The 57,132-nt window shown below is 69.9% G+C and carries 51 protein-coding genes (1 of these 51 only partly in view); 14 read left to right on the top strand and 37 right to left on the bottom strand.

Annotated features, from left to right (window positions below; all coding sequences use genetic code 11):
- Nucleotides 1–506: the 3' portion of a hypothetical protein gene (locus AB0C62_RS31095; protein ID WP_362978806.1), read on the top strand. The gene continues 493 nt to the left of window position 1, outside the view; only the last 506 of its 999 coding nucleotides appear in the window; its start codon lies beyond the left edge, outside the window; the stop codon is at nt 504–506.
- A 36-nt stretch (nt 507–542) separates the two neighbouring features.
- Here the strand turns inward: AB0C62_RS31095 and AB0C62_RS31090 are convergent, their stop codons facing one another.
- The gene (locus AB0C62_RS31090; protein WP_362978804.1) at nt 543–1,763 is read right to left on the bottom strand and encodes an FAD-dependent oxidoreductase; all 1,221 of its coding nucleotides are present in this window, start codon (nt 1,761–1,763) and stop codon (nt 543–545) included.
- A gap of 27 nt (nt 1,764–1,790) precedes the next feature.
- On the bottom strand, nt 1,791–3,059 hold the full coding sequence (locus AB0C62_RS31085; protein WP_362978802.1) for an ATP-grasp domain-containing protein: 1,269 nt from the start codon (nt 3,057–3,059) through the stop codon (nt 1,791–1,793).
- 228 nt (nt 3,060–3,287) lie between these two features.
- On the opposite strand from AB0C62_RS31085, the gene fahA reads away from it, so the two are divergent.
- On the top strand, nt 3,288–4,514 hold the full coding sequence (fahA, locus tag AB0C62_RS31080; protein ID WP_362978800.1) for a fumarylacetoacetase: 1,227 nt from the start codon (nt 3,288–3,290) through the stop codon (nt 4,512–4,514).
- 201 nt (nt 4,515–4,715) lie between these two features.
- Here fahA and recQ read toward each other — a convergent pair whose 3' ends face one another.
- The 15 genes from recQ to AB0C62_RS31005 all read right to left on the bottom strand — a co-directional run bounded on the left by recQ (nt 4,716) and on the right by AB0C62_RS31005 (nt 23,053).
- Nucleotides 4,716–6,737: a DNA helicase RecQ gene (recQ, locus tag AB0C62_RS31075; protein WP_362978847.1), complete on the bottom strand. Its 2,022-nt coding sequence runs from the start codon at nt 6,735–6,737 to the stop codon at nt 4,716–4,718.
- A 310-nt stretch (nt 6,738–7,047) separates the two neighbouring features.
- Nucleotides 7,048–8,706: an NADH-quinone oxidoreductase subunit NuoN gene (gene nuoN / locus AB0C62_RS31070; protein ID WP_362978798.1), complete on the bottom strand. Its 1,659-nt coding sequence runs from the start codon at nt 8,704–8,706 to the stop codon at nt 7,048–7,050.
- Nucleotides 8,703–10,274, bottom strand: coding sequence for an NADH-quinone oxidoreductase subunit M (locus AB0C62_RS31065; RefSeq protein ID WP_362978796.1), 1,572 nt, complete (start codon nt 10,272–10,274; stop codon nt 8,703–8,705). The genes nuoN and AB0C62_RS31065 overlap by 4 nt, the downstream gene beginning before the upstream one ends.
- Nucleotides 10,275–10,279: 5 nt before the next feature.
- A complete protein-coding gene (gene nuoL, locus AB0C62_RS31060) occupies nt 10,280–12,193 on the bottom strand; it encodes an NADH-quinone oxidoreductase subunit L (protein WP_362978794.1) in 1,914 nt (637 codons plus the stop codon).
- A gap of 14 nt (nt 12,194–12,207) precedes the next feature.
- On the bottom strand, nt 12,208–12,507 hold the full coding sequence (nuoK, locus tag AB0C62_RS31055) for an NADH-quinone oxidoreductase subunit NuoK (protein ID WP_164369613.1): 300 nt from the start codon (nt 12,505–12,507) through the stop codon (nt 12,208–12,210).
- Nucleotides 12,504–13,319 carry an NADH-quinone oxidoreductase subunit J gene (locus AB0C62_RS31050; protein ID WP_362978792.1) on the bottom strand — a complete coding sequence of 272 codons (816 nt, stop codon included), beginning with the start codon at nt 13,317–13,319 and terminating at the stop codon, nt 12,504–12,506. Before AB0C62_RS31050 ends, nuoK begins: the two co-directional genes overlap by 4 nt.
- Nucleotides 13,316–13,969, bottom strand: a complete 654-nt coding sequence (nuoI, locus tag AB0C62_RS31045; RefSeq protein ID WP_362978790.1) for an NADH-quinone oxidoreductase subunit NuoI — start codon at nt 13,967–13,969, stop codon at nt 13,316–13,318. The genes AB0C62_RS31050 and nuoI overlap by 4 nt, the downstream gene beginning before the upstream one ends.
- A complete protein-coding gene (gene nuoH / locus AB0C62_RS31040) occupies nt 13,962–15,335 on the bottom strand; it encodes an NADH-quinone oxidoreductase subunit NuoH (RefSeq protein ID WP_362978788.1) in 1,374 nt (457 codons plus the stop codon). The genes nuoI and nuoH overlap by 8 nt, the downstream gene beginning before the upstream one ends.
- Complete coding sequence (locus tag AB0C62_RS31035) at nt 15,332–17,836, bottom strand: NADH-quinone oxidoreductase subunit G (RefSeq protein ID WP_362978786.1); 2,505 nt, start codon at nt 17,834–17,836, stop codon at nt 15,332–15,334. The genes nuoH and AB0C62_RS31035 overlap by 4 nt, the downstream gene beginning before the upstream one ends.
- Nucleotides 17,833–19,182: an NADH-quinone oxidoreductase subunit NuoF gene (nuoF, locus tag AB0C62_RS31030; RefSeq protein ID WP_164369610.1), complete on the bottom strand. Its 1,350-nt coding sequence runs from the start codon at nt 19,180–19,182 to the stop codon at nt 17,833–17,835. Before nuoF ends, AB0C62_RS31035 begins: the two co-directional genes overlap by 4 nt.
- Nucleotides 19,182–20,021, bottom strand: coding sequence for an NADH-quinone oxidoreductase subunit NuoE (nuoE, locus tag AB0C62_RS31025; protein WP_362978845.1), 840 nt, complete (start codon nt 20,019–20,021; stop codon nt 19,182–19,184). Before nuoE ends, nuoF begins: the two co-directional genes overlap by 1 nt.
- A gap of 29 nt (nt 20,022–20,050) precedes the next feature.
- A complete protein-coding gene (locus AB0C62_RS31020) occupies nt 20,051–21,391 on the bottom strand; it encodes an NADH-quinone oxidoreductase subunit D (RefSeq protein WP_362978784.1) in 1,341 nt (446 codons plus the stop codon).
- Complete coding sequence (locus tag AB0C62_RS31015) at nt 21,388–22,128, bottom strand: NADH-quinone oxidoreductase subunit C (RefSeq protein WP_362978782.1); 741 nt, start codon at nt 22,126–22,128, stop codon at nt 21,388–21,390. The genes AB0C62_RS31020 and AB0C62_RS31015 overlap by 4 nt, the downstream gene beginning before the upstream one ends.
- Complete coding sequence (locus tag AB0C62_RS31010; RefSeq protein ID WP_010041554.1) at nt 22,125–22,679, bottom strand: NADH-quinone oxidoreductase subunit B; 555 nt, start codon at nt 22,677–22,679, stop codon at nt 22,125–22,127. The genes AB0C62_RS31015 and AB0C62_RS31010 overlap by 4 nt, the downstream gene beginning before the upstream one ends.
- 14 nt (nt 22,680–22,693) lie before the next feature.
- Complete coding sequence (locus AB0C62_RS31005) at nt 22,694–23,053, bottom strand: NADH-quinone oxidoreductase subunit A (RefSeq protein WP_007383963.1); 360 nt, start codon at nt 23,051–23,053, stop codon at nt 22,694–22,696.
- A gap of 711 nt (nt 23,054–23,764) precedes the next feature.
- Between AB0C62_RS31005 and AB0C62_RS31000 the strand changes: the two genes are divergently transcribed.
- Complete coding sequence (locus AB0C62_RS31000; protein WP_362978780.1) at nt 23,765–24,604, top strand: C40 family peptidase; 840 nt, start codon at nt 23,765–23,767, stop codon at nt 24,602–24,604.
- Nucleotides 24,605–24,888: 284 nt separating this feature from the next.
- Nucleotides 24,889–25,524, top strand: a complete 636-nt coding sequence (def, locus tag AB0C62_RS30995) for a peptide deformylase (protein ID WP_362978778.1) — start codon at nt 24,889–24,891, stop codon at nt 25,522–25,524.
- 133 nt (nt 25,525–25,657) lie between these two features.
- Here the strand turns inward: def and AB0C62_RS30990 are convergent, their stop codons facing one another.
- On the bottom strand, nt 25,658–26,959 hold the full coding sequence (locus AB0C62_RS30990; protein ID WP_362978776.1) for a geranylgeranyl reductase family protein: 1,302 nt from the start codon (nt 26,957–26,959) through the stop codon (nt 25,658–25,660).
- Nucleotides 26,960–27,056: 97 nt separating this feature from the next.
- Here AB0C62_RS30990 and AB0C62_RS30985 point away from each other — a divergent pair, with 97 nt between their 5' ends.
- Together AB0C62_RS30985 and AB0C62_RS30980 are read left to right on the top strand one after the other, a co-directional pair.
- Complete coding sequence (locus tag AB0C62_RS30985) at nt 27,057–27,563, top strand: GNAT family N-acetyltransferase (RefSeq protein ID WP_362978774.1); 507 nt, start codon at nt 27,057–27,059, stop codon at nt 27,561–27,563.
- 106 nt (nt 27,564–27,669) lie between these two features.
- Nucleotides 27,670–28,002, top strand: a complete 333-nt coding sequence (locus AB0C62_RS30980; protein WP_362978772.1) for a PASTA domain-containing protein — start codon at nt 27,670–27,672, stop codon at nt 28,000–28,002.
- A 46-nt stretch (nt 28,003–28,048) separates the two neighbouring features.
- Here the strand turns inward: AB0C62_RS30980 and AB0C62_RS30975 are convergent, their stop codons facing one another.
- The 4 genes from AB0C62_RS30975 to AB0C62_RS30960 form a co-directional block, all read right to left on the bottom strand.
- Nucleotides 28,049–28,744 (bottom strand): demethylmenaquinone methyltransferase, encoded by a 696-nt coding sequence (locus AB0C62_RS30975; RefSeq protein ID WP_362978770.1) that lies wholly within the window; start codon nt 28,742–28,744, stop codon nt 28,049–28,051.
- Nucleotides 28,745–28,904: 160 nt separating this feature from the next.
- Complete coding sequence (locus tag AB0C62_RS30970) at nt 28,905–30,032, bottom strand: acyltransferase (protein WP_362978768.1); 1,128 nt, start codon at nt 30,030–30,032, stop codon at nt 28,905–28,907.
- Nucleotides 30,029–32,332, bottom strand: a complete 2,304-nt coding sequence (locus tag AB0C62_RS30965) for a glycosyltransferase (RefSeq protein ID WP_362978766.1) — start codon at nt 32,330–32,332, stop codon at nt 30,029–30,031. Before AB0C62_RS30965 ends, AB0C62_RS30970 begins: the two co-directional genes overlap by 4 nt.
- A 19-nt stretch (nt 32,333–32,351) precedes the next feature.
- Nucleotides 32,352–32,822 carry a hypothetical protein gene (locus AB0C62_RS30960; RefSeq protein WP_362978764.1) on the bottom strand — a complete coding sequence of 157 codons (471 nt, stop codon included), beginning with the start codon at nt 32,820–32,822 and terminating at the stop codon, nt 32,352–32,354.
- A gap of 351 nt (nt 32,823–33,173) precedes the next feature.
- Here AB0C62_RS30960 and AB0C62_RS30955 point away from each other — a divergent pair, with 351 nt between their 5' ends.
- Complete coding sequence (locus AB0C62_RS30955; protein ID WP_362978762.1) at nt 33,174–34,211, top strand: chitinase; 1,038 nt, start codon at nt 33,174–33,176, stop codon at nt 34,209–34,211.
- A 21-nt stretch (nt 34,212–34,232) separates the two neighbouring features.
- Here AB0C62_RS30955 and AB0C62_RS30950 read toward each other — a convergent pair whose 3' ends face one another.
- From AB0C62_RS30950 to AB0C62_RS30935, 4 genes are all read right to left on the bottom strand, one after another.
- On the bottom strand, nt 34,233–34,832 hold the full coding sequence (locus AB0C62_RS30950) for a hypothetical protein (RefSeq protein WP_362978760.1): 600 nt from the start codon (nt 34,830–34,832) through the stop codon (nt 34,233–34,235).
- A gap of 7 nt (nt 34,833–34,839) precedes the next feature.
- The gene (mqnC, locus tag AB0C62_RS30945; RefSeq protein WP_362978758.1) at nt 34,840–36,048 is read right to left on the bottom strand and encodes a cyclic dehypoxanthinyl futalosine synthase; all 1,209 of its coding nucleotides are present in this window, start codon (nt 36,046–36,048) and stop codon (nt 34,840–34,842) included.
- Between the two features lie 166 nt (nt 36,049–36,214).
- Nucleotides 36,215–36,949: an A24 family peptidase gene (locus AB0C62_RS30940; RefSeq protein ID WP_362978756.1), complete on the bottom strand. Its 735-nt coding sequence runs from the start codon at nt 36,947–36,949 to the stop codon at nt 36,215–36,217.
- A gap of 309 nt (nt 36,950–37,258) precedes the next feature.
- Nucleotides 37,259–40,255, bottom strand: a complete 2,997-nt coding sequence (locus AB0C62_RS30935; protein WP_362978754.1) for a BTAD domain-containing putative transcriptional regulator — start codon at nt 40,253–40,255, stop codon at nt 37,259–37,261.
- A gap of 377 nt (nt 40,256–40,632) precedes the next feature.
- Here AB0C62_RS30935 and AB0C62_RS30930 point away from each other — a divergent pair, with 377 nt between their 5' ends.
- The 7 genes from AB0C62_RS30930 to AB0C62_RS30900 all read left to right on the top strand — a co-directional run bounded on the left by AB0C62_RS30930 (nt 40,633) and on the right by AB0C62_RS30900 (nt 45,308).
- Nucleotides 40,633–41,484, top strand: a complete 852-nt coding sequence (locus AB0C62_RS30930) for a helix-turn-helix transcriptional regulator (protein WP_362978752.1) — start codon at nt 40,633–40,635, stop codon at nt 41,482–41,484.
- Nucleotides 41,485–41,491: 7 nt separating this feature from the next.
- Nucleotides 41,492–41,695, top strand: coding sequence for a DUF397 domain-containing protein (locus tag AB0C62_RS30925; protein ID WP_362978750.1), 204 nt, complete (start codon nt 41,492–41,494; stop codon nt 41,693–41,695).
- 105 nt (nt 41,696–41,800) lie between these two features.
- Nucleotides 41,801–43,390 (top strand): putative adhesin, encoded by a 1,590-nt coding sequence (locus tag AB0C62_RS30920; protein WP_362978748.1) that lies wholly within the window; start codon nt 41,801–41,803, stop codon nt 43,388–43,390.
- A gap of 14 nt (nt 43,391–43,404) precedes the next feature.
- Nucleotides 43,405–43,821: a DUF4279 domain-containing protein gene (locus AB0C62_RS30915; protein ID WP_362978746.1), complete on the top strand. Its 417-nt coding sequence runs from the start codon at nt 43,405–43,407 to the stop codon at nt 43,819–43,821.
- Nucleotides 43,822–43,829: 8 nt separating this feature from the next.
- Nucleotides 43,830–44,291 (top strand): DUF4279 domain-containing protein, encoded by a 462-nt coding sequence (locus AB0C62_RS30910; protein ID WP_362978744.1) that lies wholly within the window; start codon nt 43,830–43,832, stop codon nt 44,289–44,291.
- 13 nt (nt 44,292–44,304) lie between these two features.
- The gene (locus tag AB0C62_RS30905; RefSeq protein ID WP_362978742.1) at nt 44,305–44,934 is read left to right on the top strand and encodes a hypothetical protein; all 630 of its coding nucleotides are present in this window, start codon (nt 44,305–44,307) and stop codon (nt 44,932–44,934) included.
- A gap of 32 nt (nt 44,935–44,966) precedes the next feature.
- Nucleotides 44,967–45,308, top strand: a complete 342-nt coding sequence (locus AB0C62_RS30900) for a hypothetical protein (protein ID WP_081218768.1) — start codon at nt 44,967–44,969, stop codon at nt 45,306–45,308.
- Nucleotides 45,309–45,448: 140 nt separating this feature from the next.
- Here AB0C62_RS30900 and AB0C62_RS30895 read toward each other — a convergent pair whose 3' ends face one another.
- From AB0C62_RS30895 to AB0C62_RS30845, 11 genes are all read right to left on the bottom strand, one after another.
- A complete protein-coding gene (locus AB0C62_RS30895) occupies nt 45,449–45,970 on the bottom strand; it encodes a pilus assembly protein TadG-related protein (RefSeq protein WP_362978740.1) in 522 nt (173 codons plus the stop codon).
- Entirely contained in the window at nt 45,967–46,371 is a 405-nt protein-coding gene (locus tag AB0C62_RS30890; protein WP_362978843.1) for a TadE/TadG family type IV pilus assembly protein, read from the bottom strand. Before AB0C62_RS30890 ends, AB0C62_RS30895 begins: the two co-directional genes overlap by 4 nt.
- A 38-nt stretch (nt 46,372–46,409) precedes the next feature.
- Nucleotides 46,410–46,790, bottom strand: coding sequence for a TadE family protein (locus AB0C62_RS30885; protein WP_203658796.1), 381 nt, complete (start codon nt 46,788–46,790; stop codon nt 46,410–46,412).
- Between the two features lie 98 nt (nt 46,791–46,888).
- Nucleotides 46,889–47,140 carry a hypothetical protein gene (locus tag AB0C62_RS30880; protein WP_081218765.1) on the bottom strand — a complete coding sequence of 84 codons (252 nt, stop codon included), beginning with the start codon at nt 47,138–47,140 and terminating at the stop codon, nt 46,889–46,891.
- Nucleotides 47,141–47,230: 90 nt separating this feature from the next.
- Nucleotides 47,231–48,154 carry a type II secretion system F family protein gene (locus AB0C62_RS30875; RefSeq protein WP_362978738.1) on the bottom strand — a complete coding sequence of 308 codons (924 nt, stop codon included), beginning with the start codon at nt 48,152–48,154 and terminating at the stop codon, nt 47,231–47,233.
- A complete protein-coding gene (locus tag AB0C62_RS30870; RefSeq protein ID WP_362978841.1) occupies nt 48,151–49,080 on the bottom strand; it encodes a type II secretion system F family protein in 930 nt (309 codons plus the stop codon). The genes AB0C62_RS30875 and AB0C62_RS30870 overlap by 4 nt, the downstream gene beginning before the upstream one ends.
- A 119-nt stretch (nt 49,081–49,199) precedes the next feature.
- Nucleotides 49,200–50,510: an ATPase, T2SS/T4P/T4SS family gene (locus tag AB0C62_RS30865; protein ID WP_362978736.1), complete on the bottom strand. Its 1,311-nt coding sequence runs from the start codon at nt 50,508–50,510 to the stop codon at nt 49,200–49,202.
- On the bottom strand, nt 50,507–51,394 hold the full coding sequence (locus AB0C62_RS30860; RefSeq protein ID WP_362978734.1) for a hypothetical protein: 888 nt from the start codon (nt 51,392–51,394) through the stop codon (nt 50,507–50,509). The genes AB0C62_RS30865 and AB0C62_RS30860 overlap by 4 nt, the downstream gene beginning before the upstream one ends.
- 20 nt (nt 51,395–51,414) lie before the next feature.
- Complete coding sequence (locus AB0C62_RS30855; RefSeq protein ID WP_362978732.1) at nt 51,415–52,137, bottom strand: hypothetical protein; 723 nt, start codon at nt 52,135–52,137, stop codon at nt 51,415–51,417.
- A 492-nt stretch (nt 52,138–52,629) separates the two neighbouring features.
- A complete protein-coding gene (locus AB0C62_RS30850) occupies nt 52,630–53,241 on the bottom strand; it encodes a hypothetical protein (protein ID WP_362978730.1) in 612 nt (203 codons plus the stop codon).
- The coding region (locus tag AB0C62_RS30845; RefSeq protein ID WP_362978728.1) for a DUF6531 domain-containing protein at nt 53,242–57,132 on the bottom strand (3,891 nt) is incomplete at its 5' end.

The raw sequence follows: 57,132 nt of genomic DNA, 5'->3' as shown, positions 1-57,132 counted from the left end.
TCCACGCCGACGGAACCCTCACGGACGTCTTCGGCCGCGCCCTGCCGGTCGTCGTCTTCGACATGGACAGCCCGGGCTGGGAACTCAAGGCCACCCGAGCCGCCAACCCACCCGGCGTGATCGAGGACTTCATGGTCTGGCAGACGGCGGCGGCCTTCGAGAACGCCCCGAGGACCGAGGAGTTCCTGATCGACCTGGACGCGGAGTGGCTCGACTACTTCCGCGAGATGGCGGACGTGCTCGTGACCTGCTTCGGTGTCTCCCGCGCGGAGGCGGTCGCGCGCGTCAACGAACGGCACGTGGCGGAGGATCTCGCGCCCCTGGGCGAGGATCTCCTCGGTCATGAACTCCCCGAGTTCTGGGCTCACCACCTCTACTTCGAGCCCGACTCCCGGGGCATGCTGCCCTCGGGCGACCCGGGGGCGGACGGCGACCTCTCCCGGTGGACCGTCCGGCCCGCCCCACCGGACAACTCGGGCGCCTGGACCCTCAAGGAGGAGTCCTGACGGACGGGTTGCCCGGCGGGCGGGCGGTCCGGTGGCTCACCCGTGCGTGGCCGCCAGGTGCTTGGCGAGCCGCGGGGAGGCGAACTCCGTGCCGCACACGAAGCGCATCACCGGACCGTACGAGGACGCCGCCGGCAGGCCCGTGAAGTACAGCCCCGGCAGCGAGGAGCGGTATCCGGCGCCCAGCCTCGGCGTGCCGCGGCTCGCGGCCAGCCCTGCTCGGAGTTCATGCCCGAGGAAGTCCATCGCGGCGATGTCGACGCGATAGCCGGTCGCCGCCATGACGTGGTCGGCGGCGAGTTCTTCGACCCGGCCTCCGTGGGTCCGCACCGTGAGGACGGGCTTGCCGTCGGTGGCCGTCGCGCTGACGATCCGCTGCACCTCACGGACGGCGACCTTGCCCTCGAACCGGTCCCGGAGCCACCAGGCACCGAGGGGTCCGAGCACCCGGCGGACCAGGTAGTGCCGGGTCTCGGCGGGCAGATAGCGGTAGGGCTGCGGGTAGTAGCTCAGGGCCCACAGGGACCAGGCGCGCCCGAACGGCGACTCGGGACGCAGCTTCGGCTGGTCCCACGGAGGCGCCCCGAAGTCGACCGCCCCCTTGCCCCGGGACACGACACGGACCTGCGCGCCCGCCTCCGCCGCCAGCGCCGCCGTCTCCAGGGCGGACTGACCGGCGCCGACGACGATCAGCTCCTTGCCGGAGAACCGGCGCAGGTCGTGGTGTTGTGAGCTGTGCGAGACCGGGCCGGAGGGCGTGGGACCGTCCGCCGCCGCTCCGGCCAGCTCGGCGGGCAGGTGGGCCAGCCCGGACAGCCCCGTGGCGACGACGACCGCGCGCGCGGTGAACGACTCTCCCGAGTCCAGCTTGATGTCGAATCCACCGGACCCGGCCGCGTCCCGGCCGCTCCTGCGGTCGACCGAGACGACCCGCACCCGCTCCAGCTCGGGCACGAGCTTCTGCCGGAACCACTCCCCGTACGCGATGAACGTCTCGACCGGGATGATGTCCTCGTCCGTGACCAGGCGCGGTATCCCCGCCGCCGCGCAGTAGTCGCCGAGGGTGTGCCCCTGCTGGGGGGCGTCGATGTTCGAGGCGGCCGGAGTCGACTTGAGGAGCATCCCCTCGGGCATGTGGTCACGCCAGCTCACCATGGGTTCGCCGAAGACCCGCACCGGAATGCCCCGCGCCCGCAGATGGGCGGCGGTGGACAGTCCGAACGGCCCCGCGCCGATGACTGCTACCGGATGAATCACGAAGTCCCTCCCCAGGACGTACTACGCCTACTTCGCGGTGGAACTGCTGGTGCTGCCGCGGCGGTTGGTCCGCCACAGTTGGTACAGATGCCTCGCGCCCGGCCGCACGAAGCGCGCGAGCATCGTGAAGAACGGCCGCAGGTCGTCACCCGCGAGCCAGGCCAGCTCCGTACCGCTCGCGCGGGCCGGCGCGTGCGGTGTCGTGTAACCGCTGCGCCGGTAGGCGAGCAGAGCCGGCAGGTCGATGTTCTCCACGATGTACCGGTGGCCGGCGCGCTGTTCCCCCTCCGGAACACAGCGGCCGGTCAGATTCAGATGCAGGGCACGGACGACATCGATCCCGGACTCGCTCTCGAAGAGCCGGAACTGGGCACCCATGCGCGGGTTGAAGTCGAGCAGCTTGTACTGACCGTCGCGGCGGTCGAAACGCAGGTCGAGGTCGATGATTCCGGAGAAGCCGATCTGTTTGATGAAACGTGCGGCGATGTCCGCGAGTTCCGGATTGTCGACGACGTACGCGTTCGCCGTCATGCCCGCGTGCGGCGGCCAGGAGCGGACCTTGACGCCGGTGAACATCGCGAGCGGTGTCGAGTCCGCGTCGAAACAGGCGTGCACGATCCAGTCCTCGGCGTCCTCCCTCGGCAGGTACTCCTGGAGGATCACGCCGGGCTGCGGCCCCCAGTCCCGGGCGAGGGTCAGCAGGCCCTCGCGGGTCGCGATCCGGGTCGTCCCGTTCACCGCCGGCCGGCTGCGGCGCACGAAGGCCTCGCGGTTCTTGGCGACGAGCGGGAAGCGCGCCTTCTCGGCGAACGCCTCGATCTCCTCGTACGACTGCGGGAAGGCCGCGGCGGGGCTGGGGATGCCGTGTTCCACGCACAGTTCGTGCAGCCCCTGTTTGCTGGCGAGCCGACGCGGCAGTTTGGCGTCCACCCGCGGGAAGAGGAAGCGGCCGGCCAGTTCGTCCTGGTGCTCGGCGATCAGCACCGCGGCCTCCTCGTCGGTCGGGACGAGGACGGTGGGGCGGCCGATGCGCCGGCCGACGCGCAGCAGCCCCTCGACGAGCTGTTCGGGTTCCTCCGTCCCCGTCGTCGGCCACACGAACGCGCGCCGCAGATAACGCGAACTGGCGGCCGGCGTGTACCGGTCCTCGGTGATGGCGTACATGGGTATGCCGAGCCGGCCCAGGCTCCGGATGGCGCCCACACCGCCGTGGTGCAGCGGGTAGTCACCGAACTTGACTATGAGGCCCGGGACTTCACGGTCGGCGTCGACCGGCACGCTGGAACTCCTGGCCATGGGTCCCCCCACATGTCCCCCCTACGGACCGGACCCGCCCCGTCCGTGTCCCCCAAAGGACGCTAAGCCGGAATTGCCCCGTCCGACAAGGCCAATTCGGACATTGCAAACTCTTTAGACACTGCCGCTGCGGGCCCACTCCCCCGTAACGTGTGCCCCGACCACAGGAAACGCGTGGAACGCATGGACCACATGGCGCGTACGAATCCGAAAGCGAGGCACCTACCGATGCCCCCCTTCGATGTCCCCGAGGGCGATCCCTTCGGCCCGCACAACCTCCCGTACGGCGTGTTCTCCCCGACCGGCGCGGCGGCCGCCGAGCGCCGCGTGGGCGTACGCCTCGGCGACCATGTGCTGGACGCGGGTGCCGCCGCCCGTGCGCTCGGCTCCCCGTATGCCGGACTGCTCGCGCAGCCGACGCTCGACCCGCTGCTCGCCGCCGGCCGCACCGCCTGGTCCGACGTCCGGCGTGCGCTGACGGCCTGGGTGACGGTCCCGGCCCACCGGGACGCCCTCGCCCCGCATTTCCATCACCTCTCCGAGGTGACGCTCCATCTCCCCTTCACCGTCGCGGACTACGTCGACTTCTACGCCTCCGAGAACCACGCCCGGAACGTCGGCCAGATCTTCCGTCCCGACGCCGCCGACTCCCTCACGCCCAACTGGAAGCACCTGCCGATCGGCTACCACGGCCGCTCCGGCACGGTCGTGGTCTCCGGCACGGACGTCGTGCGCCCGTCGGGCCAGCGCAAGGCCCCCGCGGACGCCGCCCCCGTCTTCGGCCCGTCGATCCGCCTGGACATCGAGGCGGAGGTCGGCTTCGTCGTCGGCGCGCCCACCGAGATGGGCCGTCCGGTGGGACTCGGCGACTACCGCGACCACGTCTTCGGGCTCTGCCTTCTCAACGACTGGTCGGCCCGCGACCTCCAGGCCTGGGAGTACGTCCCCCTCGGTCCGTTCCTCGGCAAGTCCTTCGCCACGTCGGTGTCCGCCTGGATCACCCCGCTCGACGCCCTCGACGAGGCCCGTGTCGCGCCCCCGGCCCGCACACACCCCCTCCTGCCCTACCTCGACGACGCCTCCGAGGACCCGGGCGGCTACGACCTCCGGATCTCCGTGGCCGTCAACGGCCACGTCGTCTCCGAGCCGCCCTTCTCCACCATGTACTGGACGGCCGCCCAGCAACTGGCGCACATGACGGTCAACGGCGCCTCCCTGCGCACCGGCGACCTGTACGGCTCCGGAACCGTCAGCGGCCCCTCCGACGCGGAGCGCGGCTCCCTGCTCGAACTCACCTGGAACGGCCGCGACGCCCTCGAACTCCCCGACGGCAAGCGCACGTTCCTGGAGGACGGCGACGAGGTCACCCTGACGGCCTGGGCGCCGGGCCCGGGCGGCACCCGGGTCGGCCTGGGCGAGGTCCGGGGCCGCATCACCCCGGCCGTCACCTCGTAACGGGCCGCCCCTCGACGGGGAGTCCCGCCACCGGGGAGTCCGTGTCACGGTGGCCAGGGCCCTGGCCACCGTGGCCCCCTGTACGACCGGCCCGGGACCGAGCCGCCGATGCCTCGGCCGGTGAACCCGGCCGGTGCACTCACCGATGCCTCTGCCGCCATGCTCATCCGGCGCGGCCGCCCGGCGACCAGGCGTCGCGGGCTACATCCAGTCCTCGGGCTCGGGCTCCTGGTCGAGCCCGGGCCAGTCCGGGTCGGGTCCGTGGTCGGCCGCCGTGGCAGGGGCCGAGATCGTGGCGGCCGGTGCCGGTGCAGGTGCGTCCGCGGGTGCGCCGCCGCCCAGCGAGGCCAGCACCGCGATCACGCCCTCCCCGTACGTGGCGAGTTTCTTCTCGCCCACCCCGCTGATGGTGCCCAGGTCCTTCACCGAGGTGGGCCACACCGTGGCGATCTCCCGCAGCGTGGCGTCGTGGAAGATGACGTACGCCGGGACGCCCTGCTCGCGTGCCTGCTCACCGCGCCAGGCACGCAGCGCCTCGAAGGCGGGCACGAGTTCGGCCGGCAGCTCGGCCGCCGCGGCGGCGGCCTTGGCCTTCCGCTCGCCCTTGGAGCCGGACGACCGGGAGGCGACCGGCTTCGGCGGCTCCTTGCGCAGCGGCACGTCCCGCTCGCGCCGCAGCACGGTGCCGCTGGCGTCGGTCAGCACCAGCGTGCCGTACTCGCCCTCGACCGCGATCAGGCCCTGGGCCAGCAACTGTCTCGCGACACCCCGCCATTCGGCCTCGGCCAGCTCCTCGCCAATGCCGAAGACGGACAGCTGGTCGTGGTCGAACTGGATCACCTTGGCGGTCCGCCGGCCGAGCAGGATGTCGACGATCTGCCCCGCGCCGAACTTCTGTCCCCGCTCACGCTGCAGGCGCACCACGGTGGACAGCAGCTTCTGCGCGGCGACCGTGCCGTCCCAGGTCTCGGGGGGCGTCAGGCAGGTGTCGCAGTTCCCGCACGCCGGGGTGTTCGGGTCCTGGCCGAAGTAGGCGAGGAGCTGGGAACGCCGGCACTGCGCCGTCTCGCACAGGGCGAGCATCGCGTCCAGATGGGAGGCGGCCCGACGGCGGAACGCCTCGTCGCCCTCCGAACCCTGGATCATCTTGCGCTGCTGGACCACGTCCTGCAGGCCGTACGCCATCCACGCCGTGGACGGCAGTCCGTCCCGGCCGGCGCGGCCCGTCTCCTGGTAGTACCCCTCCACCGACTTCGGCAGGTCCAGGTGGGCGACGAACCGTACGTCCGGCTTGTCGATGCCCATGCCGAAGGCGATCGTGGCGACCACCACGAGTCCCTCCTCACGGAGGAAGCGCGACTGGTGCGCGGCGCGCGTCCCCGCGTCCAGGCCCGCGTGGTACGGCACCGCCTCGATGCCGTTGCGCGAGAGGAACTCCGCCGTCTTGTCCACGGAGTTGCGCGAGAGGCAGTAGACGATGCCCGCGTCGCCCGCGTGCTCCTCGCGCAGGAAGGACAGCAACTGCTTCTTGGGGTCGGCCTTGGGCACGATCCGGTACTGGATGTTGGGGCGGTCGAAGCTCGCCTCGAAGTGGCGGGCCGCGGGCATGCCCAGGCGCTGGGTGATCTCCTTGTGCGTCGCGCGGGTGGCCGTGGCCGTCAGCGCGAGCCGCGGGACGTCCGGCCAGCGCTCGCCGAGCAGGGACAGCGCCAGATAGTCGGGGCGGAAGTCGTGGCCCCACTGCGCGACACAGTGCGCCTCGTCGATCGCGAAGAGGGAGACCTTGCCTCGGGAGATCAGGTCCAGCGTGGACTCCAGGCGCAGCCGCTCCGGGGCGAGGTAGAGCAGGTCGAGCTCCCCGGCCAGGAACTCGGCCTCGACCACGCGCCGCTCGTCGAAGTCCTGTGTGGAGTTCATGAACCCGGCGCGCACGCCCAGCGCCCGCAGCGCGTCCACCTGGTCCTGCATGAGCGCGATGAGCGGCGAGACCACGATGCCCGTCCCTGGTCTGACCAGGGACGGGATCTGGTAGCAGAGGGACTTGCCGCCACCGGTCGGCATCAGGACGACGGCGTCACCGCCCGCCACCACGTGCTCGATGATCGCTTCCTGCTCGCCGCGGAAGGCGTCGTATCCGAAGACCCGGTGGAGGGTGGCCAGTGCCTCGCTCTCGCCCAGCGTCTCCGTCGCGTCCGCTCCGGTCATCACACCCGTCCCGCCCATCGTCCTGTCCCCCGTACGTCGCGCCTCGACCACTGCGTCCACGATAGGGGTCCGCGCCGACAGTCCGAGAGTTGTCCACAGGCTGCGACCGCCTGACTTCCCTACGCAGCGAAAGGCGTCGGAATGCTCCGGAAAACGCCAGAATACGTCAGAAGGTGTCGTAACTTGTTCGGCCCGCTACCGACGCCCGCCGTGGACTCGGCCCGCCTGCGCACACGGCCCGCGGGCTGCCGGCCTCACGGGACCCACGGGAACGGGCCGGGCCCCGCTCCCGGGAGGGGAGCGGGGCCCGGCCCGTGGGACGCGGTGTTCAGCGCACGAAGACCCCGGCCTGGCCGGCCAGGTCCAGGAAGTACTGCGGTGCCACACCCAGCACCAGCGTGACCACCACGCCCACCGCGATGGCGGTCATGGTCAGCGGCGACGGCACGGCGACCGTCGGCCCCTCGGGCTTCGGCTCGCTGAAGAACATCAGCACGATCACACGGATGTAGAAGAACGCGGCGATCGCCGACGAGATCACACCGACCACGACCAGCGCGCCCGCGCCGCCCTCCGCCGCCGCCTTGAACACGGCGAACTTTCCGGCGAACCCTGAGGTCAGCGGAATGCCCGCAAAAGCGAGCAGGAAGATCGCGAACACGGCGGCCACCAACGGTGACCTGCGTCCGAGCCCCGCCCACTTGGACAGGTGCGTGGCCTCGCCTCCCGCGTCCCGGACGAGCGTGACGACCGCGAAGGCGCCGATCGTGACGAACGAGTACGCGCCGAGGTAGAAGAGCACCGAGGAGACGCCGTCGGGCGACGTCGCGATGACACCCGCGAGGATGAATCCCGCGTGGGCGATCGACGAGTACGCCAGCAGCCGCTTGATGTCGGTCTGGGTGATCGCGACGATCGCGCCGCCCAGCATGGTGACGATCGCCACCGCCCACATGACCGGCCGCCAGTCCCAGCGCAGGCCCGGCAGGACGACGTACAGCAGACGCAGCAGCGCGCCGAACGCGGCCACCTTCGTCGCCGCCGCCATGAAGCCGGTGACCGGGGTCGGCGCTCCCTGGTAGACGTCCGGTGTCCACATGTGGAAGGGCACCGCGCCGACCTTGAAGAGCAGACCCATGACGATCAGGGCGGTGCCGATGAGCAGCAGGACGTCGTTGCCCATGGTGCCGGCGAGCGCCGGGTCGACGCTGGTGATCGTGCCGTCGACGACCTGAGAGATCGTCGCGTACGACACGGAGCCCGCGTAGCCGTACAGCAGGGCGATGCCGAAGAGGGTGAACGCGGAGGCGAAGGCGCCGAGCAGGAAGTACTTCACCGCGGCCTCCTGCGACATGAGCCGCTTGCGGCGGGCCAGGGCGCAGAGCAGGTACAGCGGGAGCGAGAAGACCTCCAGCGCGATGAACAGCGTCAGCAGGTCGTTGGCCGCCGGGAAGACCAGCATGCCGCTGATCGCGAAGAGCAGCAGCGGGAACACCTCGGTGGTGGTGAACCCGGCCTTCACGGCCGCCTTCTCGCTGTCGCTGCCGGGCACGGACGCGGCCTGCGCGGCGAAGGAGTCGACGCGGTTGCCGTGCGCCTCGGGGTCGAGGCGCCGCTCGGCGAAGGTGAACACGCCGAGCAGTCCGACCAGCAGGATCGTGCCCTGGAGGAACAGGGCCGGTCCGTCGACCGCGACGGCGCCCATCGCGGCGATGTGCGCCTTGGTGGTGCCGTATCCGCCGGCCGCGAGGGCGACCACCGCGGCGAACGCGGCGGCGAGCGCGACGACGGAGACGAACAGCTGTGCGTAGTAGCGGGACTTGCGCGGCACGAACGCCTCGACCAGGACCCCGATGATCGCGGCGCCGAGAATGATCAAGACGGGGGACAATTGCCCGTATTCGATCTTCGGCGCGTTGATCTTGGGGATCGGGTCGGCTGCGACTGCCGCCGTTGTCCACAGGCTGTGGACGGCTGATGCGCTCACTTGGCCGCCTCCACCTCGGGCTGGGGGTCCGTCTTGTGTACGTCTGACATGGTCTGCTTGACCGCCGGGTTGACGATGTCGGTGACCGGCTTCGGGTAGACGCCCAGGAAGATCAGCAGAGCGATCAGCGGGGCGACCACCAGGAGCTCGCGCACCCTGAGGTCCGGCATCTCGGCGACCTCGGCCTTGACCGGGCCCGTCATCGTCCGCTGGTACAGGACGAGGGTGTAGAGCGCGGCGAGGACGATGCCGAAGGTGGCGATGATGCCGACGGCCGGGTAGCGCGTGAACGTGCCCACCAGGACCAGGAATTCACTCACGAAGGGCGCGAGTCCGGGGAGCGAGAGGGTCGCGAGACCGCCGATCAGGAAGGTGCCCGCGAGCACCGGGGCGACCTTCTGCACCCCTCCGTAGTCGGCGATCAGGCGCGAGCCGCGCCGCGAGATCAGGAAGCCGGCCACCAGCATCAGGGCGGCCGTCGAGATCCCGTGGTTGACCATGTAGAGCGTCGCGCCCGACTGGCCCTGGGTGGTCATCGCGAAGATGCCCAGGATGATGAAGCCGAAGTGCGAGATCGACGCGTACGCGACCAGCCGCTTGATGTCCCGCTGTCCGACCGCGAGCAGCGCACCGTAGATGATGCTGATCAGCGCCAGGACGAGGATCACGGGCGTCGCCCACTTGCTCGCCTCCGGGAAGAGCTGGAGGCAGAAGCGGAGCATCGCGAACGTGCCGACCTTGTCGACGACCGCCGTGATCAGCACCGCGACCGGGGCGGTGGCCTCACCCATGGCGTTGGGCAGCCAGGTGTGCAGCGGCCACAGCGGCGCCTTCACCGCGAAGGCGAAGAAGAAGCCGAGGAACAGCCACCGCTCGGTGCTGGTCGCCATGTGCAGCGACCCGTCGGCCCGGGCCTGGACGATCTCCTGGAGCGAGAAGTTTCCCGCCACCACGTACAGCCCGATCACCGCGGCCAGCATGATCAGGCCGCCGACCAGGTTGTAGAGCAGGAACTTCACCGCGGCGTACGAACGTTGGGTCGCCGCGGCCTCGTCACCGTGCTCGTGGGCACGGTCCCCGAAGCCACCGATGAGGAAGTACATCGGGATCAGCATGGCTTCGAAGAAGATGTAGAAGAGGAAGACGTCGGTGGCCTCGAAGGAGATGATCACCATCGCCTCGACGGCCAGGATCAGGGCGAAGAAGCCCTGCGTCGGCCGCCAGCGCTTGTTGCCCGTCTCCTGCGGGTCGGCGTCGTGCCAGCCCGCCAGGATCACGAACGGCATCAGCAGCGCGGTGAGCGCGACGAGCGCCACCCCGATGCCGTCCACGCCCAGCTCGTACCGCACCCCGAAGTCCGCGATCCAGGCGTGCGATTCGGTGAGTTGGTAGCGGTCGCCGCCCGGGTCGAAGCGCACCAGGGTGATCACCGCGAGCACCAGGGTGCCCAGGGAGACCAGCAGCGCGAGCCACTTGGCGGCGACGCGCCGCGCGGCCGGCACGGCGGCCGTGGCGATCGCCCCGAGGGCCGGGAGCACCGCCGTCGCTGTCAGCAGAGGAAAGGACATCGGTATCAGACCGCCCTCATCAGCAGGGTCGCGGCGACGAGGATGGCCGCACCGCCGAACATCGAGACCGCGTAACTGCGCGCATAGCCGTTCTGCAGCTTGCGCAGCCGCCCGGAGAGACCGCCCACCGAGGCGGCCGTCCCGTTGACGACTCCGTCGACCAGCGTGTGGTCGACGTACACCAGGGAGCGGGTGAGGTGCTCACCTCCGCGCACCAGCACGACATGGTTGAAGTCGTCCTGGTACAGGTCGCGTCGGGCCGCCCGGGTGAGCAGGGAGCCGCGCGGGGCGACGACCGGGACGGAACTGCGGCCGTACTGGAGGTAGGCGATACCCGCGCCGACGACCAGCAGCACCATCGTGGCCACCGTGACCGTGAGGGCACTGACGGGCGAGTCTCCCTCGGAGTGCCCGGTGACCGGCTCCAGCCAGTGCAGGAAGCGGTCGCCGATGCTGAAGAAGCCTCCGGCGAACACCGACCCGAAGGCCAGCACGATCATGGGGATCGTCATGGAACGGGGCGACTCGTGCGGGTGCGGCTCGTGGCCGTCCGCGTCGGGCTGCCAGCGCTTCTCGCCGAAGAACGTCATGATCATCACGCGTGTCATGTAGTACGCGGTGATCGCGGCGCCCAGCAGGGTCACGCTGCCGAGGATCCAGCCCTCGGTGCCGCCCTTGGCGAAGGCCGCCTCGATGATCTTGTCCTTGGAGAAGAAGCCGGACAGGCCCGGGAAGCCGATGATCGCGAGGTAACCGAGGCCGAACGTCACGAAGGTGACCGGCATGTACTTCCGCAGACCGCCGAACTTCCGCATGTCCACCTCGTCGTTCATGCCGTGCATGACCGAACCGGCGCCGAGGAAGAGCCCGGCCTTGAAGAAGCCGTGCGTCACCAGGTGCATGATCGCGAAGACGTAGCCGATGGGGCCGAGGCCCGCGGCGAGCACCATGTAGCCGATCTGCGACATGGTCGAGCCGGCCAGCGCCTTCTTGATGTCGTCCTTCGCGCAACCGACGATCGCACCGAACAGGAGCGTGACGCCGCCCACCACGGTGACGACGAGCTGAGCGTCGGGCGCCGCGTTGAAGACGTTGGCCGAGCGCACGATCAGGTACACACCGGCGGTCACCATGGTCGCGGCGTGGATGAGGGCCGAGACCGGGGTCGGGCCCTCCATCGCGTCGCCGAGCCAGGACTGCAGCGGCACCTGGGCCGACTTGCCGCAGGCCGCGAGGAGCAGCATCAGGGCGACAGCGGTGAGCTTGCCCTCCGTGGCGTCCCCGACCAGGCCCGGGTGTTCCTCGGTGCCGAGCACCGGCCCGAAGGCGAAGGTCCCGAAGGTCGTGAACATCAGCATGATGGCGATGGACAGGCCCATGTCGCCGACGCGGTTGACCAGGAAGGCCTTCTTCGCGGCGGTGGCGGCGCTGGGCTTGTGCTGCCAGAAGCCGATCAGCAGGTACGAGGCGAGACCGACGCCCTCCCAGCCGACGTACAGCAACAGGTAGTTGTCGGCGAGGACGAGCAGCAGCATCGCCGCCAGGAACAGGTTCAGATAGCCGAAGAAACGGCGGCGGCGCTCGTCGTGCTCCATGTACCCGATCGAGTACAGGTGGATGAGCGAGCCGACGCCGGTGATCAGCAGCACGAACGTCATCGACAGCTGGTCGAGCTGGAAGCCGACGTCCGCGCGGAAGCCGCCGACGGGGATCCAGGTGAACAGGTGCTGGGTCAGCGACCGGTCCTCGGCGCCCTTCCCCAGCATGTCGGCGAAGAGCACGGCGCCGATCACGAAGGAGGCCGCCGCGAGCGCGGTGCCGATCCAGTGGCCGACGGCGTCCAGCCGCCGGCCGCCGCACAGCAGTACGGCCGCTCCGAGCAGAGGCGCCGCGACGAGCAGCGCAATCAGGTTCTCCACGATTCAGCGACCCCTTACAGCTTCATCAGGCTGGCGTCGTCGACCGAGGCCGAGTGGCGGGAACGGAACAGCGACACGATGATCGCGAGCCCGACCACGACCTCCGCGGCGGCGACGACCATCGTGAAGAAGGCGAAGATCTGGCCGTCGAGATTGCCGTGCAGGCGGGAAAAGGCGACGAACGCGAGGTTGCAGGCGTTGAGCATCAGCTCGATGCACATGAACACCACGATCGCGTTCCGCCTGATCAGCACACCGGTGGCGCCGATCGTGAACAACAGGGCGGCGAGATAGAGGTAGTTGACCGGATTCACTTGGACGCCTCCTCCGTCTTCGTGCGCTCCAGGCGCTCCTCGGCACGCTGCTCCAGCGCCTTCAGGTCGCTGAGCGCCTCGGTCGACACGTCACGGACCTGCCCGCGGTCGCGCAGCGTCTTCATGACGGTCAGCTCCGACGGCGTGCCGTCCGGGAGCAGGCCGGCGATGTCCACGGCGTTGTGCCGTGCGTAGACACCGGGGGCCGGCAGCGGCGGTACGTGCTTGCCCTCGCGGACACGCTGCTCGGACAGCTCGCGCTGCGTCTTGGGACGCTCGGTGCGCTCGCGGTGCGTCAGCACCATGGCGCCGACGGCGGCCGTGATGAGCAGGGCACCGGTGATCTCGAAGGCGAACACGTACTTCGTGAAGATGAGGGCGGCGAGGCCCTCCACGTTGCCGTTCGCGTTCGCCTTCGCGAGGCCGTCGAAGTCCTTGATGGACGCGTTGCCGATCCCGGCGAACAGCAGGACGCCGAAGCCGAGTCCGCAGACCAGGGCCAGCCAGCGCTGCCCCTTGATGGTCTCCTTCACGGAGTCCGCCGCGGTGACACCGACGAGCATGACGACGAAGAGGAACAACATCATGATCGCGCCGGTGTAGACGACGATCTGGACGATGCCCAGGAAGTACGCGCCGTTGGCGAGGTAGAACACCGCCAGGATGATCATGGTCCCGGCGAGGCACAGCGCACTGTGCACGGCCTTCCTCATGAAGACGGTGCACAGGGCGCCGATCACCGCGACCGTACCGAGGACCCAGAACTGGAAGGCCTCACCGGTGGAGGTCGAGTACGCGGCCAGCTGGCTCATGCCTCCGCCCCCTTGTCGGCCGCCGTGCCCGACGGGCTCCCCGAGGAGCTTCCCGAAGGACCGCCCGACGGGTGGAACTCGCCCTTGGAGACGGCCGTCTGACGCTCGGTGCCGGGCGCCGCCTCGGTCACCAGACCCCGGTAGTAGTCCTGCTCGTCCGTGCCCGGGAAGATCGAGTGCGGCGAGTCGACCATGCCCTCCTCCAGACCGGCGAGCAGCTGCTCCTTGGTGTAGATGAGGTTGGCCCGGCTGCTGTCCGCGAGCTCGAACTCGTTCGTCATCGTCAGCGCGCGCGTGGGGCACGCCTCGATGCACAGGCCGCACAGGATGCAGCGGGCGTAGTTGATCTGGTAGACGCGGCCGTACCGCTCGCCCGGGGAGTAGCGCTCCTCCTCGGTGTTGTCCGCGCCCTCCACATAGATGGCGTCCGCCGGACAGGCCCAGGCGCACAGCTCACAGCCGACGCACTTCTCCAGGCCGTCCGGATGGCGGTTGAGCTGGTGCCGGCCGTGGAACCGCGGCGCTGTGGTCTTCTGCTGCTCCGGGTACTGCTCGGTCAGCCGCTTCTTGAACATGGCCTTGAAGGTCACGCCGAAACCGGCGACGGGGTTCTGGAAACCCGGTTTGGTCTCCTTCGGCTCCTCAGCCATCGGACCCCTCCTTTCCGTCACGAGATCCGGCGATCGATCCGTCACTCGCAGTATCGGGTCCGCCACTGACAATCAACTCCCGCTCCCGGCGCGGGCTGCGTCGCGGTACCGGCGGCAGCTCCTGTCCGGGCAGTGGCGGCACGGGGAACCCGCCCGCCATCGGGTCGAAGGCGGCGGGCTCGGCGGGTACGTCCTCGGCCTTCTGCTTGTCGCGGAAGATGTCCGCCGCGAACGACAGCAACAGCAGGACGAGGACGCCTCCGCCCACGTACAGGGCGATGTCCGCGAAGTCGTAGTTCTCGTTGCGCAGCGTCCGGACGGTCGCGACGAGCATCAGCCAGACCACGGAGACCGGGATGAGGACCTTCCAGCCCAGCTTCATCAACTGGTCGTAGCGGACGCGCGGCAGCGTGCCGCGCAGCCAGATGAAGAAGAACAGCAGCAGCTGCACCTTCACCACGAACCAGAGCATCGGCCACCAGCCGTGGTTGGCGCCCTCCCAGAAGGTGCTGATCGGCCACGGGGCCCGCCAGCCGCCCAGGAAGAGCGTCGTCGACACGGCCGAGACCGTCACCATGTTCACGTACTCGGCGAGCATGAACAGCGCGAACTTGATCGACGAGTACTCGGTGTTGAAGCCGCCGACGAGGTCGCCCTCGGACTCCGGCATGTCGAACGGGGCCCGGTTGGTCTCCCCCACCATCGTGATGACGTAGATGATGAACGACACCGGCAGCAGCAGGATGTACCAGCGGTCGTGCTGCTGCTCGACGATCGTCGAGGTCGACATCGACCCGGAGTACAGGAACACCGAGGCGAACGCGGCGCCCATGGCGATCTCGTACGAGATCATCTGCGCGCACGACCGCAGGCCGCCCAGCAGCGGATAGGTCGATCCGGAGCTCCAGCCGGCGAGCACGATCCCGTAGATGCCCACCGAGGCCACCGCGAGGATGAAGAGCATCGCGATCGGCAGGTCAGTGAGCTGCATCGTGGTGCGCTGGCCGAAGATCGAGACCTCGTTGTTCGCGGGCCCGAAGGGGATCACCGCGATCGCCATGAACGCCGGGATGGCGGCGACGATCGGTGCGAGGACGTAGACCACCTTGTCCGCGCGCTTGACGATGAGGTCTTCCTTCAGCATCAGCTTGACGCCGTCGGCGAGCGACTGGAGCATCCCCCACGGACCGTGCCGGTTGGGGCCGATGCGCAGCTGCATCCAGGCGACGACCTTGCGCTCCCACACGATGGAGAACAGCACCGTCACCATCAGGAAGGCGAAGCAGAAGACCGCCTTGACGACGACCAGCCACCAGGGGTCGCGGCCGAACATCGAGAGGTCTTCAGCGGCGAGGTACGGCGTCATGCCTCCACCTCCTTGGGGGCCTCGGCGACGATGGTCGCCGGGCCGATGCGGACGAGTGCGCCGGGCAGCGCCCCGGTGTCGGAGGCGACGCCCCCGCCGGTCGAGTTCAGCGGGAGCCAGACCACCCGGTCGGGCATCTCGGTGACCTGGAGCGGGAGTTCGACGACTCCGGCGGGGCCCGTCACGGCGAGGAGATCGCCGTTCTTGACGCCGGCCTCGGCGGCCGTGGCGGCCGACACGCGCGCGTGGGCGGCGTGCCGGGTCCCGGCGAGCGCGTCGTCGCCCTGCTGCAGGAGCCCCTGGTCGAGGAGCAGCCGGTGCCCGGCCAGCACGGCCTCACCGGCGGCCGGACGCGGCAACTGCGCTCCGGTCTCCTGGGGTTCGGAGGCATGCGCCCCGTCCCAGGCGCCGAGCCGGTCCAGCTCGGCTCGCGCGGTCCGCAGGTCCGGCAGCCCCAGGTGGACGTCCATGGCGTCGGCGAGCATGTGCAGCACACGCGCGTCGGTGGGCGACAGATTGCGGGTCACCTGCTCGGGCTTGAGAGCCGCCCCGAAGGAACGAACCCGGCCCTCCCAGTTGAGGAAGCTGCCGGACTTCTCGGCGACCGCGGCGACCGGCAGGACGACGTCCGCTTGGTCGGTGACCTCGCTGGGCCGCAGTTCGAGCGACACCAGGAAGCCCACTTCGGACAGGGCCTCACGCGCGCGTGCCGGGTCGGGAAGGTCGGCGACCTCCACACCGGCGACCACCAGGGCGCGCAGTTCGCCTCCCGCGGCGGCCTCGACGATCTGGCCGGTGTCGCGGCCGTAGCGGTGCGGGAGTTCGGAGACGCCCCAGACGGAGGCGACCTCCTCCCGCGCACGCGGGTCGGTGGCCGGACGTCCGCCCGGCAGGAGCGACGGCAGTGCGCCCGCCTCGATCGCGCCTCGCTCGCCCGCCCGGCGCGGGATCCACACCAGTTGGGCGCCGACGGCGGAGGCGGCCCGTACGACAGCGGTGAGCCCGCCCGCCACGGCGGCCAGCCGCTCACCGATGGCGATCACCGCGCCCTCGGCGCGCAGCGCCTCGGCGGCCGTCGCGCCGTCTCCTTCGAGACCGACACCGCTCGCGAGCGCGTCCAGCCACTCGGTCTCGGTGCCGGGCGCGGCCGGCAGCAGGGTGCCGCCCGCCTTCGCCAGACCGGGGGTGGCGTGCGTGGCGAGCGCGTAGGTCTTCTGGCCGTGTCCCCGCCAGGCCTTGCGCAGCCGCAGGAAGACGCCGGGCGCCTCCTCCTCGGACTCGAAGCCCACCAGCAGAACGGCGGGCGCCTTCTCCAGCAGGGTGTAGGTGACGCCCGTACCGTCGAGATCCCGTCCGCGTCCGGCGACCCGGGCGGCCAGGAAGTCGGCCTCCTCGGAGCTGTGCACGCGCGCGCGGAAGTCGATGTCGTTCGTGTCGAGGGCCACGCGCGCGAACTTGCTGTACGCGTAGGCGTCCTCGACGGTGAGCCGGCCGCCGGCGAGGACACCGGTCCTGCCGCGGGCCGCCGTCAGTCCCCGCGCCGCCGCCTCCAGGGCCTCCGGCCAGGAAGCCGGCTCCAGGACACCCTCGGCGTTGCGCACCAGTGGGGTCTCGAGACGGTCGCGCTGCTGCGCGTACCGGAACCCGAACCGCCCCTTGTCGCAGATCCACTCCTCGTTGACCTCGGGGTCGGCGGCGGCGAGGCGCCGCATGACCTTGCCGCGCCGGTGGTCGGTGCGCGTCGCGCAGCCGCCGGAGCAGTGCTCGCACACCGACGGCGAGGAGATGAGGTCGAAGGGGCGCGAGCGGAAGCGGTAGGCCGCCGACGTCAGCGCGCCCACCGGGCAGATCTGGATCGTGTTCCCGGAGAAGTACGACTCGAAGGGGTCGCCGTCACCGGTGCCGACCTGCTGGAGCGCGCCCCGCTCGATCAGCTCGATCATCGGGTCGCCCGCGATCTGGTTGGAGAAGCGGGTGCAGCGCGCGCACAGTACGCACCGCTCACGGTCGAGCAGCACCTGGGTGGAGATCGGGACCGGCTTCTCGTAGGTCCGCTTGCGGCCCTCGAAGCGGGACTCGGCGTTGCCGTGCGACATCGCCTGGTTCTGCAGGGGGCACTCGCCGCCCTTGTCGCAGACCGGGCAGTCCAGCGGGTGGTTGATGAGCAGCAGCTCCATCACACCGCGCTGCGCCTTCTCGGCGACCGGCGAGCTGAGCTGCGTCTTGACGACCATCCCGTCCGTACAGGTGATCGTGCAGGACGCCATCGGCTTGCGCTGGCCCTCGACCTCGACGATGCACTGCCGGCAGGCGCCGGCCGGGTCGAGGAGCGGGTGGTCGCAGAACCGGGGGATCTCGATGCCGAGCTGTTCCGCGGCCCGGATGACCAGGGTGCCCTTGGGCACGCTGATCTCCACGCCGTCGATCGTCAGCGCGACGAGGTCCTCCGGGGGGACGGCCGCTTCCCCGCCTCCGGAGGGAGCGCTGGTGGTCACTGTCATGCGTTCACCTCCGTGTGCTTGTCGGCCCAGGCCGTCGACCTGGCCGGGTCGAAGGGGCAGCCGCGTCCCGTGATGTGCTGCTCGTACTCGTCGCGGAAGTACTTGAGCGAGGAGAAGATCGGCGAGGCGGCACCGTCGCCGAGGGCGCAGAAGGACTTGCCGTTGATGTTGTCGGCGATGTCGTTCAGTTTGTCGAGGTCGGACATGACGCCCTTGCCGGCCTCGATGTCGCGCAGCAACTGCACGAGCCAGTAGGTGCCTTCGCGGCAGGGCGTGCACTTGCCGCAGGACTCGTGCGCGTAGAACTCGGTCCAGCGGGTGACGGCTCGGACGACGCACGTCGTCTCGTCGAAGCACTGGAGTGCTTTCGTGCCGAGCATGGAACCCGCGGCGCCCACTCCTTCGTAGTCAAGAGGGACGTCGAGGTGCTCGTCGGTGAACATCGGGGTCGAGGAGCCGCCCGGCGTCCAGAACTTCAGACGGTGGCCGGCGCGCATCCCGCCGCTCATGTCGAGGAGTTGGCGCAGCGTGATGCCGAGCGGCGCCTCGTACTGGCCGGGGCTGGTGACATGGCCGCTGAGCGAGTAGAGCGTGAAGCCCGGAGACTTCTCGCTGCCCATCGACTTGAACCATTCCTTGCCCTTTTGGAGAATTGCGGGAACTGACGCGATGGACTCGACGTTATTTACAACAGTCGGGCACGCATAGAGTCCCGCGACAGCAGGGAAAGGGGGTCGGAGCCGCGGTTGTCCACGGCGGCCTTCGAGCGAGTCGAGCAGTGCGGTCTCTTCACCGCAGATGTACGCGCCCGCGCCCGCGTGCACGGTGAGCTGGAGGTCGAGTCCGCTGCCCAGGATGTTCTCGCCGAGGTAGCCCGCCTCGTACGCCTCGCGTACGGCTTCGTGCAACCGCCGCAGTACGGGGACCACTTCACCACGCAGATAGATGAACGCATGCGAAGACCTGATGGCATAACACGCGATCACAATGCCCTCGATGAGGCTGTGCGGGTTCGCGAAGAGGAGCGGGATGTCCTTGCAGGTTCCCGGCTCCGACTCGTCGGCGTTGACAACTAGATAGTGTGGTTTGCCGTCTCCCTGCGGAATGAACTGCCATTTCATTCCGGTGGGGAATCCTGCGCCGCCGCGGCCGCGCAGTCCGGAGTCCTTGACGTAGGCGATCAGGTCGTCCGGCGACATGGCGAGTGCCTTGCGCAGGCCCTCGTATCCCTCGTGCCTTTTGTAGACGTCCAGCGACCAGGACCTGTCCTCGTCCCAGAAGGCCGACAGCACGGGTGCGAGCAGCTTTTCGGGACTGGTTTCGTTGATCTCTGCTGCCAAGGTCATCACTCCCCCTCCTCTGCGACCGGACCCGCCGGATGGGACGGGTCGGAGGCCGACGTGTCCTGCGGCGCGTCGTGCGAGCTCTGGTGTCCGGCAGGCGGCTGCTCCGGCGGCGTCCGGTCCTCGGAGGTCCTCTCCCGTGGTGCCTCTCCGCCTCGCGGATGCACCACGCGCGCGGGGCCGCTCTCCCCCTTGGCCAGCCGCAGGCCGACCAGTGAGGCGTGGCCCGCGCTGCCGCCGGCCTCCACGGCGCCCTCGCGCTCGTCGGGGAAGCCGGCCAGGATCCGGGCGGTGTCCTTGAAGGTGCACAGCCGGGCGCCGCGGGTCGGTTCGACGTCCGTTCCCGTGCGCAGGTCGTCGACGAGGCGCTTGGCCGAGTCCACGGTCTGGTTGTCGAAGAACTCCCAGTTGACCATCACGACCGGAGCGAAGTCGCAGGCCGCGTTGCACTCGATGTGCTCCAGGGTGACCTTGCCGTCGCCGGTGGTCTCCCCGTTGCCCACTCCGAGGTGGTCCTGGAGGGCCTCGAAGATGGCGTCGCCGCCCATCACGGCGCACAGGGTGTTGGTGCAGACACCCACCTGGTAGTCGCCGCTCGGCTTGCGCCGGTACATCGAGTAGAAGGTCGCGACAGCGTTGACCTCGGCGGTCGTGAGGCCGAGGACCTCCGCGCAGAAGCGCTGTCCGGTGCGCGTGACGTGGCCCTCCTGCGACTGCACGAGATGCAGCAACGGAAGGAGGGCCGAGCGGGAGTCGGGGTAGCGGGCGATGATCTCGCGCGCGTCCGCCTCCAGTCGGGTTCGGACGTCGTCCGGGTAGTCGGGCGCGGGCAGTTGGGGCATGCCCAGGCTGACGCCCTCGGGGGTGGTGGTCACCGGTCGACGCCTCCCATCACGGGGTCGATGGACGCGACGGCGACGATGACGTCGGCGACCTGGCCGCCCTCGCACATCGCCGCCATGGCCTGCAGATTGGTGAAGGACGGGTCCCGGAAGTGGACCCGGTAGGGGCGGGTGCCTCCGTCGGACGCGACGTGCACCCCGAGCTCGCCCTTGGGCGACTCGACCGCCACGTACGTCTGTCCCGGCGGCACGCGGAAGCCCTCGGTCACCAGCTTGAAGTGGTGGATCAGGGCCTCCATGGAGGTGCCCATGATCTTCTTGATGTGGTCGAGCGAGTTGCCGAGACCGTCGGGGCCGAGCGCGAGCTGGGCGGGCCAGGCGACCTTCTTGTCGGCGACCATGACCGGGCCGGGCTGCAGCCGGTCCAGGCACTGCTCGACGATCAGCAGCGACTGGCGCATCTCCTCCAGGCGGATCAGGAAGCGCCCGTAGGAGTCGCAGGTGTCGGCGGTCGGGACCTCGAAGTCGTAGGTCTCGTAGCCGCAGTAGGGCTGGGACTTGCGAAGGTCGTGCGGCAGGCCCGCCGAGCGCAGGACCGGGCCGGTGGCACCGAGGGCCATGCAGCCGGCCAGGTCGAGGTAGCCGACATCCTGCATACGGGCCTTGAAGATGGGGTTCCCGGTGGCGAGCTTGTCGTACTCGGGAAGGTTCTTCTTCATCTTCTTCACGAACTCGCGGATCTGGTCCACCGCGCCCGGCGGCAGGTCCTGGGCGAGTCCGCCGGGGCGGATGTACGCGTGGTTCATCCGCAGGCCGGTGATCAGCTCGTAGATGTCGAGAATGAGTTCACGATCACGGAAGCCGTAGATCATGATCGTCGTGGCGCCCAGCTCCATGCCGCCGGTGGCGATGCACACCAGGTGGGAGGAGAGCCGGTTCAGCTCCATGAGGAGCACGCGGATGATCGAGGCGCGGTCGGGGATCTGGTCGGTGATCCCGAGGAGCTTCTCGACGCCGAGACAGTAGGCCGTCTCGTTGAAGAACGGCGTCAGGTAGTCCATGCGCGTCACGAACGTGGTGCCCTGGGTCCACGTGCGGAACTCGAGGTTCTTCTCGATGCCGGTGTGGAGGTAGCCGATGCCGCAGCGGGCCTCGGTGACCGTCTCGCCGTCGATCTCCAGGATGAGCCGGAGCACGCCGTGGGTGGACGGGTGCTGCGGGCCCATGTTGACGATGATGCGCTCGTCGTCCGACTTGGCCGCGGCCTGGGCGATCTCGTCCCAGTCGCCGCCGGTGACCGTATATACGGTGCCCTCGGTCGTCTCGCGGGCCGAAGCGGCTGATGCCCCTGAAGGGGTCTGCGTGCTCATGAGTACGACCTCCGCTGGTCCGGAGCCGGGATCTGGGCGCCCTTGTACTCGACGGGGATGCCGCCGAGGGGGTAGTCCTTGCGCTGCGGGAAGCCCTGCCAGTCGTCCGGCATCATGATCCGCGTCAGCGCAGGGTGGCCGTCGAAGATCAGCCCGAAGAAGTCGTACGTCTCGCGCTCGTGCCAGTCGTTCGTCGGGTAGACGGCGACGAGTGAGGGGACGTGCGGGTCCGCGTCGGGGGCGCTGACCTCCAGGCGGATCAGCCGGTTGTGGGTGATCGAGCGCAGGTGGTAGACGGCGTGCAGCTCGCGGCCCTTGTCGTGCGGGTAGTGGACCCCGGAGACGCCGGTGCACAGCTCGAAGCGGAGCGCCGGGTCGTCGCGCAGGGTCTGCGCGACGCGGACCAGGTGCTCGCGTTCGATGTGGAAGGTGATCTCGTCGCGATCGACGACGGTCTTGTCGATGACGTTCTCGGGGACGAGCCCCTGCTCCTCCAAGGCGCCCTCCAGCTCGTCGGCCACCTCGTCGAACCAGCCGCCGTAGGGGCGGTTGGCCGAGCCGGGGAGCCGGATCGAGCGGACCAGGCCGCCGTAACCGGAGGTGTCGCCGCCGTTGTTGGCGCCGAACATGCCGCGCTGGACGCGGATCTCCTCGCCCTGGTCGCCTCGCTGGCCGGGGAGGTTGGAGGCGCTGAGGTCCTTTTCGGGGTTGACCCCGTTGCCGTTCGCGTCGCTCACCGCAGCAGGCCCTTCATCTCGATGGTGGGGAGCGCCTTGAGCGCCGCTTCCTCCGCCTCGCGGGCCGCCTCCTCGGCGTTGACGCCGAGCTTGGAGGTCTGGATCTTCTGGTGGAGCTTGAGAATCGCGTCCATCAGCATCTCGGGCCGCGGCGGGCATCCGGGCAAATAGATGTCGACCGGGACGATGTGGTCGACGCCCTGCACAATGGCGTAGTTGTTGAACATTCCGCCTGATGAAGCACAAACCCCCATGGAAATAACCCACTTGGGGTTGGGCATCTGGTCATAGACCTGCCGCAGCACCGGCGCCATCTTCTGGCTGACCCGGCCGGCCACGATCATCAGGTCGGCCTGGCGGGGCGACCCGCGGAAGACCTCCATACCGAAGCGCGCCAGGTCGTATCGCCCGGCGCCGGTCGTCATCATCTCGATGGCACAGCAGGCGAGTCCGAATGTCGCGGGGAAAACGGACGACTTGCGCACCCAGCCCGCGGCCTGCTCGACCGTGGTCAGCAGGAATCCGCTCGGCAGCTTTTCTTCGAGTCCCATGTCTTAAAGGCCCCTCAGTCCCATTCCAGGCCGCCGCGCCGCCATACGTACGCGTACGCCACGAAGACGGTGAGCACGAAGAGCAGCATCTCCACGAGCCCGAAAACACCCAGGGCGTCGAAGGTGACGGCCCAGGGGTAGAGGAAGACGATCTCGATGTCGAAGACGATGAAGAGCATCGCCGTCAGGTAGTACTTGATGGGAAAGCGCCCGCCGCCGGCCGGCGTGGGGGTCGGCTCGATGCCGCACTCGTAGGCTTCGAGCTTCGCGCGGTTGTACCGCTTCGGACCGATCAGCGTGGCCATGACCACGGAGAAGATCGCAAAGCCTGCCCCGAGGGCTCCCAGTACGAGGATCGGCGCATACGCGTTCACGCTCCTCGCTCCTCTCAGTCGGCACTGACTGGTGGCGGTTCCAGGGCTTGAACCCCTGCCTCGTCAGCGCCGCGAACTCCACCCGTCCCGGCGAAGATCGCGGACATGTGAAGCAGGTCACAAGCCCAACTGCCTCGCATCTTATGCCCGGCGGTCTGTGATCTGCGACACGGGGTATTGCACAAGCTTTGTGATCTCCACCACCTGACGAACGATCATGAAGTCGGATGAGCGGTGATCTTCACACGCGAAGCGTCCGGTCGATCACCAGAGGTGACATTTCCGCTCGTCACCGCAGGTCCGGGGCGGCGTCTCCATATCAAGAGACTTCCTCTGCATGCAAATTGGTGCTGGACGGACGGCCTTGATAGAGGACGGCGTTCACACTTCAGGGGAGCGGAGGGGACGGGTGTGGACGCGTGCACGCATTCACGAGCGGAGGGAAGCCCGCCGCTCGCGCGGGACGCGACCGGCCCGGAGACCGTTCCGTGACCTGCGCCACATCTACCTGTGAGTCAGATAAACCGGGCTTGGCCATCGGCCTCAACCGGTGGTAGGTCGCGGGCAATTCGGACGTATTACTGAAAGGCCATGATCACGGGCTTGGTGGACGGTGTCCGCAATGCCCGTTACGGCGTCAATAAAGAGTGACGCGCGTTGAATTCGGCCGTCGATTGAACAACTGTGGCGCACCACACGTTTCTTGAAGGTATGGAGGAGCCCCTGGTACCGCTTGTACCCATGTCCCACACCGCTCACATACGAAGCCACCGGAAGCCCCGTCGCAACGCGTCGTCGCTCGCGATGCGCGCCGGAGTTGCCGGTGGCGTTCTCAGCACCCTGGCCGTCGCCGGGGCGGCTGGTTCGGCGAACGCTGCCGAGCCCGTCACGCAGACGCTCGAACTGCCGACCCTGACGGCCGACCTGGCCACGCAGGTCGCGCAGTCCGCGGACGCCACCCAGCAGACCGCGGCCAACTACGAGCTCCAGGCGGAGCGCGACGCGGCCGCCGCCAAGGCCGCCAAGCAGGCCAAGGCCGACCTGGCCGACGCCAAGAAGAAGGCGGAGGCCAAGAAGAAGGCCGAGGCCGCACGGAAGGCCGCGGCGGCCCAGGCGGTCTCGCGTTCCTCGGAGCGCACCGTTCTGTCCGCTTCCGCCGGTTCGTCCACCTCGACGAACGTCTCCGCCCCGGCCAGCGGCAGTGTCGCGACCGTCGTCGCCTTCCTGAAGGCTCAGGTCGGCGACGCGTACGTCATGGGCGGCACCGGACCCAACGCGTGGGACTGCTCGGGTCTGGTGCAGGCGGCGTTCAAGCAGGTCGGCGTCGACCTGCCGCGCGTCTCGGAATCCCAGTCGACGTCCGGTACGCCGGTTTCGCTGTCCGATGTCCAGGTCGGCGACATCCTGTACTGGGGTTCGGCCGGCTCGGCGTACCACGTCGGTGTGTACATCGGTGGCGGGCAGTACCTCGACGCGGCCAACCCCTCCAAGGGCGTCGTGATCCAGGACCTCTCGGGCTACCCGGCGACGGGCGCGGTGCGCGTGCTCTGACCCACGGGTGACCTTCGGCGGACCGCTTCCCTGACGGGAGGCGGTCCTTCGGGTTGTCCGGGCACCTCCGTCGCTTCGAACGCGTCGACCCTGTCGGATGTTCGGTCGCTTCGGTCGCTTCAGTCGCTTCAGTCGCTTCAGTACGTGGGGCACATCGGGCACTTCGGTCGCTTCACCCCGTTCGGGCGCGGTGCGTTCCGGGTCTGCGGGACAGTGGGCTCCGGCGCCGGGGAGTCGGCGGACCGCCGTCGGCCGCGGTGTCCGCGCACCCGAAGGAGACAGCGATGCCCCGTGTGTTCGTCCAGGGAAATCCCGTCGGCTCGTACCCCCCGCTCACGCCGGAGGCCCGCCGAGGCGCGGTCCGGCGCATCACCGAGGTCGGTGAGGAGGTCCTGCACCGGCCGTGCCGGGACGTGACCGAGTTCGGTCCCGATCTCGCCGCGCTCATCGACGACATGTTCCTGACCATGTACGTCGCCGACGGCGCCGGCCTGGCAGCGAACCAGGTCGGTGTCGACCTGCGCCTCTTCGTCTACGACTGCCCGGACGACGACGGGAACCGGCACGTCGGCCACATCGCCAACCCCGTCCTGGAACACCTCGCGCCGTCCGGCCGGCGGTTGCTGGACGAGGGTGAGGGGTGTCTGTCCGTGCCAGGGGCCGTCGTGGACGTGCCACGGCCCGACCGTGCCGTCGTACGAGGCGTCGACAAGGACGGGAACGCCCTCCTCATCGAGGGGACGGGGTACTTCGCGCGGTGCCTCGCGCATGAGAGCGACCATGTCGACGGCCGCGTCTATCTGGACCGCCTCGCCCGGCGCGAGCGGAAGGACGCTCTGCGACAGGTGGCCGAGCGACGCGACGAGGTCCTGGCCCGCCGCGCCGCCAAGGAGTCCGAGCTGACGAGCAGCCGGGGCTGACGGGCAGCCGGGCAGCCGGGCAGCCGGGCAGCCGGGGGTGACGACGGCGAGCGGCGGCCCGTTCGATCGGGCCGCCGCTCGCTGTGTCTGTCCGGTGTGGCAGGTGTGTCAGGTCTGTCGGGTCGGTCCCGGGTCAGGCCTTCGGGGCCACCTTCGAGAGGCCGTTGATGATGCGGTCAGCCGCGTCGCCGCCCGTGGGGTCGGTGAGGTTCGCGAGCATCTTCAGCGTGAACTTCATCAGCATCGGGTGGGTCAGACCGCGCTGGGCCGCGATCTTCATGACCTTCGGGTTGCCGATGAGCTTCACGAAGGCGCGGCCGAGCGTGTAATAGCCGCCGTAGGTGTCCTTGAGGACGCGCGGGTAGCGCTGGAGGGCGAGTTCACGCTGGCCCGGGGTGGCGCGCGCGTGGGCCTGCACGATCACGTCGGCGGCGATCTGGCCGGACTCCATGGCGTAGGCGATGCCCTCGCCGTTGAACGGGTTCACCAGGCCGCCGGCGTCGCCGACCAGCAACAGGCCCTTGGTGTAGTGCGGCTGGCGGTTGAAGGCCATCGGCAGGGCGGCGCCGCGGATCGGGCCGGTCATGTTCTCCGGGGTGTAGCCCCAGTCCTCCGGCATCGAGGCGCACCAGGCCTTGAGGACCTCGCGCCAGTCCAGCTCCTTGAAGGAGTCGGAGGTGTTGAGGACGCCGAGACCCACGTTCGACGTGCCGTCGCCCATACCGAAGATCCAGCCGTAGCCGGGCAGCAGCCGGTCCTCGGCACCCCGGCGGTCCCACAGCTCCAGCCAGGACTCCAGGTAGTCGTCCTCGTGACGCGGCGAGGTGAAGTACGTACGCACCGCGACGCCCATCGGGCGGTCCTCCCGGCGGTGCAGGCCCATCGCCAGGGAGAGGCGGGTGGAGTTGCCGTCGGCGGCGACCACCAGCGGGGCGTGGAAGGTCACCTCCCGCTTCTCCTTGGAGTCCGCGTCGCCGAGCTTCGCGTGCACGCCGGTGATACGGCCGGTGCGGTCGTCGACGATCGGGGCACCGACGTTGCAGCGCTCGTGCAGCCGCGCGCCCGCCTTCTGCGCCTGCCGCGCCAGCTGCTCGTCGAAGTCGTCCCGCTTGCGGACGAGTCCGTAGTCGGGGAAGGAGGCGAGATCCGGCCAGTCCAGCTGGAGCCGGACGCCGCCGCCGATGATGCGCAGCCCCTTGTTGCGGAGCCAGCCGGCCTCCTCGGAGATGTCGATGCCCATCGACACGAGCTGCTTGGTGGCGCGCGGGGTCAGTCCGTCGCCGCAGACCTTCTCGCGCGGGAAGGCGGTCTTCTCCAGGAGCAGGACGTCGAGGCCCGCCTTCGCCAGGTAGTAGGCGGTGGTGGAACCGGCTGGCCCGGCCCCGACGACGATGACGTCGGCGGTGTTTTCGGAGAGGGGTTGGGGCTCGGTCACGGCGGGGTCTCCCCAAGGCTCGAAATCAACGTGCCGACGGGCACTGGACATGGGCAGTCTATGCAGCGGTACCGATCACCGGCTGAAGGGCTGCCCCGTGAACCGAGCTCTCCCCGACGTACGACTGCGGGTCCCCACCGACGAGGACGCCCACGCGTGGCACCGGGTCTTCGCCGACCCGGACGTCATGGAGTTCCACGGAGGCCGCCCGGCCGAGCTGTCCGTGTACGAGGAACTCACGGCCCGGCAGCGGCGGCACGACGCTGAGCACGGGTTCTGTCTGTGGACGATGGTCGACGCGGAGGGCGAGGTGCTGGGCTTCACCGGCGCCCAGCCGTGGCCGTACGCGTGGGGGCCGGCCGGGCAGATCGAGATCGGCTGGCGGCTCGGGCGGGCGCACTGGGGCAAGGGGTACGTCACGGCGGCGGCGTTGACCACCCTGGAGCGGGTCCGCTCGGCGGGCGTCAAGGACGTGGTCGCGATGGTCAACGCGCGCAACGCCCGTTCCATCGCGGTGACGAGACGGCTCGGCATGGAGCTGGCGGAGCGGTTCACCGTCCCGGCCTCGAAGACGGAGGGCCACCGCTACCGGCTGGTGCTGTGACGACGGCCCTCCAGGGCGCCGCCGAGGGGCCTTCCCACGCTCTCCCGCTCCTTCCGGAAGCGCACGGGCGAGGCATACCCTGCCGGTACCGCTGGGGGTGACGTCTGTGCGTAGGACACCCGGAACACCCGAAGTGCGCGTGCCGCGGCTGGTGGGTCTGATGGCCGTGGACGCGCGGGAGACGGCCGAGGCGCGCGGTGTGCTGCTCGCCGCGCCCGACCGGCCCGACTTCCCTTCGACGGTCGTCGACTACGTCGTACGGCAGTTTCCGCAGCCCGGTGCGGAGGTTCCGCGCGGGGCGGTCGTCACCGTGTGGTTCGACCTCGGGGACGCGGAGGGCGGCGCGGGGGTGCGCGAGCCGAGGCCGCCGCGTCCGCCGTCGGGCGGGATGCGGCGCGAACTCGACCGCCCCGGGGACCCGTTCGAGGTCCTCAGCTAGCGGGAGTGCGGGCAGGACCGCCCTCGGGAAGGGCGGCCCCGGTCGCTCAGTCCTGCTTGAAGCCGCGGTGGAGCGCCACGATGCCGCCGGAGAGGTTGCGCCAGGCCGTCTTCGACCAGCCCGCCTTGCGCAGCCGCTCGGCCAGTTCCGGCTGGGTCGGCCAGGCGCGGATGGACTCGGCGAGATAGACGTACGCCTCGGGGTTCGAGGAGACCGCGCGGGCGACCGGGGGCAGCGCGCGCATCAGGTACTCGGTGTAGGCCGTGCGGAACGGCGCCCAGGTGGGGTGCGAGAACTCGCAGATCACGACGCGTCCGCCCGGCTTGGTCACGCGGTACAGCTCGCTGAGGGCGGTGTCGGTGTCCTGGACGTTGCGCAGTCCGAAGGAGATCGTGACGGCGTCGAAGGTGTCGTCCTTGAACGGCAGCTTCGTGGCGTCACCGGCGGTCAGCGGCAGCCAGGGGTGGTTGCGCTTGCCCACACGGAGCATGCCGAGCGAGAAGTCGCAGGGAACGACGTACGCGCCGCTGCGGGCGAAGGGGAGGGACGAGGTCGCCGTGCCCGCCGCCAGGTCCAGGATCTTCTGCGCGGGGCGCGCGTCGACCGCCTTGGCGACCTCCTTGCGCCACACCCGGTCCTGCCCGAGCGACAGCAGGTCGTTCGTCAGGTCGTACCGTTCCGCCACGTCGTCGAACATCGAGGCGACTTCGTGCGGCTGCTTGTCCAGGGATGCGCGGGTCACCGTCCCATTGTGGCAGTACGGGCCGGACGACTCGGCGGCGCCCGGCCGTACGTCCCTCACCCGCACCCCTTCGGGAACGGCGACCGCGACACCGGGCTCCGGGGCGCCCCGGTCCTGGCGCTCCCGCGGCCACCCCCGGGAACCCGGAGCCTGGCGCCCGTCACGGCAGCAGCCGCGGTCTCTTCCGCGCCGCCACGTCCTCGACCCAGCCGAACAGGAAGATCGCGATCCAGATCAGGACCCAGCCGACAGCGAACAGGAACCACTGGCTCTCCAGCGGCAGCCACGCCTCGAAGGCGGGGACCTTCCAGAACTGGTCGATCAGGGGGACGGCCAGGATCAGGGCGATCTCGTGCCAGAGGTAGATCGTCACCGCGCGCCCGTTGAAGATCGTCACCGCGCGGCCGAGCCGGCGGAACCGCGTCAGCCACCCGAAGTCGACGTCGAAGAAGGCCTTGGCGTACAGGAGCAGGGTCACGAAACCCGCCGACCAGAAGGCCTGGGCGAGGGGGATCTCGTCGAGGTCGTAGGTGCCGTACTCCGCCCGGTGCGCGAAGGCGAACCAGCCGCCGTACGCGAGGGCCGCCAGCGATGCCCCGAGCACCGCGGCCGGCCGCATCCGTTGGAGGACGCCGTCGCGATGCGCGAAGCCGAGCAGCCAGCAGAAGAGGTACGTCGCCAGGTCCCACAGGGCGCTGCCGAACCGGTTGTCCGGCGCGTCCCGGAGGAAGTTCAGGACCAGGATCGGGCCGAGGGACAGGACGAGCACGGGGACCGGGGCGAGCCGGAAGACGCGCAGCAGCAGCGGGGACAGCAGGACGAACCACAGGTACGTCCGCAGGTACCAGAGGATCTCCCAGGCCTGCTCGCCCCACGCGTTGCCCGGCGGATCACCGAGCGGCACGATCCAGTAGACGATCTCCCAGCCCGGCATCCAGCCGTGGACGAGCATCGCCAGGACCACGAAGGCGCCCCAGAACCAGAACGGGGGCAGCAGTCTGCGCAGCCGGCTCCTCACGACCTGGGGCGCGGGCCGCTCCAGCGACTTCGCCATGAGCGTGCCGGCCAGACCGAACATGACCCCCATGGAGGGGAAGACCAGGCCCGCCCAGGCCCAGCCGAACGTGTGGTAGGCGACGACGCGCACCAGGGCGACCGCGCGCAGGGAGTCGAAGTAGCGGTCCCGTGCGGCCGGGAGCGCCCGCCTTCGCCCGGCGCGATGACCGCCCCTCGGCCGGGTTCCTGGGTCGGGTTCCGCGGTCGTCACCGGCTGGTGTTCCCAGCTCATCGGCCCGCTCCCGCCGGGGTGCCGACCTCGCCCGTGCGCTTGAGCTTCTGCCAGCGCAGCCGTCCGCCGGTCAGAGCCGTGACGCAGGAGTGGATCAGGACCAGGTACATCATCTGGCGGTAGGCGAGCTGCTGGAGCGGGAGCATCGCGAGGTAGCGGTACTTCTCCCGGTCGAGACGGAACGCGTAGGCAGCGCAGACGAGTTGGACGGCGAGGACGGCCAGCCAGGCGAGGAGCGCGGCACGGAAGTCCACGAAGATCATCGAGTAGACGGTGAACACGTCGATGAGCGGCGCGAAGACCGGCGTGACGATCTGGAAGAGGACGACCAGAGGCATGCCCACGCGGCCGAAGCGCCCCGAAGGCCCCTTGTCGGTGAGGGACTTGCGGTGCTTCCACAGCGCCTGCATGGTGCCGTAGCTCCAGCGGTAGCGCTGCGACCACAGCTGCCTGAGCGAGCCGGGCGCCTCCGTCCAGGCCCTGGCGTGCTCCTGGTAGACGACCCGCCAGCCCGCGCGGTGCATGGCGATCGTGATGTCGGTGTCCTCGGCGAGGGTGTCCTCGCTCATCCCGCCGACGCCGAGGACCGCGTCGCGGCGGAACGCGCCGATCGCGCCCGGGATGGTGGGCATGCAGCGGAGCAGGTCGTACATCCTGCGGTCGAGGTTGAAGCCCATCACGTACTCGATGTGCTGCCACGCGCCGATCAGGGTGGTGCGGTTGCCGACCTTGGCGTTGCCCGCGACGGCCCCGATCTCCGGGTCGGCGAAGGGCTGCACGAGCTGGTGCACGGCGTCCGGTTCGAAGACGGTGTCCCCGTCCATCATCACGACGATGTCGTAACGGGCGTTGCGGACACCGTTGTTGAGCGCGGCCGGCTTGCCCGCGTTCTCCTGCCGGACGACCCGGACGTTGGGCATGCCGAGCGACTCGGCGATCTCGGACGTGTTGTCGTCGGAGCCGTCGTCGACCACGATGATCTCGATCGGATGGGTGCTCTTCGCCAGTGATCTCAGGGTGTTGGCGATGCACTCCTTCTCGTTGTACGCGGGCACGATCACGCTCACCGGCCGGGTGACCGTGGGCCCCCAGCTGAACCTGCCGCCGCCTCTGGCGCCCTTGCCGCGTCTGCGGTTGCGCTGCCGGTGGTGGCGGCGGGCGAGGACCAGCATCATCCCGAAGCGGCCCATGACGGCGACGCCGACGACGAGGAGGACCCAGGACAGCGCGGGCACCACCCACTCGGCGACCGCGACGGCGTAGACGAGCGCCCTGCCCTCGTAGAGGGTCGCGCCGACGGCCTGGTGCTGGGCGGCCTGCGCGGCGCCGTCGCCCCCGGCCCCCGCACCCGCACCCGCACCCGCACCCACACCCGCACCCACCGAGCCGGACTGTCGACCCACGGCGGTCTGGTTCCGGTCCAGCATGGCCTGGGCGCCGCTGACGGTGGTGAAGGTGTAGCCCTTCGCCTTCATCTTCTTGATGTACGTGCCGAGCGCGGTGATCGTCTGCGACCGGTCGCCGCCCGCGTCGTGCATCAGCACGATGGCGCCCTTGTTCTTCTTCGGTGTCGCCCACCGGACGATCTTCGAGACGCCCGGCTTCTTCCAGTCGTCGCTGTCGGTGTCGACGAAGACGCTGGTGTAGCCGAGGTTGCCGATCTCCTGGTAGACGGGCCAGCTGTAGTTGTCGACGGCGTCGATCTCCGAGGAGTACGGGGCGCGGAACAGCGTGGTGGTGACGCCGGCTGCGCCCGCGAGGGCCAACTGCGTCTGCTTCAGCTCCCGTTGCAGTCGGGTAGCGCTCTGATACGAGAGGTCGACGTGGGTGAAGGTGTGGATGCCGACCTCGTTGCCCTGCTGCACCAGCGACTTCACCACGCTCGGGTAGCGGGAGATCATCGAGCCGACCATGAAGAAGGTGGCGTCGACGTCGTTCTCCTCCAGGACCTTGAGGACCTGGGGCGTCCAGGTCGCGGTCGGTCCGTCGTCGAAGGTGAGCACGATCGTCCTGTCCGGCACGGAGCGGGTCTTCGCGGTGCCGTGGTCGAAGGTGAGGATGGGGCCGCCGTCGAGGATGTCGCCGGGGACCTTGTCGTAGGCGGCGCCGTCGCGGACCCGGGCGTCGTTGCCGATCTCGGAGCGCAGATAGCCGTCGAGCAGCATCACGCTGGTGAGTGCCAGCAGGAGCAGCAGGGCGAGGATGACTCGTGGTTTCTGGAACGCCGCGGCCCGTCCGGCGGCCCGCTCCATCCTGGAGGGGGCGCGCCGACGGCCGCGTGCGGGCGTCGTCGTGGTCATGAAGGTGGGTGCGTGCCCGTCAGTTGGCGCCGGTGGAGGCGGACACCCCGGCGGTCGAGGTGGGGACGGAGAGGGAGGCGCCGGAGGCGGAGGCGGTCGAGGGTGCGGCGTCGGTGACGGCACCGGTCGGGGACCCGCCGGGAAGGCCGCTCGGAGCGTCGCCGGGGTGTCCGGTCGGCGCGCCGGTGGGAACGGCGCCGCCCTGGCCCGCGCCGGGCCTCCCGCCGCCCGGAGCGGAGCCGGCCCGGTCGGCGTCGAAGGGGAGCAGGGAGGACGGGGTCAGCGAGGTGCCCCAGCCCATGAAGGCCATGCCGAGCACGGCGGCGTAGCCGAGACACCCGGCGCCGACGACGAGGCCGACTCTGCGCAGCAGGCGGGCGCGGCGCCCGGAGTTGTCAACGAACACGGGGCCGTCCACGGCCCCACTGCCGCGTTCGCGGCGGCGGCCGCGCCCCTGGGCACGGTTTTCGATGGCGGACTCGGATTGCATTTCCCCGACATTAGGACGGCTCCTTGTGGCGGAATCTCTGCTTTCCGTGTGAACGGCCCATGAGAGACGACTCAAGCTGTATTTTCTCTATGAGACCCGAGGCGATACGGCGGGAATCCACCGCCATCCGCGCAGCTCAGGCGTGCCCGATACAGGAGAAATGCACCATTCATACGCACCATATGACCCTCTATAACCGTCTCTCGATCACTCCCGCCCGCCCTCTTCCGCGGCAATACCGATGAATGCCCTTCATTCGGCATCACGGTCCGGGTGTGACACATTCCCTATCAGGAAACGACAGTTTCTTTCCGTCATGAGACAGACATCACGAGAGCGGGTGCGTGCGCAATGAGGAGTTTCCTGAAGCCGGCCGCGGGGCTCGCCTGCCTGGTCGCCCTGGTCTGCGCGGGGTGTTCCGCGGGCGACGCCGGCACCACGGACGCGGCACCGGCGCGGACTCCCGGGACCGGCTCGTCGGCCTCCGCGGCCTCATCGGGATCGGGCACGTCGTACGCGCCCTACGTGAGCGCCACGACGCCCGGCGCGACGGACGCGGCGGGCTCCCCGACGACGTACAACCTGGCCTTCGTGATCGCGGACGGCAGCACCTGCACGCCGAAGTGGAACGGGACGTACGCCATCGGTGACGCGGCCGTGAAGTCCCGGATCGCCGCGCTCAAGAAGTCCGGTGCCGGCGTGCGGGTCTCCTTCGGCGGCGCGTCCGGCAAGGAGCTGGCGTCGACGTGCGACAGCGCGAGCGAACTGGCGGACGCCTACGGCGAGGCACTCGACCAAGCCGGCTCCTCACAGGCCGACTTCGACGTGGAGGGCACCCAACTGACCGACTCCGCCTCGGTCGCCCTGCGCTCCGAGGCCATCGCGCTCCTCCAGAAGGAACGCGGCGACCTGGAGGTCTCGTTCACGCTGCCCGTGATGCCCTCCGGCCTCGACGAGGACGGCCTCGCGCTCCTGGAGTCCGCCAACGACCACGCCGTGAAGGTCTCCACCGTCAACATCATGACCATGAACTACGGGAGTTCGTACGCGGACGACATGGGCGACTACGCGATCACGTCGGCCGGGGCCGCGCACAAGCAGCTGGAGAAGGTCTTCGGGCTGTCGGCGGCGAGCGCCTGGCAGGGGCTCGCGCTCACGTCGATGATCGGCGTCAACGACGTGGACAACGAGACGTTCGGCCTCGACGACGCGGCGCAGGTACGGGAGTTCGCCGAGAAGAAGAAGATCGCCTGGGTGTCGATGTGGTCGACGTTCCGGGACCAGCAGTGCGGGGACGGCGACAACGCCGAGGACGCTGACGACGCGGCCACCGACTGCAGCGGCGTGAAGCAGGGTTCGGGGGCCTTCGCGAAGGCGTTTGCCGGCTGAGCCGGCGCCACACCGCCGTGATCAGCGGCTCCGGTACACCAGCCGCCCGCCGATCACGGTCGCCACGCAGGTGCCCGCACCTCGCCGGACCAGTTCGGCGCGGTCCGCGACGTCGAACACGGCGAATCGGGCGGGGCCGCCGGGTGTCGGCCCCGGCAGCAGGATCAGCGGGGTCGGGGACAGCGCCGCGGGGCCCGCGAGCCGGTCCGGGCGCCGCCCCACCGCGAGACCGGATCGGCGCACCGCGTCGACGACGGCTCGCGACGTGAGCTCCCCGGCCACCGCCACCGTGCCGTGCGCCAGCAACCGCTGGATCCCGCGCCGCGCGCTCGCACCGACGCGCGCGGGATCGGCGCGGAAGATCCGCTTGGCCCGCTCCCCGCCGATGGGCTCGGTGCCGAAGCCCTCGGCCTCGCGCGGGTCCGGGTGGTACATGGCTTCCAGGAGCTCCGGGCCGTACGGGTTGAGCAGTCCCGGCGTCAGGATGCCGGGCCAGCGCCGCACCTTCGCGAGCGGATGGGCGGCGGCCAGGTCCTCGTACGGGCCGACGGCGGCGACGACCGCCCCGTCGACCAGGACCGAGGTCCCGGCCGACTGCTCGGCTACGTGAAGTGTCAGCACGGCGCGGCTAGTTGGAGGCCAGCAGCTTCAGCTCGGGGTGCGCTGTGCCGCCCTCGATCGCTGTCGAGGAGATGTGGGACATCACGCGCTCGTCGACCGGGTCGTTCGCCGGGTCGTCGTGGACGACGATGTGCTCGTACGTCGTGGTCCGCTGCGCGGGGACGCGGCCCGCCTTGCGGATGAGGTCGATGATCTCCATGCGGTTGGAGCGGTGCTTCGCACCGGCGGAGGAGACGACGTTCTCCTCCAGCATGATCGAGCCCAGGTCGTCGGCGCCGTAGTGCAGGGAGAGCTGGCCGACCTCCTTGCCGGTGGTCAGCCAGGAGCCCTGGATGTGCGCCACGTTGTCGAGGAACAGGCGGGCGATCGCGATCATCCGCAGGTACTCGAAGAGCGTCGCCTGCGTGCGGCCCTTCAGGTGGTTGTTCTCGGGCTGGTAGGTGTACGGGATGAAGGCGCGGAAGCCGCCTGTCCGGTCCTGTACGTCACGGATCATCCGCAGGTGCTCGATGCGCTCGGCGTTGGTCTCGCCGGTGCCCATCAGCATGGTGGACGTCGACTCGACGCCCAGCCCGTGCGAGATCTCCATGATCTCCAGCCAGCGCTCGCCGGACTCCTTGAGCGGGGCGATCGCCTTGCGCGGACGGGCCGGGAGCAGCTCGGCACCGGCGCCCGCGAACGAGTCGAGGCCGGCCGCGTGGATCCGCTGGATGGCCTCCTCGACGCTCACCTTGGAGATGCGGGCCATGTGCTCGACCTCGGACGCGCCGAGGGAGTGGATGACCAGCTCGGGGTACGCGCCCTTGATCGCGGCGAAGTGCTTCTCGTAGTACTCGACGCCGTAGTCGGGGTGGTGTCCGCCCTGGAACATGATCTGCGTGCCGCCCAGCTCGACGGTCTCCGCGCAGCGGCGCAGGATGTCGTCGAGGTCGCGCGTCCAGCCCTTGGCGGTGTCCTTGGGGGCCGCGTAGAACGCGCAGAACTTGCATGCCGTGACGCACACGTTCGTGTAGTTGATGTTGCGCTCGATGATGTACGTCGCGATGTGCTCCGTACCCGCGTACCTGCGGCGGCGTACGGCGTCGGCGGCTGCGCCGAGCGCGTGCAGCGGGGCGTCGCGGTAGAGGACGAGCGCCTCTTCCGGAGTGATCCGTCCACCCGCGGCGGCACGGTCGAGGACGGCTGTGACAGACGTGAGGTCGGCCTTCTCGGTCACCGGGAGCGTCCCTTTCGTAAGGGTTGTGGACAGACCAAGCCAGCCTACGCCAGCACACCGGGCCGCCCGACGTCAGGCCGTGCGGGCCCCGAGCCGACCGGTCGCCGCTCAGCGGAGGTGCCTGGGCCGACGGCACCGGACCCGTCCGCGCTCCGGCCGACCGGCCTCAGGCCGCGTACGCCCCGATCAGGAGCCCCGCGTACGCGCCCGCGATCAGGAACGGGCCGAACGGGATCGACGTCTTGCGGCCCGCCCGCCGTGCGATGACCAGGCCCAGCCCGTACAGCCCGCCGAACAGGAACCCGGCGAAGGTCCCGAGGAACACCGTGCTCCACCCGTACCAGCCGAGGACGGCGCCGAGACCCAGGGCCAGCTTCACGTCGCCGAAGCCCATGCCGTTCGGGTTGACGAGGAAGAGGACGAAGTAGCCGCCGCCGAGCGCGAGCGCCCCGAACAGCGCCCTCGGCCACTCCCCCGTGTGCTCGGGCAGGACCGCGGCCACCCCGAGCAGGGCGAGCGCCGCCGCCGCGAACGGCAGGGTCAGCGGGTCGGGCAGCCGCTGCACCCGGAAGTCGACCACGGCGAGCAGCACACCGAGGGGCGCGAGCAGCAGCCAGACGGCCAGTTCGGGCCGGGTGCCGGTCGCGAGGGCGAGCCCGGCGCACAGGAGAGCGGTGGTGAGGGAGACGAGGAGGGTGCCTGGCCCGTAGGGGGCGCCCTGCGACCGCGCGAGCCCGAGCCAGCCGCGCGCCGGGCCGGTGATCGTCCGGCCGTCCGGGCAGCTGTCCCGCCACGGCTCGCCCGGGTCGACGGCGAGGCGGTACGCCGGCCGCGGCACGAGCAGGCCGGCCGCCGCACCCCACAGAGCGGCGGCGACGGCCGTCCAGAGATCGAGATCCACGCGTTCCCCCAGGAAGAGTCGGTACGGCGACGGCGGGCGTCCCCGTCGCTCCGGGCCCGGTGCCCGCCGTGCCCGTGCCGGGCGGCCTCGCGACCGGTGCCGGGCCCGTCCGCCCCCGCCCGGCGACCGTACGACGGGTGCCGGGCCGCCCGTACGACGGGCTCCCCCGTTCGTCGTCCGGAGACGGTACGTCGCTCGCCGGGCCCCGCGGTCTCCGGTGCGCCTCCTGCCCGGGGTCCGTGACGGACGCGGGCAGGAGGCACGGCCCGGGTGTCGACGGGGTGGGGGTGTCGCGGGCGGGGCGCCGGATCACCCCACGGCTGCCCCGTCCGTCCGCCACGCGGGGAGCAGTTCGTCGAGGAGCGCCTCGGTGCGGGGCGGCAGGCCCCGCGCGCCGCTGCGGGTGACCAGGTCGGCGGCGAGCCGCTTCAACCGGTCGGTGTCGCCCGTGGCGTGGGTCGCGCGCAGCAGCTCGTTCCACAGACGCTCGTCGCGCGGCGCCGAGTTCATCGAGGCGTTCAGCGCCTCGATCGCCTTCTCCGCACGGTCCTTCTCCAGGTGGAACGCGGACAGCGCGAGCCCGATGTCCGCGACGAGCAGCGGCAGTTGGGCGTCGATGATCTCGTGCGTGAGCCAGCCGTAGCGGCCCTGCGGGCGGTCGGCGAGCAGCGGACCGCGGACCAGGACCAGCGCGTCGGTGAGCAACCGGCCGCGCACGACGCGACTGTCGACCCCCTTGCCCTGGGTCGCCTCGTGGTAGAGGGAGCGCAGCACGTCGAGGTCGGAGACGACGGACTTGGCGAGCGTGAGCCGCCCGGCCTCGTCGGTGCCGAGGCGGGCCGTCCCGTCGGGGTCGGCGCCGAGCCAGCCGCGCAGCCGCTCGACGAGGGCGTCACGCACGTCCTCGGTGACACCGCGCGGCCACAGCGCGGCGGACAGCACACGCGGGTGAACCCCTTCACGGTGCAGCAGGAGCAGCGCGAGGGCCTCGTGCAGCAGGGGGCTGCGTTCGCCGTCGGGCGTCTCCAGGCCGATGATCTCGTACGAGCCGACGAGCCGCGCGTAGACGGCGGGCCGCCCCTGTTCGCTGATGTCGACGAGGAACGGCGGGGTGGTCGTCGGCCCGTCGGGGTCGCGCTCCGGGTCGGCCTCGACGAACAGTTCCACCACCGCTCGCTGCTGGGCCACCGGCAGGAGCTGCGCGTCGAGTTCGAGACCGAGCAGCGGCGCGAGCAGTTTGCCCTCGCCGGTGATCTCCATCTCCCAGGCGGCGCCCGGCAGATCACCGCTCTCGGTTCCGACCAGGTAGCCGATGCCCAACCGACCCGCGTCGGCCGCGAGTTCGGCGAGCGTGACGGCGTCCTCGGCGGAGGGCTCGGTCGCGAGGAGGACGAGGTGCGGGGCCCAACGGGTGTGCTGGGCGGGCCCGGTCCGGCCGGTGAGGACGGAGTCGTGGCCGGCCGCACCCAGCGCGCCACGGCGCTGCCGGGTCTCCGCCTCCATGGTCTCCACGAGCGCCTCGACGTCGTCGAGGTGGCGCAGCCGGTTGGGGGCGAGCGGGGTGAGGTCCTCGCCGAAGCCGACGAGGGTGATCGTCATGCGGTCGGACCAGCCGTTGGTGGCCAACTCGGCCGCGACGGAGGCGAACACGCCCGCGCGGTCGGCCGCGCTGCCGCTCAGGGAGACGATGCCGGGCACGGCCTCCAGGTTGAGGAGCAGCCGCGAGTCGTCCATGGTGCCGAGGCTGACGAGGCCCGGGTACGGAGCGGCCGTGTCGACCTCCTCGTACTGCTCGGCGTCCGCGCGGGCCAGCATCCAGAACGTCTGGTCCTGCCCGAGCTGCCACGGCGTGGGCGGCTTGCCGGCGGGCTGGGCGAGCTGGAGGTGCAGGTCGCCGTTGCCGCCGAGCCAGGCCGCGTAGACGGTGGGCAGCGGGCGGGATTCGGCGGCGAGAGCGGTCGCGAGTCCGCGCAGAGAGAGGTCGAGCAGGCGGACGCCCTCGGGGTCGGCGCCGACGAGCAGCGCGTCCTGGGCGTCCGCGGCGGACCCGGTGGGAACCGGCGGCTCCATGCCGCGCCGTCCGCCGACCGCGCCGAGCGCGGACTGCCACAGGGCCTGGCGGCGGCGCCGTCCGAGCGCGCCGAGGAGGCCGGCGGCAAGGAGGGGCGCGCCGACGAGTGCCTCCGGCAGCCCGAAGGTGAACCCGCTGCCCTCGGCCCCCTGCGAGGCCTGCGCGGCTTCGGCGGGGACGGGTTCGCGCCGCTCCGCGCCGCCGGCCGCGTCCTCGCCGGCGGGCCGCTGCCGGGGCACGTGGATGTGCGCGGTGTCGCGGTCGCCCTGGTCGTTCTGCCGGTTGGCGGCGCCGCCCCGCTGCTGGTCGCCGGTCTTGGCGTAGTCGTTGATCTGCTGCTGGACCTGCTGGGAGACCTCGGGCGCCGCGTCGGGCATCTCGACGAGTTCGCCGCCGTGGGCGTCGCCGGGCATCTCCAGGATCCAGCCGGGCCGGATGAGGCTGGCCTCGGACAGCTTCGAACCGTCGGGCTGCGTACGGTCCTTGTTGAGCTGGTAGATCTCCTTGTACCGGCGCCCGTCGCCGAGGTGCCGCTGCGCGACCTCCCAGAGGGAGTCGTGGTGCCGCCCCTCGGGGGGCTGGATCCGGTAGTACTTCGTGTCGCCGTGCTCGGCGGCGCCGGCGCCGTCCGCGTGGGCCGCCGCGTCGGCCGCGTCGGCGGCCTGCTCCGCGAGCGCGGCGGCGGCGCTGGAGGCGGCCTGCTCCTGCTGCCCGAACAGTCCGGGGGTCTGCTGCGCGGCGGCCACGGAGCCGTGCTGGTTACCCTCCAGGCTCTGGCCGAGCTGTGAGAGGCCCGGCGTGAAGCTGGCGGCGGCCGCCCCGACGAGGAGCAGGGCCGCGACGAGCTGGCGGGCCAGCAACTGGCTGGGGCCCGCGCCCGGGACGCGGTTGGGCATCCCGACGCCCGACAGCGCGGCCTTCACCTCGACGAGCACGCAGGCGGTGAACTGCGCCCACGCGAACCACACGATGACCGTGAGCGCGTTGATGAACGTGCTGACGGAGATCTCCCGCTGGAGCCAGTCCATTTGGGGCGCTCCGTGCGGCAGCGGCCACCCCACGCTGACGGCGAGTGCGCCGGGCACCCCGACGAGCAGCACCAGCAGGGCGACGAACGCCCCGAGCGCCTTCACGAAGTCCCCGAACGTCCTGCGACGCCGGGGCAGGGGCTGCGGCGTCCGATTCCTCGGACTCGGCGAGGTGCCCGTCGAGCTGGAAGTGGTGCGTCGCGCCATGGCGGGTGTCCCGGGGTCGTGTGAGGAGGGGGTGAGGTCGGGGGGTGAACCGAGCCTACTGAGATCTTAAGGAGGGTGTCGAAGGCCGCCCAGGGGGCAGCACGAAGGAACCGCCCGATACACCACCTCCCGCCCGGTAAGCCCGAGTTGCACCCCTCACCTGCCCCCGCCCCGCACGGGACCTTCACACGCTCCCCACCGCCACGAACGGCGACCCGAACCCGGTGATCGCTTCGGTGACCTGGTGGATCTGCTGGATGGGCACGGCGGGTGGCTCGAAAGCCCGGTCGGCCCGACTCCCCCAGTCAGCATCTGCCGATCACGTAATCTGAGCGCCCGACCGGGCCCGCCTGCGCGCGCGTTGAGAGAGGCATGCCATGGCACTGAGGCATGACGTGACCGCGCGGCAGACGCGTCTGGCGGTCGAGCTGCGGAGGTTGCGCGAGGCGGCGGGTCTCACCTCGCGGGAGGCGGCCATCCTGCTCGGGGCGAACCCCGCGCAGATCAGCCAGATCGAGGCGGGCCTCGCCGGGGTGAGCGAGAAGCGGCTCCGCCGGCTCACGGCCCAGTACGCCTGCACGGACGAGGCGTTCGCCGACGCCCTGGCCGCCATGGCGACGGAGCGGATCCGGGGCTGGTGGGAGGAGTACCGGGGGCTGCTGCCCACGCCGTTCCTCGACCTCGCCGAGCTGGAACACCACGCCACGTTCCTCCGCGAGGTGCAGTTCCTCTACGTCCCCGGACCGCTCCAGACGGAGGACTACGCCCGGGCCGTCTTCGCCTACCGGGTTCCCGAACTCTCGTACGAGGACGTCGAGTTGCGTGTACGACACCGTATGCACCGCCGGGTGATCCTCGAAGGGCCGGCCCCGACGCCCTACGACGGTGTGGTCCACGAGGCGGCACTGCGCATCATGGTCGGGGACCGCGCCACCTCCCGGGCCCAGCTGACGCACCTCCTCGAACTCTCCGAGGCGCACCACGTCACCCTGAGCGTGATCCCCTTCGACCTGGAGGGGTTCGCCGGCGCCACCAGCGCCATGACGTACGCCGGAGGTCGCGTACCGAAGCTGGACACCGTCGTACGCGACGCGCCTCAGGGCGCCGCCTTCATCGACTCGGAAGCCCAACTCGACGCCTATCGAACGCTCTTCCGTAAAGTGGAGGCTGTTTCGCTGGGCGCCAAGCGGTCCCGCGACTTCATCCACCGGTTGGCGAAGGAGCTGTGAGGCACCGATGAACACCCCCCGCAACTGGCGGAAGTCGTCCTTCTCCGGCCCGGGCGACGGCGACTCCTGCGTCGAACTCGCCTCCACACCCAGCACCCTCCACCTCCGCGAGTCCGACGACCCCACCACGGTCCTCACCACGACCCCGGCACCCATCGGCCACCTCCTGGAGGCGATACGCACCGGATCGGTCACGGCACCGGGCGCGTAACAACCCCTCTACGAAGCCGCCATCGACGTTCCGACGAAAACGATCAGCGCGATACGTTCCTGCGTACGTGCTGATGCGGAAGTCGCAGGTGCTACGGGGGAACACGTGACCAACAGGCCGGCGGACTGGCACATACTCGACCTGGACCGGGACCCGACACCGGGCGATCCGCAGCGGGTGCGCAAACTCGCCGGCTCCCTGCACGACTTCGCCGACGACGTGGCGCACATCCTCCGGGACATCAAAGGCCTGGCGAACGAGGACGCGGTCCTGAAGTGGGCCGGGAAGACGGCTGACTCTTTCGCGTCGGAGTTCGAGGACGTCCCCGGCAAGCTGAAGAAGCTCAAGAAGTCCTACACGCTCGCGGGCGACGCGCTGGCGTCGTACTGGCCCGACCTGGACGACGCCCAGGAGAAGGCGGACAAGGCGCTGCGCGACGGCCGCAAGGCGCGGGACGAACTCGCCACCGCGCAGAGCGCGCTGACCGGCGCCGACGACTGGGTACGGACGGCTACGGCCAAGGCCGACTCGTACGACCCGGGCAGGAACCAGGGCAAGGACGTTCCGCCACCGGACGAGGCCGACGTCCGACGGGCGACACGCAACGCCCAGCACGCCAAGGAGCAGCAGACCGCCGCCCGGAAGAACGTCGACGACGCCCAGGGCCTGCTGGACGCGGCGAAGAAGCTCGCCGCCCATGCCAGGGGACTGCGCGAGGACGCCGCCCGCCGCACGGTGAAGAAGCTCCACGACGCCTCGGACGCCGGTATCCACAACCGGCACTGGTGGGAGGAGCCCGTCGACTGGGTCTCCGACCACTGGGACGAGATCGTCACGGTGTGCAAGTGGGTCGTGACGATCGTCGGCATCATCGTGATGATCGTGGGCGGCCCGCTCGGCTGGCTCGTCTTCGCGGCGGCCCTCATCGTCCTGGCCGACACGGTGAGAAAGATGCTCAACGGCCAGGCCGGCTGGGGCGACCTCATCTTCGCGGTCCTCGACTGCATCCCGGCGACCAAGGGCTTCACCAGCCTCGCCAAGATGGGAAAGCTCTGGAAGGCGGGCGGGCTGCGCGCACTGGGTGGCGGCGCGTTGAAGGGAATCGGGGGTGGCCTGAAAGGCCTGGCGAACAGCGCCCGAAATCTCGGCGGCTCCGCGCGCAATGTGTTCCGTGGATTCGACGGGTCCTGGCTCGGCAGGGTATCGGCGCGTGGATCCGGAAACCCGCTGCCGTCACCCGCGGAAATAAAGGACGCGCTTCGCAACCTCAATCCCCAGCTCTCCAAGAAGAGCTACACCTCCGAACAGGGCCACTACTACGCGACGCGTGTATTCCAGGGCGGCAGGACCGATGAGACGGTTCTGGCGGGCCACGGATTCCTCGAGGACGGGGCCGGCAGCTTCACCGTCCCGGAAGGGAGCAGCCTCTCCTTCTACGTGGATCACGGCGAGCGATTGCCGGGCCTCGACGGCCTGGCCGTGGAAGCAGGCGTATATCCCGGCAGCGCCCTCCACACGGCACATCCGGGCGACGTCATACCCAACTACACTCTCGCGGCCCCGGCACCGTCGATGGCAGGCAACTTCAGCGTCTTCGAGAATTCCACAACTGTCGCGGAACGGACGCGAATTGCCGACCTGCTGCAACCCGGTATGGGGAATGTACACTGGGCGGCATGTCGTGAAATCCTCTGAGAGAGAGACGCTCGATGGAGTACACCCACAGCGAAGGCCCTTGGGTCGAGACCGCCGTGAAGCTGGTCATTCGCAAATCGGACTTGGATGCCGATCTCGTCTCCAGGTCGATCCCTTTGAATCCGACGACTGTCCAACTTCCGGGAATCGACCCCCTGAATCCGGGTTCGATTCGGGACGGCCTGTGGATCGTCCAGATTCACGGCAGAATGCCGGGCGGAGTCAGCGACCAGCTCGGCACCTTGTTGAGCAAGGTGGAACCCCACTCTCACGTACTCTCTCAACTGGCCTCTCAGGGGTACGGGATCCATATCGACATCTCTGGATTCGTCGGCCGTGGAGCCACCTTCACGTTGCCCGCCGATGTCGTCCGGAGATCCGCGGCTCTCGGCCTGCCCGTGACCATCTCGACCAGCGTCAGCGATCGGTGAGACCTCCCATGGAACTGTTCGCCACCTGGGGCGCACCCCAGGCCGCCCTGCTCATCACAGGTCGAGACCTGGTCCCCGGAGAGATCACGGAAGAACTGGGCCTCACACCGGCCTTCTCCCGAGAGGCGACGGCCGGTGCCTCGTTCCGGCCCGGAGAGAGCTGCTGGGCTGTCCTGATCACCGGTGAAGCCGATCAGGGCTTCGACACCCCCATCGAGAAACTCGTCGAGCTGATCTCACCTGCTCTCGAGGCGATTCGAGGAGTTCAGCTGCGCGGACACGACGTCCGGATCGACCTCAGCGGTCATGTGCAACGAGGGTCTCGGACCTACCTCTCTCCGCGTGCGTTGAGCAGTCTCGCCCAGCTCGAACTGCCGGTTTCCCTGACGACGGACGCCGATCCGCCCACACGTTCCGAGGACCTCCTGGATTGGCTGCCCGCCCCCGACGGCTCGCACCGAGCCACGTGAAAGGACTCATCGCATGACCGCCACAGCCGCCGCCCTGCCGGTCGGCGTCTCTCTGTCCGTTCCGGAGTCATGGTGGGAGTTCGACATCCGCCCCGAGGGCAGGGACGCCACCGTTCGGGCGCTCGTGGACGACCGGGTGCGTGAGCTCCCGGAGCTCGCTCCCTACCGGTCGGACCTGGCCACCATGCTCCGCAGGATGGCCAAGGACGCGCACGACTCCGGGGCCGTGTACATGGGCTGCATGGCCGAGAACTTCGACGGTGTCCCCCTCTCGGCGACGATCACCGTGTCCGTCGTGGGGGCCAAGGACAAGCAGGGTACGGCGCTGTCCACCGACCTCCGGGCCATCGCGGACAGCCTCCGCACCATCACGCCTCGACGCGAAGGCGACGTCTGGCGCACGGTGACGACGGTCGAGATCCCCGAACTCGGCCTCGCGGCACGGACGTTCGGCGTCGAGGACGTGCCCGTCGCGCAGGGCGACACCCGTACCCTTCGTATGGTGTTGACCCAGACCTACATCCCCGTCCCGGGAACCAACGACCAGGTCGTTCTCGTCTCCGGTGCGAGCCCCGTGCTGGACCTGGCCGAGGCGTTCCACGACATTTTCGACGCGGTGACCAGCACCTTCCGCTTCGTCTGACCGAGACCTCAGGACCCAGGAGGGGGACCGACATGGGTGGTGGCGGCAAGAGTGACCTCGCGCTCCCGTTGAGCGAGCTGGAGGACTACGGCGGGCGGCTGCGGGACATCAAGAAGCGGCTGAACCACACCAAGAAGCTCTTCGAGAGCTACAAGGACGACCTCGGTGACGACACCGTCTACGACGCCCTGGACGACTTCGAGTCGGGCTGGGAGGACGGCCGGGAGGACATCGGCCAGGCTCTCGACGCCCTCGCCGAGATGTCCGACGCCGTGGTCCGCGAGTTCCGCAAACTCGACGACAAGCTGGCCAAGGACGTGAAGGACGGGGTGAAGACGGAGGACGGCGGGCAGAAGGGCGGGGGCGGCAAGTAGCCGTGGCCGAGCACGGTTTGGTCCGAGCGACCGCGAACCGGCACGGCCACGCCGCCTAGGCCCGGATCGTTCCCCGGCGATCGGCCTCGACCGAGGCCCCCGTCCGCGTCGTTCCCGGGCAGTCGGCCTCGACGGCCGCCTCAGCCCACCTCGTTCTCCGCCACCGCGCGCCCGTGCACCGTCACGTCGCCGCCGTAGAACAGGCCCGTGAACACCGGTGAGTAGGTCAACTGGACCTCGACCTCGACCTGTTCGGCGTCCGCGGCCACGCAGTGGGTGGAGCCGATGTCCCGGCCGGACATGCCCATCTCGCGGGCGAACGCCTTCACGCGGGCGTCGCAGTTCTGGGAGTTGATCGGGGCGGGGCCGTTCTGGTTGTCGTAGAGGGACTCGAGGTCGATGTCCTGGGCGGCGTAGCGGGCGGCCTGCTCGGCGATGTCGGCGGCGCGTTCCCGCTTGGAGATGGACATGCCGCCGTCGATGACGAACGCGGACAGGGACAGGAAGAGCAGCGCGAAGATGATGACCGCGCCGGCTCCCGAACCCCGGTCGTCCAGGCGGGCCCGGCGTGCCGCGACCCAGGCGTGGGCCCGTGCGCCCGGGCGGGGGGCGCGTACCGCACGTGCGACGTGCACGGCGTGCACTGCGGAGTTCAGCCTCATGCCGTCCTCCGGAACGGGTCGAGGGGTGAGCTGAAGCTGGACTTCAGGGTGGTCGGGACGTCGAGGCCGATCATCGCGAGGCCCCGGACCTCGCAGCTCACCTCGACCGAGAACAGCGTGTCCGGCTCGAACCCCGCGCTGGTCTGCGTCACCGTGACCGGCCCCGAGCAGATGTCCCCGAGGTCCGCCTCGGCCGCCTTGCGCGCCTCGGCCATCGCCGTCCCGTGGTCCTTCTGGATCGAGCCGGCCCGCGCCGCGTCCCGGGCCGCTCCGTCCAACGCACCGCGTCCGTCGACCAGTTGCCCGAACGCCACCAGCACCAGGATGAACAGGATCATCACGGGAGCGAGGATCACCACCTCGATGGTGGACAGGCCCCGGTCGCCACGGCGGCCGGACATCCGGTCGCGGAGAGCGGTCGGCGAGGGCTTCGGTACCGTCACGGGCCCTCATCCTCCACGAACCGTTCCACCGGGCCCGACGACTGCGCGTGCACCGTGAGGTCCAGGCCGGGGAACACTGTGGGGATCTTCGCCGTGATCTCGACGCCCACGGTGTCCGGGTCGGGCTGCAGCAGCTTGACGTCCGGGGACAGCACCAACTGCGGCCCGAGCTGCTGGATATAGCTGTCCACGACGTCCCGCGCGTCACCGCGCCACGCCCCGGGCTGCGCGTCCGCCGTCGCTCGGGCCTTGCGGGCACCCGCCTGCGCCGCCGCCTGCGCCACATGATCCGCGAAGAAGTACAGCGCGAACTGCACCGTCGCGAAGATCATGAAGAAGAGCACCGGGGTGAGCAGCACGAACTCGATCGCGGTCATGCCGGAGTCGCCGCGGGCGGAGGCTGCCTCCACCCTGCGGCGCACCCAGCGACGTACCCCTTGACGTGCGCGCACCCGAATCCCCGTCTACGTCGCGTTCAGCAGGTCTTGCCCGCGTCGGCACCCTTGATGCAGTCGCCGACCTTGTTGGCGCCGTCGCTCAGCGCGGCGTTGATGATCGCGGCGACCACGCCGACGATGGCGACGACGACCGCGGAGATGATGACCCACTCGACCGCGGACGCACCCCGGTCGAGTTCGCCGGAGCGGGCACGCTGCACCCGGCCCTGGAGGAAGGTGATCAGGAAGTCCACCCCCGGGATCCCGGTGTTGAAGTTCCGTCCGTTCATGGTGAGTTGTCCTCTCGAAGTTGTATCGGTGGTCGGCTTGCGACGCGGTGGGACGCTTTTCGGTACCGCGGACGTTCGGACGCTCGACGTTCAGACCTGGAACACGCGCATCGCCGCCGGGAAGATCAGGAAGACCAGGAAGCCCGCACACAGCAGGAGTTGGGCCACGAGCATCGACTGGGACTTCTCGCCCGCGCTGCCCTCGATCTCGGAGAGTTCGCGGTGCCGCATCGTCTCGGCGCGCGAGGCGAGCGACTCGCGCACCTTGGCGCCGTCGTCCGCGACGAGTGCCAGCGAGGCCGACAGGTCCTTCAGCTCCTCGACGCCGAGTTCCTCACCGAGCGAACCGAGCGCCTGCCACTGGCTGATGCCGGTGATCCGGGCGTCGGCGAGCGCGTTGCGGATGCGCTGCGTGGCCCAGCCGTCGGAGATCTCGGCCGCGGCCATCAGCGCCTCGGGCAGACCCCGGCCGCCCGCCAGGCTCATCGACACGAGGTCCAGGTACGCGCCGATCACGCGCCGCAGGTCACGCCGCCTGTCCACCGCGTCCCGCCGCACCTCCAGGTCGGGCAGGAAGAAGAAGATGACCGCGAAGAGCAGCGCCAGCCAGACCGGGATGATCGGGCTCCTGCCGAAGCCGAGCGTCCACACGACCGCGAACAGCAGCGGCCCGAAGAACACGCCGGCCGCGGCCAGCAGCACCTTCGTCGCGAGGAACCTCTCCCAACTCCGGTCCAGGACAGCCAGGTCGGCACGCAGCGAACGCTGCTCCCAGCCCTGCTGAAGATAGAAGTCGGAGACTCGCGTGCCCACTTGGGCGCGTAGCCCGGCGAGCCGTCCGGTGTCCTGCCGCCCGTGGTGCGCGGACTCGTACGCCGCCCCGCGGGCCCGCATCGCGTCGATGCGGGCGACCTGGGCGACGGCGCTGCGCCGCGACGGCATGAGGGCGCGGACGAGGGCGTAGACGCCCAGTCCGAGCACGGCACCGATCACGATCGGCATGGTCAGGTTCATCGGCGTACCGCCTCATCCCCAGGAACCGGCGTACGGGGGCGTACGAACTGCACGGATGCTTCGTCGCGCACCAGGAACCGCTCGGGCGTCTCGATGGTGGACAGCTTGCGCAGCCACCAGAATCCGAGGGCGAACAGGCCGCAGACGCAGGCGAGCACGAGCTGGCCGACCGCGGTGCCGTACGGCTCGACGAAGTCACGGTTGAAGATCGACAGGCCGAGGACGAAGGCGATGGACACCGCGACGACGATCTGCACGGACCGCCGTGTCGAGGCGCGCTGGGCCATCACGCGCTGACGCATGTCGACCTCCTCGCGCGCGGACTTGGCGAGGGCGCCGAGCACCTGCCGGAGCCCCGGGCCGCGCAGCTTCGCGTTGAGGATGAGCGCGGCGACGATGATGTCCGCGGACGCGTCGTCGATCTCGTCGGCGAGCTGCTGGAGCGCCTCGGGCAGCGGGGTGCGCGAGCGCAGCCGGTCGACCAGGGCGTCGAGGTGCGGCCGCAGGACCGGGGCGGAGGCGCGTGCCGATGCGGGGATGGCCTGTTCCAGGCCGACGGCGCCCGCGATGGTGTCGCGCAGCGACTCGGTCCAGGAGGCGAGGGCCTCCACGCGGCGCATCGCGGACCGCTCCTCCGAGGCGCCGCCGAAGAGCTTGTCCCAGAAGAAGACGAGGATGCCGGCGGCGATTCCGGCGACGGCCCAGCGCGTGAGGAGGAGGACGACGAGCCCGGCGATCGCCGCGATCGAACCGCGCTGACCGACGAACCGGATCAGCTCGTTGGCCCGTTCGGTCGCCTTCTGCTTCTCGTGCTCCGGCTTGGCCGGAAGTCCGCGGACGGCGACGGCGAACAGCGCGAGGCCGCCGCCGACGGCCACTCCGCAGCCGAGCGCGTACAGCATGGTCGTGGAGAACAGACCGCCCATGGAACCGAGCGAGTCGAGCGCCGCGAGGGACGTCATGTCCTTGCTCCCGGTCGTCGTGACGGGCGTTGCGACGGACGTGGCGATGGTGGTCGTGAGGTCGGTCGTGAGGGTCATCGTCGTCACCAATTCCCGCTGCCGGGCAGCCGGTAGCCCTGCGCGATGAGCTCGTCGAGGCAGGCGATGGGCGCGTGCGGGACGATCCGGCCGTCGGGTGCCTCGGCGAACACCTCGCTGGACAGCACCCGTCCGTCGACGCCGTTGACCTCGCGCACGGAGGTCACCATGCGCTGGAGCCGGCCGCCGGACTCGTACTCGTTGCGGCGCTGGATGAAGACGACGAAGTTCACCGCGCCCGCGATGAGCATCTGGCTCGCCTCGATGGGCAGACGTTCGGTCGCCTGGAGCGCGTACGTGGAGATGCGGTTGAAGACCTCGCTGGAGCTGTTCGCGTGGATCGTGGAGAGCGAGCCGTCGTTGCCCTGCGACATCGCGTTCAGCATCGTCACGATCTCGTCGCCGAGGACCTCGCCGACGATGACGCGGGAGGGGTTCATACGGAGCGAGCGGCGCACCAACTCGGCCATGGTGATGGCGCCCTGGCCTTCCGAGTTGGGCAGCCGCTCTTCGAAGGCCACCACGTTCGGGTGCAGGTCGGCGAAGGTGTCGAGGCCGAGTTCCAGGGCGCGTTCGACGGTGATGAGGCGCTCGTGCGGCGGGATCTCGTTGGCGAGGGCGCGCAGCAGCGTCGTCTTGCCCGCGTTGGTCGCGCCCGCGATCATGATGTTCTTGCGGGCGCGGACGGCGCAGGCGAGGAAGTGCGCGACCTCGGGAGCCAGCGTGCCGTTGCCCACCAGGTCGGACATGAAGACCTTGCCCATCCGGGCGCGACGGATCGACAGGGCGGGCCTGCGGGTGACGTCCATGACGGCGGAGAGCCGGGAGCCGTCCGGGAGCCGCAGGTCGAGCTGGGGGTTGGCGGAGTCGAAGGGCCGGGACGACAGGCCCGAGTAGGCGCCGAGGATCTGGATCAGCTCGATCAGTTCCTCGTCGTTCTCCGCGACCGGGTCGCCCGTGGCCTCCCGGCCGTCGGCGTATCCGATGAAGACCTGGTCGTAGCCGTTGATGTCGATGTTCTCGACGTCCGTGTCGTCGAGCAGCGGCTGCAGACGGCCGACGCCGAACAGCGCGGCGTGCACGGCGGCCGCGTACTGCTCCTCGGTCTCGGCGTCGAGCGGGGTGCGGCCGAGGTTGATCTCGGTGCGGGCGTGGTCCTCGAGTATCTGGGCGATGACGGCGCGCGCGTAGTGCCGCTCGTCCTCGTTGGACATCGGTGTGACGCCGCGGACCTGGTCCTCGCGCCGCTGATCGGCGATGCGGTCACCGGCGTCCTGCCGGAACCGCTTGACGAGCTGGTGGTCGACCGCGGTCATCGCCCGGCTCCGGCGGCGGGCTGCCCGTGCGGCCCGGCGGATCCGTGCGGACCGTGCGAGCCGTGGGGTCCTTCGGCGGGTACGGACCAGGCGGCGCCGTACTGCTGGTAGAGGTCCGCGGTGACCTTGCGGGCGGAGCGGATGAGCAGCGACTTGTCGAGGCGTCCGCGCCGCCGTCCGGCCAACTGCTCGGCTCCGGCGGGGTCGTCGGCGAGGGTGCCGACGACGCGCGCACCGGTCTGCGCGGCCACGAGCATGTCGTTGACCTGGTGGACGAGCTTGGCGGAGTCGCTCGGGTCGGCGATGAGGACGACACCGATGAGCGGGGTGGCCATGCTCGCGGCGCCGCGCGGACCACCGTGCAGCTTGGCGGAGAGGGCGGTCGCGCGGTCGCGGACGCGCGCGATGGCCTCGGGCTCGGTGCGGGAGAGCAGGAGCACCAGGGCGGCGTGCGGGAAGAGTTCGACGGCCGGAGTGTCTCCGCTGATCCGACCGCAGTCGGCGATGACGTCGGCGGGCGCGTTCGGGGAGTCGGCGAGGTGGGCGAAGGCGCGTCCGAGGGTGGGCCAGAGCCCGGCGAGCCCGGCCGCCTGCTCGGCCATGCCGAGGCCGACGAGGACTTCAAGTCCGCCGCTCAACGGCTGTACGTGATCCCAGAGTTGGTCGGGCACGAGGCCGCGGCGCGCGGTGGCCGCTATCGACAGCATGCCGGTGTTGGGGTTCAGGGGGCCGCCGTGGGCCGCCGCGCTGCGGTACACGAGGTCGCCGCCGGCCGGGTCGGTCTCGGCGAGCAGGACGCGGCGGGGCCAGACCGCGGAGAGCGCCACCGCGGCGGTGGTGACTCCGGGGGAGCCCTTGTCTGCGGCGAGGGCGATGAGCGCCATGACTGTCTACTCACTCGCCTCTAGTTGCCGGGAACGAGGACGAGGGCGACCTTGCCGGCCGAGGAGGCCTGGGCGACAGCCGCGGCGTCCCCGATGTCCACGAGGAGCGTGACCGGGAGATTGGTGCTGCTTATCGTCGCGTCCGAACTCGTCTTCACGGCGAGGACCTTGGCCTTCTCGACGATCGGACCGTCGTCCGCGCCGGACGAGCTCGATCCGGTGGCGCCGGCCGAACTCCGGCTGCTGGAGGTGTCGTCACCGACCCGGTAGACGGCGACGGTGTCACCGGTCTTGATGTCCGTCGGGTACTGCCCCTCCTTGAGGGAGACACCCACGGATGCCTTGCCGTCAGGAACGGTCGCGCCGTTGGAGAACATCTCCCCGATGACAAGGGTCCCGGCGTAGATGGTCGACTTCGCCTTGAGCTTCTTGAGCGTGCCAAGCTGTTTCCACTTGACGTAGTTGATGCCGGCGTCGTCCGCGACCAGCACCGAGTCCACGTGGTTGCCCACGGAGTCGCCGGCCTGGATGTCGCTCGTCACCTTCACGACCTCGACGCGGTCGCCGGCCCGCAGCACCAGCATGGTGGCACCGAGGGCGCCGACGAGGATGAGGAGGACGGCGAGTGCGGCCAGCGCGGGTTTGCGCTCGCGAGGCGGCGTGGGAAGACGGTCGCCCATCACCGGGTGAGCCGACGAGGCGGAACGGTTGTTGCCCGCCCCCGTACGCTCTTGGATCTTCACGCAACCGCTCCCCGTACACCCAAGAAAATGTCTGTCAATTCACGTGCCAAACTAGACACTTCGCCCCCGTGCCCCTTTACGGGACGTACCGCCCGACCTGGCCTGATAGCCAACGCTGGAGCGAGTGTCAGGCCATGGCACCGTATCAGCCGCACATAAGCCCCTCAAGGCGCGTCAAGACACCCGAAGCGCAACCGACTCGACGTTACCGACGCGCAACCAGAGCCCCACGGTTCCCTGTTGGCCCCGGCGATCGAACCCCTCTCCGACCTGTGCGCCAGCGAATCCGCCCCCGCCCTCCCCGGCCCCTCTCGTCACGGACCGTGCACGAGGCCTGCACGAGGTGCTCACGGGTGGGGTGGGAGGGGTGGGCGGTTTCAGCCACACGGGGGATCTGCCGCCGCGAAGACAGGGCTACGGACGGCAGTGACGGACTGCTGTGACCGACTTGGCCGGAGTCCGTCCACGACGTCAGAATCCCCAAGGATGGGGTCAGAACCCCCAAGGATGGGGATGGACCGGCAGCGACGGGTCCTCCGACCAGACGAGCCGGGATTCGACCTCGTCGCCGAGGAGTTCGGTGAGGAGGCCGACGGCCCAACCGTTCCAGTAGATGCCGCCCCGGTACTCGGGCACGCGGAACGCCGCGAGGTGGGAGGGGAGCGCCTCCGGGCGGAAGACCGCCTTCGTGATCTCGCCGGTGGTCTTCTTCGGCCGGGACGACCTGCGGGTGTCCAAGCAGTCGACGATCCTCTCCACGAGATAGAGGACGTAGTCGTCCGGCCCGGAGGAATCGGCGAGTACCGCCCCGTCGGTGGCGACCGGCACGAAGCGGCCCGCTTCCGCGAGGTCGTCGGCGAGGAGGCCGGCGACCCGCCCGCTCAGGACGGGGGCGCCCGGATATCCGCTCGGGAACTCGCTGCTGCGCCACTCGGGATTGCCGTCCCACGTGCCGTCGAACGAGGTCGGAAGATCGGAGTCGGCCCCCGTGATCTGCCAGCGGATGAGTTTCCTCAGCGAACTGCCCAGGAGCAGCGTCCTGAACTCGCCCATGCGCGGCAGCAGGCGGTACACGGAGCGTGGGTTCGGGGTGGTGTCGGTCATTTACGGTGCCGTCCAGACTGCCGTCGGTGAAGGTACGCCGGTCGAGAGCTCTCCCTCGACCTCCCGGCCAATGGTGCGCAGTTCCCGCCGGAGTTCCGTGCGAATGGCCCGCACGCCGAAGCCGCGCGCCGTCCTGTCCTGCACCACTTGGTCCAGTCGCTGGTTCACGCGCTGCAGGAAGGGTTCGCGGTGGGTGAAGTTGTGTGGGCTGGGGTGTCCGAGCGGGATGCCGTTCGCGGCATCGTTGACGTCGACGCCGTACCGATCCAGCAAGGCACGGCTTCTGGCTCCCGGCACCCAGTGGCCCGCGCTGCCTCCGGACGGAACGAGGTGGGCGGCCGCCTGCCCCCGGCTGACCGGACGCCCCTCGCGCCGCATGTTCCTGCGCAGCCGCCTGGCGTTCTGCCGACAGCTCAGCAGACCGAGGTAGTCGATCCACAGCAGCGGGTCGAGAACGTAGCCGCGGGGGTTGGGTCCGGCGTCCATGCCCAGCGGGTCCGGGCTGAGATACGTCGCGGTGGCGGGGTCGTAGTGCCGGAAGTAGTTGTAGTGGAGCTCGGTCTCGGAGTCGTAGTACTGGCCGGGGAAGCGCAGTGGTGTCCCGGTCCCGGAATCCTCGCCCGACGTGCTCAGCCCCCAGATCGTCGCGGAGGACGTCCAGTCGACCGCGCCGCCCTCCGAGACGAGCTCGGTCGGCGTACCGACCAGGTCGGTGACAATGGCGTGGAAGCGTTCGTCGACGCGCTGCTGCTGGTCGTCGGCTGTGGCACGGCGTTCCGTCTGGGCGAGCGGCCGAACACCGTCCCTGTCCCAGGTCAGGGTGACCTCTTCCACTCCGCCGGCCGTCCTGGTGGTCTGCTCAACGAGGTGAGGGCCGTCCCACGTGAAGACCGTCTCCTCCATGACGGTCGTCCCGTCCCGGCCCAGGCGCCGCTTCGCGACCCTGCGGCCCATCGGGTCGTAGAGGTAGCGCCAGACCGTTCCGTCGGGGGTGATCACCGAGGTCAGGCAGTCCTCGGCGTCCCAGGTGTAGCGCCAAAGATCGGGTTTGCGGGACAGTCGGGCCCTGCGCCGCAGGACGACCCGGCCCGCGGCGTCGTACTCGTAGTGGACGGAGCCGGCCCGTGTGACGCGATTGCCCGCATAGGCGCGGTCACCGCGCGCACCGGGGTCCGGGCGCGCGTCCGGCCACTCGGCCCGCGTCTGGTTGCCGACCTCGTCGTAGGCGTAGGACTCGGTCCAGTTCGCGGCGCGCACGCCAGTCACCCGTCCCGCACCGTCCACGTCGAAGGTGCGCCGGCCCCGCAAGGAGTCGTCCAGCGAGGCAACGCTGCCGTCGGCCCGGTACGAGAAGACTTCCCGCTTCAGGGACCTGCTCCCCGCCTTCAGCGTGCGGCCGGTGAGGCGGTCGTCGGTGTCCCACGTCTGGGTGAGGTGGATTCCGTCGTCACCCCCGACGCGGCGGGCCACCTCCCGGCCGAGCGGGTCGTACGCGGACGCGAGGTGGCGACCACCGGTGTTGAGCAGCGTGCGGTTACCCGTGGCGTCGTAGGCGTACAGCGCGGTGGCACCGGTGGGTGTGGTCCGCCGGACGGGGCGGCCGAGCTCGTCGTATGCCGTTGTCAGCGCGCGACCGTCGACCTCCTGCCCGGTGAGCCGGCCGGTCGCGTCGTACGCGAAGGCAAGGGTGGCGTCGGGGCCGGTGGCCCGCAGAAGACGGCCGTTCACGTCGTGCGCGAAGACCGTCGTCCTCCCGTCGACCGTCTTCCCGGTCGTGTTGCCGACGAGGTCGTAGGCGTAAGCGGTCTCCTGCCCCAACGGGTTTCTGACAGAGAGCAGTTGACCGGCGGGATCGTACGTGTAGCGCAGGGTCCGGTCGTCGAAGTCCGTCTCCGTCGCGAGGTTACCGGCGGCGTCGTAGACGTACTCCCAGGCCAGCCCGCGCGGATCGGCGACCCGGGTTAGCCGCAGTTCGGTGTCGTGGGTGAACGCGTGGCGGACGCCGTCGGAAGTGGTCCGCGTCTTCATCAGATCGAAGGCACCGTAGGTGTAACGGGTCACCCGGCCGAGGACGTCGGTGTGCGTGAGGCAATTGCCTTCGCCGTCGTACGTCCAGGATTCGGTGCTCCCGTCCGGGTCGGTACGCCAGGCCTCGTACCCCTCCACGGTCCAGCCGAAGGACGTGGTCGCGCCCAGCGGATCGGTGAGCGCGATGTGCCGGCCGAAGCCGTCGTACTCGACCCGCGTCTCCGCCCCGAGCGCGTCGACCACGGAAAGGGGCTGGCCCGCCGCGTTGTTGACGTACCTCTGGACCGCGCCCAGCGGATCGGTGAGCGTGGCGAGGGCTCCGGTCGCATCGTGCGTGAAGGCGGCGACAGCACCCGAGGGGTCCGTCAACGAGACGCAGTTGCCCCGCTCGTCCCACTCCTGCCGCGTCACCGTCCCGTCGTAACCGGTCGTCCGCACGGGAAGGTTGAGATCGTTGAACACGGTCGATGATGTGGATCCGTCCGGCAGGGTCACGGATGTGAGGTTCCCCGCGTTGTCCCAGTCCAGCCTCAGCGTGCGGCCCAAGGGGTCGGTGCGTGACACCAGCTGATCCCGGTGGTTCCACTCCTGGACCGTAGTACCCCCCAGGGGCCCGGTCTCGGCGATCAGCTGGTAGGCGTCGTTGAACTCGTACGTGGTGACGTGACCGAGTGAGTCGACAACCGTGGTGCTGCGCGCAGCGTCGTCGTACCTGAACGTGTAGTCCAGGACGCCGTCCACTCCGCGTCCGGCCACGCACCGGCCGGCCTCGTCGTAGACGAAGCGGTACCAGATCCCGTTCCGGTCCTCCCAGCCCGTCACCCGGTGCTGATCGTCGTAGTTGAAGCACAACGGAAGACCGGAGGAGTTCCGGACCTCCGCCAGGTCGCCCCGCTCGTCGTAAGCATAGCGAACCAGCACGGGCCGCTCGGGATGGCTGTTCAGCGCCAGCTCGACGATGCGCCCGCCCTCGCACGTCACACCGATGCGGTAACCACCGTGATGGACGATCTCGGCCGGGGTGCCGTCGACGGCGTACGAGACCTCGATGGCGTTGCCGTTCCGGTCTGCGATCCGGGCAAGGGCCAGTTCGGACGGCGACCGGTCGGGCAGCGCCCGGAAAAGTAGTGTGTGCCCCGTCTCGGGCCGGTAAACGGCCAGGTCCCCACCGTCCCAGCCCAACGGCCAGTACGGGCCCTCCACCGGCAGAACCGGCACGTCGGGTTCCGGCACGGGATACGTGAGAACCATGCCGTCGTCGACGATGAACCGGGCGCCCGTGGCGTCGAGCAGCAGACGCTGGTCGAGCGTCGACGTCCAGCCGCGCCCGAGCAGGCGGCCGCTGTGGACCCCGGTGCGGTGGTGGCGCTCGAACAGCAAGGGCATCATGCCGTCCAGCGAGACATCACTCGCCGACATCACCATCTGCCCGGTGGCCACGTCGATCGGATCGCCGCGGGTCACGAGCTTCTTCATCTGCCGACCGAGATTCTTCATCTTCGGGCCGAGACCTCGGAGACTCATGGCCATGCCCTTGAGGCCGGTCTTGCCGAAGCCCTTGAGCCCCTTGGCAAGCTTGCCGAAGCTCGTGATCCCCTTGCCGCCGGGTATGCAGTCCAGCGCAGCGAAGGCCACATCCCATAGGGACGCCTGCCCTTTCGCATACTTGTTGAGGGTGTCCGCCAGGACGACGAGCGCCGCGACCAGCACGATCGCACCGAGGATCGGCCCCCCGACGATCATCGCGATGATCCCCAACACCGCGACCACGACCTTGCACACCGCGACGATGGTGTCCCAGTTGTCGGAGAACCAGTCCCCGACCTCCTCCCACCACTTCCGGTTGTGGATCCCCGCATCCGA

Origin of the sequence: Streptomyces sp. NPDC048643 (genome assembly GCF_040650615.1) — a bacterium.
In the GTDB taxonomy this organism is placed as follows: domain Bacteria; phylum Actinomycetota; class Actinomycetes; order Streptomycetales; family Streptomycetaceae; genus Streptomyces.
This window is presented reverse-complemented; position numbering and strand designations above follow the sequence as displayed.

Bases quoted from the DNA above. Each gene is read 5' to 3' on its own strand.
- AB0C62_RS31085 (WP_362978802.1), bottom strand. From the start codon at position 3,059: ATGGCCAGGAGTTCCAGCGTGCCGGTCGACGCCGACCGTGAAGTCCCG.
- fahA (WP_362978800.1), top strand. From the start codon at position 3,288: ATGCCCCCCTTCGATGTCCCCGAGGGCGATCCCTTCGGCCCGCACAAC.
- recQ (WP_362978847.1), bottom strand. From the start codon at position 6,737: ATGGGCGGGACGGGTGTGATGACCGGAGCGGACGCGACGGAGACGCTG.
- AB0C62_RS31065 (WP_362978796.1), bottom strand. From the start codon at position 10,274: ATGTCCTTTCCTCTGCTGACAGCGACGGCGGTGCTCCCGGCCCTCGGG.
- AB0C62_RS31050 (WP_362978792.1), bottom strand. From the start codon at position 13,319: ATGAGCCAGCTGGCCGCGTACTCGACCTCCACCGGTGAGGCCTTCCAG.
- nuoI (WP_362978790.1), bottom strand. From the start codon at position 13,969: ATGGCTGAGGAGCCGAAGGAGACCAAACCGGGTTTCCAGAACCCCGTC.
- nuoH (WP_362978788.1), bottom strand. From the start codon at position 15,335: ATGACGCCGTACCTCGCCGCTGAAGACCTCTCGATGTTCGGCCGCGAC.
- AB0C62_RS31035 (WP_362978786.1), bottom strand. From the start codon at position 17,836: ATGACAGTGACCACCAGCGCTCCCTCCGGAGGCGGGGAAGCGGCCGTC.
- nuoF (WP_164369610.1), bottom strand. From the start codon at position 19,182: ATGACCTTGGCAGCAGAGATCAACGAAACCAGTCCCGAAAAGCTGCTC.
- nuoE (WP_362978845.1), bottom strand. From the start codon at position 20,021: ATGCCCCAACTGCCCGCGCCCGACTACCCGGACGACGTCCGAACCCGA.
- AB0C62_RS31020 (WP_362978784.1), bottom strand. From the start codon at position 21,391: ATGAGCACGCAGACCCCTTCAGGGGCATCAGCCGCTTCGGCCCGCGAG.
- AB0C62_RS31010 (WP_010041554.1), bottom strand. From the start codon at position 22,679: ATGGGACTCGAAGAAAAGCTGCCGAGCGGATTCCTGCTGACCACGGTC.
- AB0C62_RS31000 (WP_362978780.1), top strand. From the start codon at position 23,765: ATGGAGGAGCCCCTGGTACCGCTTGTACCCATGTCCCACACCGCTCAC.
- def (WP_362978778.1), top strand. From the start codon at position 24,889: ATGCCCCGTGTGTTCGTCCAGGGAAATCCCGTCGGCTCGTACCCCCCG.
- AB0C62_RS30970 (WP_362978768.1), bottom strand. From the start codon at position 30,032: ATGAGCTGGGAACACCAGCCGGTGACGACCGCGGAACCCGACCCAGGA.
- AB0C62_RS30965 (WP_362978766.1), bottom strand. From the start codon at position 32,332: ATGACCACGACGACGCCCGCACGCGGCCGTCGGCGCGCCCCCTCCAGG.
- AB0C62_RS30960 (WP_362978764.1), bottom strand. From the start codon at position 32,822: ATGCAATCCGAGTCCGCCATCGAAAACCGTGCCCAGGGGCGCGGCCGC.
- AB0C62_RS30955 (WP_362978762.1), top strand. From the start codon at position 33,174: ATGAGGAGTTTCCTGAAGCCGGCCGCGGGGCTCGCCTGCCTGGTCGCC.
- AB0C62_RS30935 (WP_362978754.1), bottom strand. From the start codon at position 40,255: ATGGCGCGACGCACCACTTCCAGCTCGACGGGCACCTCGCCGAGTCCG.
- AB0C62_RS30930 (WP_362978752.1), top strand. From the start codon at position 40,633: ATGGCACTGAGGCATGACGTGACCGCGCGGCAGACGCGTCTGGCGGTC.
- AB0C62_RS30925 (WP_362978750.1), top strand. From the start codon at position 41,492: ATGAACACCCCCCGCAACTGGCGGAAGTCGTCCTTCTCCGGCCCGGGC.
- AB0C62_RS30915 (WP_362978746.1), top strand. From the start codon at position 43,405: ATGGAGTACACCCACAGCGAAGGCCCTTGGGTCGAGACCGCCGTGAAG.
- AB0C62_RS30910 (WP_362978744.1), top strand. From the start codon at position 43,830: ATGGAACTGTTCGCCACCTGGGGCGCACCCCAGGCCGCCCTGCTCATC.
- AB0C62_RS30905 (WP_362978742.1), top strand. From the start codon at position 44,305: ATGACCGCCACAGCCGCCGCCCTGCCGGTCGGCGTCTCTCTGTCCGTT.
- AB0C62_RS30900 (WP_081218768.1), top strand. From the start codon at position 44,967: ATGGGTGGTGGCGGCAAGAGTGACCTCGCGCTCCCGTTGAGCGAGCTG.
- AB0C62_RS30895 (WP_362978740.1), bottom strand. From the start codon at position 45,970: ATGAGGCTGAACTCCGCAGTGCACGCCGTGCACGTCGCACGTGCGGTA.
- AB0C62_RS30890 (WP_362978843.1), bottom strand. From the start codon at position 46,371: ATGTCCGGCCGCCGTGGCGACCGGGGCCTGTCCACCATCGAGGTGGTG.
- AB0C62_RS30885 (WP_203658796.1), bottom strand. From the start codon at position 46,790: ATGACCGCGATCGAGTTCGTGCTGCTCACCCCGGTGCTCTTCTTCATG.
- AB0C62_RS30880 (WP_081218765.1), bottom strand. From the start codon at position 47,140: ATGAACGGACGGAACTTCAACACCGGGATCCCGGGGGTGGACTTCCTG.
- AB0C62_RS30875 (WP_362978738.1), bottom strand. From the start codon at position 48,154: ATGAACCTGACCATGCCGATCGTGATCGGTGCCGTGCTCGGACTGGGC.
- AB0C62_RS30870 (WP_362978841.1), bottom strand. From the start codon at position 49,080: ATGGGCGGTCTGTTCTCCACGACCATGCTGTACGCGCTCGGCTGCGGA.
- AB0C62_RS30865 (WP_362978736.1), bottom strand. From the start codon at position 50,510: ATGACCGCGGTCGACCACCAGCTCGTCAAGCGGTTCCGGCAGGACGCC.
- AB0C62_RS30860 (WP_362978734.1), bottom strand. From the start codon at position 51,394: ATGGCGCTCATCGCCCTCGCCGCAGACAAGGGCTCCCCCGGAGTCACC.
- AB0C62_RS30850 (WP_362978730.1), bottom strand. From the start codon at position 53,241: ATGACCGACACCACCCCGAACCCACGCTCCGTGTACCGCCTGCTGCCG.